61 protein-coding genes (1 of these 61 cut by a window edge) are annotated in these 57,671 nt (G+C 42.1%); all 61 read left to right on the forward strand.

The genetic code is table 11. The annotated features are described in order from the left end of the window. Positions 1 to 102: 102 nt before the first annotated feature. Complete coding sequence (gene flgB / locus C1T29_RS10195; protein WP_014663964.1) at positions 103 to 492, forward strand: flagellar basal body rod protein FlgB; 390 nt, start codon at positions 103 to 105, stop codon at positions 490 to 492. Next, positions 492 to 944, forward strand: coding sequence for a flagellar basal body rod protein FlgC (gene flgC / locus C1T29_RS10200; RefSeq protein WP_014663965.1), 453 nt, complete (start codon positions 492 to 494; stop codon positions 942 to 944). Before flgB ends, flgC begins: the two co-directional genes overlap by 1 nt. A 10-nt stretch (positions 945 to 954) precedes the next feature. Continuing rightward, positions 955 to 1,275 carry a flagellar hook-basal body complex protein FliE gene (gene fliE / locus C1T29_RS10205; RefSeq protein WP_071580710.1) on the forward strand — a complete coding sequence of 107 codons (321 nt, stop codon included), beginning with the start codon at positions 955 to 957 and terminating at the stop codon, positions 1,273 to 1,275. A gap of 45 nt (positions 1,276 to 1,320) precedes the next feature. Next, positions 1,321 to 2,931, forward strand: coding sequence for a flagellar basal-body MS-ring/collar protein FliF (fliF, locus tag C1T29_RS10210; RefSeq protein WP_040083177.1), 1,611 nt, complete (start codon positions 1,321 to 1,323; stop codon positions 2,929 to 2,931). 12 nt (positions 2,932 to 2,943) lie between these two features. Then, complete coding sequence (fliG, locus tag C1T29_RS10215) at positions 2,944 to 3,960, forward strand: flagellar motor switch protein FliG (RefSeq protein ID WP_014663967.1); 1,017 nt, start codon at positions 2,944 to 2,946, stop codon at positions 3,958 to 3,960. Next, positions 3,953 to 4,705: a flagellar assembly protein FliH gene (gene fliH, locus C1T29_RS10220; RefSeq protein ID WP_041521507.1), complete on the forward strand. Its 753-nt coding sequence runs from the start codon at positions 3,953 to 3,955 to the stop codon at positions 4,703 to 4,705. Before fliG ends, fliH begins: the two co-directional genes overlap by 8 nt. Continuing rightward, a complete protein-coding gene (gene fliI / locus C1T29_RS10225; protein WP_014663969.1) occupies positions 4,702 to 6,018 on the forward strand; it encodes a flagellar protein export ATPase FliI in 1,317 nt (438 codons plus the stop codon). The genes fliH and fliI overlap by 4 nt, the downstream gene beginning before the upstream one ends. Before the next feature lie 3 nt (positions 6,019 to 6,021). Further along, on the forward strand, positions 6,022 to 6,465 hold the full coding sequence (gene fliJ / locus C1T29_RS10230; protein WP_014663970.1) for a flagellar export protein FliJ: 444 nt from the start codon (positions 6,022 to 6,024) through the stop codon (positions 6,463 to 6,465). Between the two features lie 11 nt (positions 6,466 to 6,476). Beyond that, positions 6,477 to 7,091 (forward strand): MotE family protein, encoded by a 615-nt coding sequence (locus C1T29_RS10235; protein WP_069149594.1) that lies wholly within the window; start codon positions 6,477 to 6,479, stop codon positions 7,089 to 7,091. Positions 7,092 to 7,103: 12 nt separating this feature from the next. Continuing rightward, the gene (locus C1T29_RS10240; protein WP_103748767.1) at positions 7,104 to 8,567 is read left to right on the forward strand and encodes a flagellar hook-length control protein FliK; all 1,464 of its coding nucleotides are present in this window, start codon (positions 7,104 to 7,106) and stop codon (positions 8,565 to 8,567) included. After that, on the forward strand, positions 8,564 to 8,986 hold the full coding sequence (gene flgD / locus C1T29_RS10245; RefSeq protein WP_014663973.1) for a flagellar hook assembly protein FlgD: 423 nt from the start codon (positions 8,564 to 8,566) through the stop codon (positions 8,984 to 8,986). The genes C1T29_RS10240 and flgD overlap by 4 nt, the downstream gene beginning before the upstream one ends. A gap of 21 nt (positions 8,987 to 9,007) precedes the next feature. Then, positions 9,008 to 9,802, forward strand: a complete 795-nt coding sequence (gene flgG, locus C1T29_RS10250) for a flagellar basal body rod protein FlgG (protein ID WP_069149597.1) — start codon at positions 9,008 to 9,010, stop codon at positions 9,800 to 9,802. 39 nt (positions 9,803 to 9,841) lie between these two features. Beyond that, positions 9,842 to 10,057 carry a swarming motility protein SwrD gene (gene swrD, locus C1T29_RS10255; RefSeq protein ID WP_040083172.1) on the forward strand — a complete coding sequence of 72 codons (216 nt, stop codon included), beginning with the start codon at positions 9,842 to 9,844 and terminating at the stop codon, positions 10,055 to 10,057. Beyond that, positions 10,054 to 10,476 (forward strand): flagellar basal body-associated protein FliL, encoded by a 423-nt coding sequence (gene fliL / locus C1T29_RS10260; protein ID WP_014663976.1) that lies wholly within the window; start codon positions 10,054 to 10,056, stop codon positions 10,474 to 10,476. The genes swrD and fliL overlap by 4 nt, the downstream gene beginning before the upstream one ends. 33 nt (positions 10,477 to 10,509) lie before the next feature. Then, on the forward strand, positions 10,510 to 11,508 hold the full coding sequence (gene fliM / locus C1T29_RS10265) for a flagellar motor switch protein FliM (RefSeq protein ID WP_003220879.1): 999 nt from the start codon (positions 10,510 to 10,512) through the stop codon (positions 11,506 to 11,508). Beyond that, on the forward strand, positions 11,498 to 12,637 hold the full coding sequence (fliY, locus tag C1T29_RS10270; protein ID WP_103748766.1) for a flagellar motor switch phosphatase FliY: 1,140 nt from the start codon (positions 11,498 to 11,500) through the stop codon (positions 12,635 to 12,637). Before fliM ends, fliY begins: the two co-directional genes overlap by 11 nt. Positions 12,638 to 12,662: 25 nt before the next feature. After that, the gene (gene cheY / locus C1T29_RS10275) at positions 12,663 to 13,025 is read left to right on the forward strand and encodes a chemotaxis protein CheY (protein ID WP_014476812.1); all 363 of its coding nucleotides are present in this window, start codon (positions 12,663 to 12,665) and stop codon (positions 13,023 to 13,025) included. A 14-nt stretch (positions 13,026 to 13,039) separates the two neighbouring features. Further along, complete coding sequence (gene fliZ / locus C1T29_RS10280) at positions 13,040 to 13,696, forward strand: flagella biosynthesis regulatory protein FliZ (protein ID WP_103748765.1); 657 nt, start codon at positions 13,040 to 13,042, stop codon at positions 13,694 to 13,696. Beyond that, positions 13,689 to 14,354, forward strand: coding sequence for a flagellar type III secretion system pore protein FliP (gene fliP / locus C1T29_RS10285; RefSeq protein ID WP_003245692.1), 666 nt, complete (start codon positions 13,689 to 13,691; stop codon positions 14,352 to 14,354). Before fliZ ends, fliP begins: the two co-directional genes overlap by 8 nt. Before the next feature lie 14 nt (positions 14,355 to 14,368). Next, positions 14,369 to 14,638: a flagellar biosynthesis protein FliQ gene (fliQ, locus tag C1T29_RS10290; protein WP_003220888.1), complete on the forward strand. Its 270-nt coding sequence runs from the start codon at positions 14,369 to 14,371 to the stop codon at positions 14,636 to 14,638. A gap of 7 nt (positions 14,639 to 14,645) precedes the next feature. After that, positions 14,646 to 15,425, forward strand: a complete 780-nt coding sequence (gene fliR, locus C1T29_RS10295; RefSeq protein WP_014663979.1) for a flagellar biosynthetic protein FliR — start codon at positions 14,646 to 14,648, stop codon at positions 15,423 to 15,425. Beyond that, the gene (gene flhB / locus C1T29_RS10300; protein WP_095431302.1) at positions 15,425 to 16,507 is read left to right on the forward strand and encodes a flagellar biosynthesis protein FlhB; all 1,083 of its coding nucleotides are present in this window, start codon (positions 15,425 to 15,427) and stop codon (positions 16,505 to 16,507) included. Before fliR ends, flhB begins: the two co-directional genes overlap by 1 nt. Before the next feature lie 32 nt (positions 16,508 to 16,539). After that, positions 16,540 to 18,573: a flagellar biosynthesis protein FlhA gene (gene flhA / locus C1T29_RS10305; protein ID WP_095431303.1), complete on the forward strand. Its 2,034-nt coding sequence runs from the start codon at positions 16,540 to 16,542 to the stop codon at positions 18,571 to 18,573. After that, entirely contained in the window at positions 18,573 to 19,670 is a 1,098-nt protein-coding gene (gene flhF / locus C1T29_RS10310) for a flagellar biosynthesis GTPase FlhF (RefSeq protein WP_095431304.1), read from the forward strand. The genes flhA and flhF overlap by 1 nt, the downstream gene beginning before the upstream one ends. Continuing rightward, complete coding sequence (gene flhG, locus C1T29_RS10315) at positions 19,661 to 20,557, forward strand: flagellum location/number ATPase FlhG (protein ID WP_082033009.1); 897 nt, start codon at positions 19,661 to 19,663, stop codon at positions 20,555 to 20,557. The genes flhF and flhG overlap by 10 nt, the downstream gene beginning before the upstream one ends. A 1-nt stretch (position 20,558) precedes the next feature. Next, a complete protein-coding gene (gene cheB / locus C1T29_RS10320) occupies positions 20,559 to 21,629 on the forward strand; it encodes a protein-glutamate O-methylesterase CheB (RefSeq protein WP_095431305.1) in 1,071 nt (356 codons plus the stop codon). Positions 21,630 to 21,634: 5 nt separating this feature from the next. After that, a complete protein-coding gene (cheA, locus tag C1T29_RS10325; RefSeq protein WP_095431306.1) occupies positions 21,635 to 23,650 on the forward strand; it encodes a chemotaxis protein CheA in 2,016 nt (671 codons plus the stop codon). A 21-nt stretch (positions 23,651 to 23,671) separates the two neighbouring features. After that, the gene (gene cheW, locus C1T29_RS10330) at positions 23,672 to 24,142 is read left to right on the forward strand and encodes a chemotaxis protein CheW (RefSeq protein WP_003231938.1); all 471 of its coding nucleotides are present in this window, start codon (positions 23,672 to 23,674) and stop codon (positions 24,140 to 24,142) included. A gap of 18 nt (positions 24,143 to 24,160) precedes the next feature. After that, positions 24,161 to 24,790, forward strand: a complete 630-nt coding sequence (cheC, locus tag C1T29_RS10335) for a CheY-P phosphatase CheC (protein ID WP_003231935.1) — start codon at positions 24,161 to 24,163, stop codon at positions 24,788 to 24,790. Next, positions 24,787 to 25,287: a chemoreceptor glutamine deamidase CheD gene (gene cheD / locus C1T29_RS10340; RefSeq protein WP_095431307.1), complete on the forward strand. Its 501-nt coding sequence runs from the start codon at positions 24,787 to 24,789 to the stop codon at positions 25,285 to 25,287. The genes cheC and cheD overlap by 4 nt, the downstream gene beginning before the upstream one ends. Positions 25,288 to 25,309: 22 nt before the next feature. After that, entirely contained in the window at positions 25,310 to 26,074 is a 765-nt protein-coding gene (sigD, locus tag C1T29_RS10345; RefSeq protein WP_003220911.1) for an RNA polymerase sigma-28 factor SigD, read from the forward strand. A gap of 28 nt (positions 26,075 to 26,102) precedes the next feature. Further along, positions 26,103 to 26,606: a Swarming motility protein SwrB gene (locus C1T29_RS10350; protein WP_069840317.1), complete on the forward strand. Its 504-nt coding sequence runs from the start codon at positions 26,103 to 26,105 to the stop codon at positions 26,604 to 26,606. A gap of 143 nt (positions 26,607 to 26,749) precedes the next feature. Continuing rightward, positions 26,750 to 27,490 carry a 30S ribosomal protein S2 gene (gene rpsB / locus C1T29_RS10355; protein ID WP_003220918.1) on the forward strand — a complete coding sequence of 247 codons (741 nt, stop codon included), beginning with the start codon at positions 26,750 to 26,752 and terminating at the stop codon, positions 27,488 to 27,490. Positions 27,491 to 27,591: 101 nt separating this feature from the next. Next, entirely contained in the window at positions 27,592 to 28,473 is an 882-nt protein-coding gene (gene tsf, locus C1T29_RS10360) for a translation elongation factor Ts (RefSeq protein WP_014663986.1), read from the forward strand. A gap of 145 nt (positions 28,474 to 28,618) precedes the next feature. After that, positions 28,619 to 29,341 carry a UMP kinase gene (gene pyrH, locus C1T29_RS10365; protein ID WP_095431308.1) on the forward strand — a complete coding sequence of 241 codons (723 nt, stop codon included), beginning with the start codon at positions 28,619 to 28,621 and terminating at the stop codon, positions 29,339 to 29,341. A 1-nt stretch (position 29,342) separates the two neighbouring features. Beyond that, entirely contained in the window at positions 29,343 to 29,900 is a 558-nt protein-coding gene (gene frr, locus C1T29_RS10370) for a ribosome recycling factor (protein WP_003231927.1), read from the forward strand. Between the two features lie 130 nt (positions 29,901 to 30,030). Further along, a complete protein-coding gene (locus C1T29_RS10375; protein ID WP_040083163.1) occupies positions 30,031 to 30,813 on the forward strand; it encodes an undecaprenyl pyrophosphate synthase in 783 nt (260 codons plus the stop codon). Positions 30,814 to 30,816: 3 nt separating this feature from the next. Beyond that, the gene (gene cdsA, locus C1T29_RS10380; RefSeq protein WP_082033008.1) at positions 30,817 to 31,626 is read left to right on the forward strand and encodes a phosphatidate cytidylyltransferase; all 810 of its coding nucleotides are present in this window, start codon (positions 30,817 to 30,819) and stop codon (positions 31,624 to 31,626) included. A gap of 61 nt (positions 31,627 to 31,687) precedes the next feature. Further along, the gene (gene dxr, locus C1T29_RS10385; RefSeq protein WP_014663990.1) at positions 31,688 to 32,839 is read left to right on the forward strand and encodes a 1-deoxy-D-xylulose-5-phosphate reductoisomerase; all 1,152 of its coding nucleotides are present in this window, start codon (positions 31,688 to 31,690) and stop codon (positions 32,837 to 32,839) included. Between the two features lie 6 nt (positions 32,840 to 32,845). Continuing rightward, entirely contained in the window at positions 32,846 to 34,114 is a 1,269-nt protein-coding gene (gene rseP, locus C1T29_RS10390) for an RIP metalloprotease RseP (protein ID WP_014663991.1), read from the forward strand. A gap of 32 nt (positions 34,115 to 34,146) precedes the next feature. Continuing rightward, a complete protein-coding gene (gene proS / locus C1T29_RS10395; protein ID WP_095431309.1) occupies positions 34,147 to 35,841 on the forward strand; it encodes a proline--tRNA ligase in 1,695 nt (564 codons plus the stop codon). A gap of 109 nt (positions 35,842 to 35,950) precedes the next feature. Continuing rightward, the gene (locus tag C1T29_RS10400; protein WP_208945681.1) at positions 35,951 to 40,264 is read left to right on the forward strand and encodes a PolC-type DNA polymerase III; all 4,314 of its coding nucleotides are present in this window, start codon (positions 35,951 to 35,953) and stop codon (positions 40,262 to 40,264) included. Positions 40,265 to 40,593: 329 nt separating this feature from the next. Beyond that, positions 40,594 to 41,064 carry a ribosome maturation factor RimP gene (gene rimP / locus C1T29_RS10405; RefSeq protein ID WP_014663994.1) on the forward strand — a complete coding sequence of 157 codons (471 nt, stop codon included), beginning with the start codon at positions 40,594 to 40,596 and terminating at the stop codon, positions 41,062 to 41,064. Positions 41,065 to 41,098: 34 nt separating this feature from the next. Next, positions 41,099 to 42,214 carry a transcription termination factor NusA gene (nusA, locus tag C1T29_RS10410; RefSeq protein WP_014663995.1) on the forward strand — a complete coding sequence of 372 codons (1,116 nt, stop codon included), beginning with the start codon at positions 41,099 to 41,101 and terminating at the stop codon, positions 42,212 to 42,214. A 13-nt stretch (positions 42,215 to 42,227) separates the two neighbouring features. Beyond that, the gene (gene rulR / locus C1T29_RS10415; protein WP_014663996.1) at positions 42,228 to 42,503 is read left to right on the forward strand and encodes a glucose-induced regulator RulR; all 276 of its coding nucleotides are present in this window, start codon (positions 42,228 to 42,230) and stop codon (positions 42,501 to 42,503) included. Between the two features lies 1 nt (position 42,504). Further along, positions 42,505 to 42,807 carry a YlxQ family RNA-binding protein gene (locus C1T29_RS10420; protein WP_095431311.1) on the forward strand — a complete coding sequence of 101 codons (303 nt, stop codon included), beginning with the start codon at positions 42,505 to 42,507 and terminating at the stop codon, positions 42,805 to 42,807. 19 nt (positions 42,808 to 42,826) lie between these two features. Further along, positions 42,827 to 44,974 carry a translation initiation factor IF-2 gene (gene infB, locus C1T29_RS10425; RefSeq protein WP_014663997.1) on the forward strand — a complete coding sequence of 716 codons (2,148 nt, stop codon included), beginning with the start codon at positions 42,827 to 42,829 and terminating at the stop codon, positions 44,972 to 44,974. Further along, positions 44,971 to 45,249 (forward strand): DUF503 domain-containing protein, encoded by a 279-nt coding sequence (locus C1T29_RS10430; RefSeq protein WP_003220950.1) that lies wholly within the window; start codon positions 44,971 to 44,973, stop codon positions 45,247 to 45,249. The genes infB and C1T29_RS10430 overlap by 4 nt, the downstream gene beginning before the upstream one ends. A 16-nt stretch (positions 45,250 to 45,265) precedes the next feature. Then, on the forward strand, positions 45,266 to 45,619 hold the full coding sequence (gene rbfA / locus C1T29_RS10435) for a 30S ribosome-binding factor RbfA (protein WP_009967251.1): 354 nt from the start codon (positions 45,266 to 45,268) through the stop codon (positions 45,617 to 45,619). Positions 45,620 to 45,701: 82 nt separating this feature from the next. Then, on the forward strand, positions 45,702 to 46,631 hold the full coding sequence (gene truB / locus C1T29_RS10440) for a tRNA pseudouridine(55) synthase TruB (RefSeq protein ID WP_069149607.1): 930 nt from the start codon (positions 45,702 to 45,704) through the stop codon (positions 46,629 to 46,631). An 18-nt stretch (positions 46,632 to 46,649) separates the two neighbouring features. Then, positions 46,650 to 47,600 (forward strand): bifunctional riboflavin kinase/FAD synthetase, encoded by a 951-nt coding sequence (ribF, locus tag C1T29_RS10445; protein ID WP_095431312.1) that lies wholly within the window; start codon positions 46,650 to 46,652, stop codon positions 47,598 to 47,600. Positions 47,601 to 47,756: 156 nt separating this feature from the next. Continuing rightward, complete coding sequence (gene rpsO / locus C1T29_RS10450) at positions 47,757 to 48,026, forward strand: 30S ribosomal protein S15 (RefSeq protein ID WP_003220957.1); 270 nt, start codon at positions 47,757 to 47,759, stop codon at positions 48,024 to 48,026. A gap of 172 nt (positions 48,027 to 48,198) precedes the next feature. Further along, complete coding sequence (gene pnp, locus C1T29_RS10455; RefSeq protein WP_095431313.1) at positions 48,199 to 50,316, forward strand: polyribonucleotide nucleotidyltransferase; 2,118 nt, start codon at positions 48,199 to 48,201, stop codon at positions 50,314 to 50,316. Positions 50,317 to 50,432: 116 nt separating this feature from the next. Continuing rightward, positions 50,433 to 51,392, forward strand: a complete 960-nt coding sequence (locus C1T29_RS10460) for a polysaccharide deacetylase family protein (RefSeq protein WP_095431314.1) — start codon at positions 50,433 to 50,435, stop codon at positions 51,390 to 51,392. 39 nt (positions 51,393 to 51,431) lie between these two features. Continuing rightward, on the forward strand, positions 51,432 to 52,661 hold the full coding sequence (locus C1T29_RS10465; protein ID WP_095431315.1) for a M16 family metallopeptidase: 1,230 nt from the start codon (positions 51,432 to 51,434) through the stop codon (positions 52,659 to 52,661). A 77-nt stretch (positions 52,662 to 52,738) separates the two neighbouring features. Then, on the forward strand, positions 52,739 to 52,996 hold the full coding sequence (locus tag C1T29_RS10470) for a YlmC/YmxH family sporulation protein (RefSeq protein WP_014664003.1): 258 nt from the start codon (positions 52,739 to 52,741) through the stop codon (positions 52,994 to 52,996). A 185-nt stretch (positions 52,997 to 53,181) separates the two neighbouring features. Next, a complete protein-coding gene (dpaA, locus tag C1T29_RS10475) occupies positions 53,182 to 54,075 on the forward strand; it encodes a dipicolinic acid synthetase subunit A (protein ID WP_095431316.1) in 894 nt (297 codons plus the stop codon). Between the two features lie 2 nt (positions 54,076 to 54,077). Further along, positions 54,078 to 54,680, forward strand: a complete 603-nt coding sequence (dpaB, locus tag C1T29_RS10480) for a dipicolinate synthase subunit B (RefSeq protein WP_069149611.1) — start codon at positions 54,078 to 54,080, stop codon at positions 54,678 to 54,680. A 125-nt stretch (positions 54,681 to 54,805) separates the two neighbouring features. After that, the gene (asd, locus tag C1T29_RS10485) at positions 54,806 to 55,846 is read left to right on the forward strand and encodes an aspartate-semialdehyde dehydrogenase (protein ID WP_014664007.1); all 1,041 of its coding nucleotides are present in this window, start codon (positions 54,806 to 54,808) and stop codon (positions 55,844 to 55,846) included. A 91-nt stretch (positions 55,847 to 55,937) separates the two neighbouring features. Then, the gene (gene dapG / locus C1T29_RS10490) at positions 55,938 to 57,152 is read left to right on the forward strand and encodes an aspartate kinase (protein ID WP_095431317.1); all 1,215 of its coding nucleotides are present in this window, start codon (positions 55,938 to 55,940) and stop codon (positions 57,150 to 57,152) included. 30 nt (positions 57,153 to 57,182) lie between these two features. Continuing rightward, positions 57,183 to 57,671: the 5' portion of a 4-hydroxy-tetrahydrodipicolinate synthase gene (gene dapA, locus C1T29_RS10495; RefSeq protein WP_095431318.1), read on the forward strand. It continues 384 nt past the right edge of the window; the window shows 489 of its 873 coding nt (coding positions 1-489); it begins with the start codon at positions 57,183 to 57,185; its stop codon lies off the right edge, out of view.

Raw genomic sequence — 57,671 nt, forward strand, 5'->3', positions numbered from 1 at the left:
TATTATTAGTTATGCCTGTTATTTCTTACAATAAGCATATAGTTTTACAATTCTCGACAAGGATATTGAGGGTGAAAAAAACTGAAATGGAGGTAAGTGGATTTGAGCTTATTTTCTGGAACGATACAAAATCTTGAAAATGCCTTGAGCAGAGCGGATATTAAGCAAAAAGTCATAACTAATAATATCGCCAATATAGATACACCGAACTATAAGGCGAAAAAAGTCTCTTTCCAAAATTTATTAGATCAAGAATCCTCACGTCTTGATGCGATAAAAACAGACTATCGTCATGTTGATTTTTCTGATACTGATTCGAATTATTCAATTGTTGCGAGCGGAGATACATCGTATCAGCAAAATGGAAACAATGTAGATGTTGACAAAGAGATGACAGAATTGGCGCAAAATCAAATCAACTATCAAGCTTTAGTTGAAAGAATGAACGGTAAATTTAATTCACTGAAGACCGTATTAACAGGAGGAAAATGATGACAGCTTTTCAGAGCTTAAATGTTTCAGCATCTGCTTTAACAGCTCAGCGGGTCAGAATGGATGTTGTATCATCTAACTTAGCAAATATGGATACGACAAGAGCTAAGCAGGTGAATGGAGAGTGGGTGCCTTACAGAAGAAAAATGGTCTCCCTTCAGTCAAAAGGTGAATCGTTCTCTTCCATTCTTAATTCTCAAATGAGCGGAAGCGGTCATGCTGGTAACGGTGTGAAGGTTTCAAAAATTACGGAGGATAAATCGGATTTTAATCTTGTCTATGATCCGACAGATCCTGATGCAAACGCTGAAGGATATGTACAAAAACCTAATGTAGATCCATTAAAGGAAATGGTTGACCTTGTCAGCAGCACCAGATCATATGAGGCGAATGTCACTGCGATGAATGCCACAAAGGGAATGCTGATGAAGGCATTAGAAATCGGAAAGTAGGTGAATGAATGTGATTAATGCAATTTCTCCTTTTCAGGTTCAAAATACTCAAAACACTCAAAATGCAACAAATCAAGTAAGCAATAGCCAAAAAACAGATTCTTCAAATCAAACAAGCTTTTCGGAGCTTTTAAAAAACTCTATTAGTTCGTTAAATGAGTCCCAAGTAGCTTCTGACAACATGACTAATGCCTTGGCTGCAGGAAAAGATGTAAATCTTGATGAGGTCATGATCGCCGCTCAAAAAGCTAGCATCTCTCTAACTGCAGCAACAGAGTTCCGTAATAAAGCTGTGGAAGCTTATCAGGAGATTATGAGAATGCAAATGTAGGGGGTCTGACGATTTAGAGAAAGAGTGGAATGACCGGGGGTTAACATGAATCGTACTCTAATGCAAATGAAAAACAAAACGAGTGAGTTTTGGAAAAATAGATCTAAATTACAAAAGATTTTAATGGTTAGTGTGTTAGCGGCAATTATTATTATTGGAATTATTATTAGTGTTTTTGCTTCCAGTACAAAGATGGCTCCGCTTTACAAAGATTTATCTGCCGAAGAAGCAGGAAAAATCAAAGAAGAATTGGATGCGAAAAAAGTACCAAACGAACTTTCGAGTGGCGGTACAGTGATTAGCGTTCCGGAGGATCAGGTTGATTCTTTGAAAGTGCAGCTGGCTGCAGAAGGACTTCCTAAAACAGGATCAATTGATTACTCGTTTTTTGGGCAGAATGCCGGCTTTGGTTTGACAGACAATGAGTTTGATATGGTAAAAGTGAAAGCGACACAGACAGAACTGTCAAACTTGATCAATGAAATGGACGGTATTAAAAACTCAAAAGTAATGATTAATCTCCCGAAAGACGCTGTGTTTGTCGGTGAAGAGCAATCTGCAGCTTCTGCTTCAATCGTTCTGCAGATTCAACCGGGTTACACACTTGACCAAAGCCAGATCAACGGACTGTATCATCTGGTATCTAAAAGCGTGCCGAACCTAAAAGAAGATAATATCGTCATCATGGACCAAAATTCTACATACTACGACAAATCAGACAGCAATGCAGGGTCCTACGCGGATAGTTATTCTTCTCAGCAAGGAATTAAGTCTCAAGTTGAAAAAGACATTCAAAAACATGTTCAGTCACTGCTAGGTACGATGATGGGCCAAGATAAAGTCGTTGTCTCCGTTACAGCAGACATCGATTTCACAAAAGAAAATCGTACAGAAGACATTGTCGAACCTGTGGATAAAGAAAACATGGAAGGCATTGCAGTCAGCGCGGAAAAGGTATCTGAAACATACCAGGGCGACGGTGCAGCCAACGGCGGAACTGCCGGAACCGGCGAGGATGATGTCACAAATTATAAGGCTGATGGTGAAAATGCCGAAAGCGGGAACTACGAAAAAAATAGCAACAAAATCAATTACGAGGTTAACCGAATCCATAAAGAAATCGCTGAAAGTCCTTATAAGGTAAGGGATTTAGGGATTCAAGTCATGGTAGAGCCGCCTGATGCCAAAAACACAGCGTCACTATCAACTGAAAGACAGGATGATATACAAAAAATCCTTTCAACTGTAGTCAGAACATCTTTAGATAAAGATGAAACGCAAAACCAGAATTTATCTGATGCTGATATCAATAATAAAATTGTTGTCTCCGTTCAGCCATTTGACGGAAAAGTCAATTTGGATACAAACACGGAGAAATCCTCAGGTATCCCGCTGTGGGCATATATTACAGGCGGTGTTTTAATCGCTGCGATTATTGTTCTGATCATTATGCTTATCAGAAAGAAACGGGCGCAAGAGGATGAATTCGAGGAGTATGAGTATGAGGTTCCTCAAGAACCAATCAATTTACCTGATATCAACGAAGAGGAAAATGAAACAGCGGAAACAGTCAGACGAAAACAGCTTGAAAAGATGGCGAAAGACAAGCCGGAAGATTTTGCAAAACTGCTGAGAAGCTGGCTGGCCGAGGATTAGGAGGAATAAGAAATGGCGAGACGTGATCAAGATAAGCTTACAGGAAAACAAAAAGCAGCCATTCTCATGATTTCCTTGGGGTTAGATGTGTCAGCTTCTGTTTATAAGCACTTAACCGATGAAGAAATTGAAAGGCTTACGCTGGAAATATCAGGTGTTCGAAGCGTCGATCATCAAAAAAAGGATGAAATCATAGAAGAATTTCACAATATAGCCATTGCACAAGATTATATTTCTCAAGGCGGTTTAAGCTATGCAAGACAAGTTCTAGAAAAGGCGCTTGGAGAGGATAAAGCGGAAAACATTCTAAACAGGCTGACGTCTTCTTTGCAGGTGAAACCATTTGATTTCGCCAGAAAAGCGGAGCCTGAACAAATTTTGAATTTTATCCAGCAAGAGCATCCTCAGACAATGGCTTTAATCTTGTCTTATTTAGATCCTGTGCAGGCCGGGCAAATTTTATCGGAGCTGAATCCTGAAGTTCAGGCTGAGGTTGCGAGAAGAATTGCGGTCATGGATAGAACGTCACCAGAAATTATTAATGAGGTAGAACGGATTCTGGAACAAAAATTATCTTCTGCATTTACTCAGGATTATACACAAACAGGCGGAATTGAAGCTGTTGTGGAAGTGTTAAACGGAGTAGACAGAGGGACAGAGAAGACGATCTTGGATTCATTGGAAATTCAAGATCCCGATCTTGCTGAAGAGATTAAAAAGCGGATGTTTGTCTTCGAAGATATTGTCACACTTGATAACCGTGCTATTCAGAGAGTCATTCGCGATGTTGAGAATGACGATTTGCTCCTTTCATTAAAGGTTGCAAGCGAGGAAGTCAAAGAAATTGTATTCAGCAATATGTCACAGCGTATGGTTGAAACCTTCAAAGAAGAAATGGAATTTATGGGCCCTGTACGCTTGAAAGACGTAGAAGAAGCTCAATCGAGAATTGTAAGCATCGTCAGAAAGCTTGAAGAAGCCGGTGAAATTGTGATAGCAAGAGGCGGAGGGGATGATATTATTGTCTAATATCATTAAACAAGAATCATCTTTTTCTCCACAAAAGGAAAAAAGAAAACTTTCTATACAAGAGGTGCGTATTGATCATTCCCACCTTTTGCAGGCTGAAGAGAACCCGGAGGCTCTTATGGCCCGAGTGAAAGAGGAAGCTGACCGGATTTCTGAGCAGGCGAACAGTCATATAGAAAATACTCGCCGTCAAATTGAGCAGGAGAAAAATGATTGGGCGGCTGAAAAACAGAAGCTGATTGAGGAAGCAAAAGCCGAGGGCTTTGAAGAAGGAGTAGCATTGGGCAAAGCTGAGGCAATGCAACAGTATGCCGAACTGATCGGCCAAGCGAACAGAATTACTGAAATGTCCAGAAAAGCTGTTGAGGACAAGCTTGAAGACGCTAATGAAGAAATCGTTGAACTTGCCGTTGCATTAGCAAAAAAAGTTTGGCAGCAAAAATCTGATGATAAAGAAGCTTTCCTCCTGCTTGTACAACAGGTTGTAAACGAAGTGAAGGAATATGACGATATATCAATTTATGTTGATCCTTATTACTATGAGACAATCTTTCAGCAAAAAGATGAAATCCAGCAGCTTCTTTATAAAGAATGCCGTCTTGGTATATATGCTGATGAAAAAGCTCAAAAAGGAACCTGTTATATTGAAACTCCTTTTGGCAGGGTAGATGCAAGTGTTGACACACAATTGATGCAATTGAAAGATAAACTTCTGACAGCGCTGGAAGCGGGTGCAGCTGAATGAAGACACAGAGTCTGATAGATTGTATAGAAATGACAGACTCGTATAAACGGTACGGAAAAGTCAAGCGGGTCATCGGCCTGATGATTGAATCAAAAGGTCCTGCAAGCTCAATTGGCGACGTGTGCCTGATTTATGCAAAAGGACAATCTGGGAAAGTCATTAAAGCTGAGGTAGTCGGCTTCCAAGAAGAAAATATTTTGCTTATGCCGTATTTAGAGGCTGCGAGTATTGCACCAGGCAGCATTGTAGAAGCTACTGGGGAATCTCTTCGGGTTAAAGTTGGATCTGGACTGATCGGGCAAGTCATCGATGCTTTTGGAGAACCGCTTGACGGAAAACTTCTGCCGAAAGGACTTTCGCCTGTATCGACGGAGCAATCACCGCCCAACCCGATGAAACGGCCGCCTATCCGTGAAAAAATGGGTGTTGGCGTCAGATCCATTGACAGCTTGCTGACAGTCGGTAAAGGTCAGCGGATTGGAATTTTTGCCGGAAGCGGTGTCGGAAAGAGCACATTAATGGGGATGATTGCCAAGCAGACAGAGGCTGACTTAAACGTCATTGCACTTGTCGGAGAACGTGGACGAGAGGTCCGGGAGTTTATTGAAAAAGATCTTGGGAAAGAGGGGCTGAAACGATCGATTGTAGTTGTTGCCACCTCAGACCAGCCAGCATTAATGAGATTGAAAGCGGCATATACAGCGACTGCAATTGCCGAGTATTTTCGAGATAAAGGCCAAAATGTCATGTTTATGATGGATTCTGTTACAAGGGTGGCGATGGCGCAGCGTGAGATTGGTTTAGCTGCTGGAGAACCACCGACGACAAAAGGCTATACACCCTCTGTGTTCGCTATTTTACCTCGTTTATTAGAGCGAACAGGTGCAAACGAGCACGGAACCATTACGGCGTTTTATACAGTGCTGGTAGACGGCGATGACATGAATGAGCCGATTGCCGATACCGTACGCGGAATTTTAGACGGACATATTGTGTTGGACAGGGCGCTTGCCAATAAAGGCCAGTTTCCGGCAGTTAATGTCCTAAAAAGCATCAGCAGGGTGATGTCAAACATATCGACAAGACAGCACCTGGATGCGGCAAATAAATTCCGCGAACTTTTATCGACATATCAAAATTCGGAAGATCTCATTAATATCGGAGCTTACAAAAGAGGATCCTCAAGAGAAATTGATGAAGCGATACAATTTTATCCGCAGCTTATTCAATTTTTAAAGCAGGGAACAGATGAACCGGCATCATTGGAAGAAAGCATTGCTGCATTAACTAGTTTGACAGGAAATGAGGAATAAAACGTGGCTTATCAATTTAGATTCCAAAAGCTGCTGGAACTAAAAGAAAATGAGAAAGACCAATCCTTATCCGATTATCAGCAATCAGTTTCTGAATTTGAAAACGTTGCTGAAAAATTATATGAGAGTATGAGCAAAAAAGAATTACTAGAACAAAATAAAGAAAAGAAATTAAAAAGCGGCATGAGTGTACAGGAAATGAGGCACTACCAACAATTTGTCTCAAATCTTGATAATACGATTTATCACTATCAAAAGCTTGTCATTATGAAAAGAAATCAAATGAATCAAAAACAAGAAATTTTGACAGAGAAAAATATTGAAGTGAAAAAGTTTGAAAAAATGCGTGAAAAACAGTTTAAAATGTTTGCTCTTGAAGACAAAGCTGCAGAAATGAAAGAAATGGACGATATTTCGATTAAGCAGTTTATGATTCAAGGCCATTAGGAGCGAATGTAATGTCCGGCAAAAAGAAAGAATCAGGTAAGTTCCGTTCGGTTTTGCTTATCATTATCCTCCCGCTGATGTTTCTTCTAATCGCAGGGGGGATTGTTCTTTGGGCTGCTGGTGTCAATGTGTTAAAGCCGATCCAGGATGCTGCGGCAAAAACGCCGGTTCTTAAGGAATTGGTTCCTGAAACCGAAAATAAAAAAGACACAGCATCAAGTAAGGATAGCAGTAATACGGCAGCTCTGGAAAAGACCATTAAAGATCAAAAAAGTGAAATCAGTATATTGAATAAAGATTTAGAAACAAGCAAATCGGAAATCGATAGGCTCAATCAAAAGATTCGTTCACTTGAAAAGACGGCGGAGGACCAAAAAAAGTCATCTGAAGATCATACTGAGGGAACATCAGACTCGAAAGCTTCATCTAAAAATGACAAAGTGATCAGTGTGTACAAAAGCATGGACAGCGGAAAGGCTGCGAAAATTATTGCCCAATTAAAGGAGCAAGAAGCACTGAAAATATTGAATGGCCTAAGCAAAAAGCAGCTTGCTGACATATTGGCAAAAATGACTCCTGAGCAAGCAGCAACCTATACAGAAAAAATTGCTGCCAGCCAAGAATAGGGGGAATTAAAGGTGAAGCTGCTTGAATTATCGGGACCTTTGCTGCAAACCACAACGGGTTCTGCCGCTAAAAGCATGAAAAGTAGCCCGGGTGTTTTTCAAAACTGGCTTATATCTGAGGCAGGTTTAAAGGAACTCTCAGAACAAGAAAAGGGTACACCGAATTCCGGAGGTCAGCTTTTAGAAGATGCGCTTAAAAAGATCGGTGAATGGCTAAAAGCAAGTCCTGAAGATCAAGACAAACAAAATGCGGGTCTTCTGCAAACATTAAGCAAACTGACAGGGAAGCAATTGGATGCGAATGCTCTGCAAATGTTGCAAAATCTTTTGCAAGCAGTTGAATCAAGATTGTCAGGCGGGATGGATCAATTGCTCACAGAAACGGAGAAAATCTTTTCAGAAGCTAAAACGGCTCTGAGTGCCAATGATTCTGCTCCTGACATTAATGGACAACTGAAGACCGATACAGAGCAATCAAATCAGGAAAATGAAGTATCCGAGGCTGCTAAAGAATTGATCTATATCCAGATGTTCATTAGCCAGCTTGTAGAAGGGAATAAGCTGACTGATCGAGGGAACGGCAATGAAGCTCATGCCATTTACCAAAATGGGGATCAATTTCTTTCTGCATTAGAAAAAAAAGGTGTATCTCAACAGCTAATTCAGGATCTTAAACAGCAAATGTTCACCAAAGATGAGTCGAGTTCAAAACTTTATTCGATGACAGCGTCAGAGCTGAAAAGTTTTCAAAGCTTAATGGATCAAATGTCTATGCTCCCTCAAAAAGGGACCAAAGAATGGAGTTTAGCTGAAAGCCAGCTGAAAGCTTTCTTGTTATCGAAATCATCCGAATCATCACAAGACTTTGGGAAGCGTGTTATCACACCGCTTTCGCAGAGTTCATCCAGCAAAAGTGCATCGGATGTTTCTGGAAGTATTCAGCCTGTAGATAGTAAATCAGGACTTCAAATGCTGTTTTCAGGGTATCGGGGCATAGGAGGAGTTCAAACACTTGATCTGCAGAAGATGTCAGCTGATATACCAAATGCTGAAACAAAAACGGTGGCTGATCAAGTGATCAATGCGTGGAAGCAGATGAAATATACGCCTTTCGGCAGATCAACGGGAAGCTTCACCATTCGGTTGAACCCTGAACATTTAGGATTTGTCACAATCAAGCTGACAAATGAAAATGGAATGTTTCAGAGTAAAATCATTGCATCTAGCCAATCAGCAAAAGAATTGCTTGAACAGCATCTTCCGCAGCTGAAGCAATCATTGCCGAATATGGCCGTCCAAATAGATCGTTTTACTCTTCCGGTCCAAAGTGGGGATCAGCCGATATACGGCCAGCTTGCTGATGAACAGAAACAGCAGCAAGAGGGGCAGAGACAGCAAAGACAGAAAAAGCAATCAAATGATTTTGGCGATCTGCTCGATGAAGTGTCGATGGTTGAAATGGAGGAGGAAGAATGACTTCTATAAGTTCAGAATATAAATTGCCTGAAAAAACGAATACCGTGTCGACGAACAACAGCAGCTTGGGGAAAGATGAGTTTTTAAAAATTTTAATGACTCAAGTTCAAAACCAAGATCCGCTCAACCCGGTTGACGATAAAGAATTTATCAGCCAGATGGCGACTTTTTCAAGCTTGGAACAGATAATGAATCTGAATACAACGATGACTAAATTCGTTGAAAATCAAGATCCGTTTACAACGTATGTTGATTGGATGGGAAAAGAAGTATCTTGGACTGATGGTAAAAGTGCAACAGATAAAACAGGCACAGTAAGCTCTGTTAAACATTCTAAAGGAAATTATTATCTCGTTCTTGATGATGGGACCGAGATCAGTCCTGCGAATGTCATGTCTGTGGGACAATCATCTAAATAAAAAAATCTGGGGGAATACATTATGTTACGTTCACTTTATTCTGGAATCAGCGGTATGAAAAACTTTCAAACAAAGCTTGACGTAATCGGTAACAACATTGCAAACGTGAACACAGTAGGATTCAAAAAGAGCCGTGTGACTTTTAAAGATATGGTAAGCCAAACGATTGCCGGCGGTTCTGCTGCTGGTGCAACAATCGGCGGAACAAACTCTAAGCAAATCGGTTTAGGTTCATCATCTGGCACAATTGATACAATTCATTCAACAAGCGCGACACAAAGCACAGGAAGAACACTTGATTTAGCAATCGATGGCGATGGCTATTTTCAAATTGATACAGGCGCCGGAACAGCTTATACAAGAGCTGGAAACTTCTATTTAGATAACACCGGAACATTAGTTACAGGTGATGGCTACCATGTACTAAATATGAATGGCGGAACAATTAAAATTCCTACTGATGCACAGAGCTTCACTATCGGTTCTGATGGTAAGGTATCGATCGTTGATGCCAACGGTCAACCACAAGACGGCGGACAAATCGGGATTGTGACTTTTGCCAACAGTGACGGCTTAGATAAAATCGGGAGCAACTTATACCGTGAATCTTTAAACTCTGGTACGGCCAGTGCAGCGAACCAGCCCGGTGATGGTGGTACAGGTTCCCTTAAAGTAGGATTTCTCGAAATGTCTAACGTTGATTTAACTGACGAATTTACTGAAATGATCGTAGCCCAGCGTGGATTCCAATCAAACTCAAAAATTATTACAACATCTGATGAAATCCTTCAAGAACTGGTTAACCTTAAACGTTAAGGAGGGAGGGGAGGCGAGTAATCGCTTCTCCGCTGTTTTATGATAAAAGTAACCCGTTTGAACGGGCAGCCCTTTACACTGAATGCGCTATTTATTGAACAGATTGAATGCTTTCCGGATACTACAATCACTCTGTCAAACGGTAAGAAGTTTGTAGTAAAAGAAGATGAAGAAGCTGTTCTGGAAAAGATCGCATCTTTCTACCGAAACATACAAATATTTTCAATGGATCAAGGAATAGAGGAACCGGAATGAAGAAAAAGTTAATGATCATCTTACTAATTATTCTTATCGTAATTGGTGCTCTCGGGGCAACGGCTTATTTTGTGTTAGGCGGAAAGTCCGAAAAAAGTGAAGCGAAAAAAAGTATTGATGAAATTGTTTCATCTTCTGTTGATGTAGAAGAAATCACAACAAATTTAAAGTCTGATAACATTATCCGTCTTGCTATTAAACTTGAAACTGATTCTGATAAATCAAAAGAAGAACTTGAGAAACGTGATTTTCAAGTGAAAGACGCTGTTATATCACTGCTGGCTGATACGAATGCTGATCAGATTGAGGGAGACAAGGGAAAAGAAACCTTTAAGAAGGAACTAAAAGATAAAATAAATAGCTACCTCCAAGAAGGAAAAGTAGAAAAAGTGTATATTACCTCCTTTAATCTGCAATAAAACATAATTTGACAGAATACGGAGGTGAGGAAAATGTCAGGAGAAGTTCTCTCCCAAAATGAAATAGATGCACTGCTTTCTGCAATATCAACTGGTGAAATGGACGCTGAAGAGCTGAAAAAAGAAGAAAAAGAGAAGAAAGTCAAGGTTTATGATTTCAAACGTGCGCTGCGGTTTTCTAAGGATCAGATCCGCAGTTTAACGAGAATTCATGACAATTTTGCAAGACTTCTTACCACTCATTTTTCGGCTCAGCTCAGAACCTATATTCATATATCTGTCAGTTCTGTTGACCAGGTCCCTTATGAGGAATTTATCAGATCGATCCCGAACATGACGATTCTGAATCTATTTGATGTCCATCCGATGGAAGGCAGAATTATGATGGAGGTTAACCCCACGATAGCTTATACGATGATGGACCGAGTCATGGGTGGGATTGGAATCAGTCATAACAAGGTTGACAGCTTGACAGAAATTGAAACAAAAATCATTTCTAATTTATTTGAAAATGCACTGGGTAATTATAAAGAAGCTTGGCAGTCAATTGCTGATATTGAACCGGAAATGACTGAGTTTGAAGTGAATCCGCAATTCGTTCAGATGGTGTCTCCTAATGAAACAGTCGTGGTGATCTCACTTAATACTCAAATCGGTGAAATCAGCGGTGTAATTAATCTCTGTATCCCGCATATCGTCCTCGAGCCGCTCATACCGAAGCTTTCAGTCCACTATTGGATGCAATCAGACCGAAATGAGCCAAAGCCTGAGGAAACAAAGTCGCTTGAAAAACGTATCATGACAGCACAAATACCTGTCGTGGCCGAGCTCGGCACATCTGAACTGACAATAGAAGAGTTTTTAAGTTTAGAAGTCGGAGACTGCATAACTTTGGACAAATCAGTCACGGATCCTCTTACTGTATTGGTCGGAGATAAGCCGAAATTTTTAGGACAAGCCGGCCGGGTGAATCGAAAACAGGCAGTGCAAATTTTAGATCACGACATAAGAGGTGAACAAGATGGAGAATAATAGATTATCTCAAGATGAGATTGACGCGCTTCTTAACGGTACTGGCAGCACGCTTGATGAGCCAGAGGTCCCGGAAGTAGATGACTTATCGGAAATGGAGCGTGATGCGATCGGTGAAATCGGTAATATTTCATTCGGCAGTTCTGCGACAGCACTGTCAACACTTTTAAATCAAAAGGTCGATATTACGACTCCGAGCGTAACGGTTATCCCAAAAAGTAAAATCAGCGATGCGTTTCCTGAACCGTATGTAGCGATTGAAGTAAATTATACGGAGGGCTTCAGCGGCAGCAACCTGTTAGTCGTGGAACAAAGTGACGCGGCGATCATTGCTGATTTAATGATCGGGGGAGACGGAAAAGGTGCGGATCCTTCACTGGGGGAAATCCATTTAAGTGCGGTTCAAGAAGCAATGAACCAAATGATGGGATCGGCAGCCACATCAATGTCTACTGTATTCAGTAAAAAAATTGATATTTCACCGCCTCGGGTTGAATTGCTCGATGTAACTGAAGAAAAGGGCACAGACCGTATTCCTGATGATGAAATGCTGGTGAAAGTTTCTTTCAACTTAAAGGTGGGAGAATTAATAGACTCCAGTATTATGCAGCTTTACCCATTAACATTTGCGAAAGATTTAATTTCAAGCCTTATGAATTCAGGAAATGCAGAGGAAGCAACAACGGCGCAGCCTGATGCTACATACGAGCAGCCGAAAGAGCCTGTGACGCCAGAGCCTCGTATTGAACCGAAGCAACAGCAGCCGCAGCCGCCAAAAAGGCAGGGAACAGCAAAAAAAGCAGCGCCAGTTCAGGTTTCACCGGTGGAATTTTCTGCGTTTGATCTAAATGAGGCGACACAAGCCCCTATCAATAATCTGGATATGCTTTTAGATATCCCGCTTTCAATTACTGTTGAGCTCGGCAGAACAAAGAGAAGTGTAAAAGAAATTTTAGAGCTTTCTGCAGGTAGTATTATTGAGCTTGATAAATTAGCTGGTGAGCCGGTAGATATTTTAGTTAATCAGCGTATCGTTGCCAAAGGCGAGGTTGTTGTCATTGAAGAAAACTTCGGTGTAAGAGTCACTGACATTTTAAGCCAGGCAGAGCGCATTAATAATTTAAAATAACGAAACACAAGGAGAGAGATAAATTATGGCACATAGAATTTTAATTGTAGATGACGCAGCATTTATGCGAATGATGATTAAAGATATTTTGGTTAAAAACGGTTTTGAAGTAGTAGCGGAAGCTGAAAATGGAGCACAAGCAGTAGAGAAATATAAAGAGCATTCTCCTGACCTTGTTACGATGGATATCACGATGCCTGAAATGGATGGGATTACAGCATTAAAAGAAATTAAACAAATTGATGCTCAGGCAAGAATCATTATGTGTTCTGCTATGGGACAGCAATCAATGGTTATTGATGCCATTCAGGCCGGCGCTAAGGATTTCATTGTGAAACCTTTCCAAGCTGACCGTGTGCTTGAAGCAATCAACAAAACATTAAGTTAAAGGGTGTACGATTGTTGAAAAAGAGTCAATATTTCATCGCTTTTATTTGTTTTTTCGTTTTATTCACTGTACATCCAATTGCTGCTGCGGCAGACTCTGAGAATTCAACTGTAAACGAATGGTTTCAAAAGAAAGATGAGAAAACTGCAGATAAGTCAGGGCAAAAGGAAGAAAAAACAACAAAAACTGCTGATGAGACGGAGGGAGCGGCTGGTCCTTCTGTCTCAGCTTTTGATTTTGTAAAGATGATTTTCGCTTTACTGTTTGTTATCGTGCTGATTTACGGGCTGGTTAAGCTCATGAACAAAAGAAATCGGCTCCTCAAGCCTTTTCAATATGTTGAAAATATTGGCGGCACATCGGTCGGCCAGAACAGATCCATACAATTGATCAAGGTAGGAAAAAGCGTGCTCGTCGTCGGTGTAGGAGAGACGATCCAGCTGCTGAAAGAAATTGAGGATGAAAAAGAGATTGAAGTCATTCTCAGTCAGCATGAAGAGGCAATGTCAAGCAAAATAGAGTGGCAAAAGTTTGTGAAGCCGCTTAAGAGTTCTGAGCATCAGCCGCAGCAAAAACTGCCTTCATTTTCAAAAGCATTAAAAGAGCAACTTGAAGAGTTAAAACAAAACCGTTCTGAAGGAAAGAAGAAAGGCCCACGTCATCATGAATGAGTTTATAAATATTTTCAGTTCAAGCGATCCGGAAAACGTAAGTTCAACTGTTAAATTACTATTATTGTTAACTGTATTTTCAGTGGCGCCTGGAATATTGATTCTTATGACTTGCTTTACTCGCATCGTCATCGTTCTGTCATTTGTCAGAACTTCACTTGCGACGCAATCTATGCCCCCAAACCAGGTTCTTATCGGGCTTGCGCTGTTTTTAACATTTTTTATTATGGCTCCTACTTTTTCAGAAATTAATAAAGAAGCGCTGACCCCATTGATGGACAACAAAATCAGCTTGGATGAAGCGTATACGAAAGCTGAGGAACCGATTAAAGAATTTATGAGTAAACACACAAGGCAGAAGGATTTGGCGCTGTTCATGAATTACGCAAAAATGGATAAACCTGAATCATTAAAGGATATTCCGCTAACAACAATGGTTCCGGCTTTTGCTATATCAGAGCTTAAAACTGCATTTCAAATAGGGTTTATGATTTTTATCCCGTTTTTAATTATAGATATGGTAGTGGCGAGCGTCTTGATGTCAATGGGAATGATGATGCTCCCTCCAGTTATGATTTCTCTGCCCTTTAAAATATTACTTTTTGTTTTGGTAGACGGCTGGTATTTAATTGTGAAATCTTTGCTTCAGAGCTTTTAGGGTAGGTGCTAAACGTGAGTTCAGAATTTGTAATTTCTATGGCGGAAAAAGCCGTATACGTAACACTGATGATCAGCGGGCCGTTATTGGCCATTGCTTTACTGGTCGGTTTAATTGTCAGCATATTTCAGGCGACAACTCAAATACAGGAACAGACTTTGGCGTTTATTCCGAAAATCGTGGCGGTTCTTCTGGCTCTCATTTTTTTTGGTCCGTGGATGCTGTCGACGATTCTTTCATTTACAACAGAGCTGTTTTCTAATCTAAATCGTTTTGCAGGGTAATGCAGAGATGAATTCAATTATTGACTTATTTCCTGCTTTTTTATTGGTTTTTATTAGAATCTCTGCTTTTTTTGTAACGATTCCGCTATTCGGACATCGAAATGTCCCAGCTGTTCACCGCATAGGCTTTGCTTTTTTTCTGGCGGTTATTTGTTTCAGCACCATTGATAAACCGCCCTCTTTGGAGATAGATGAGCAATATATGCTCTTGGCTTTTAAGGAAGCCTTGGTTGGCCTATGTCTCGGCTTAATCGCTTATATGATGATTGCCGCAGTACAGATTGCCGGCTCGTTTATTGATTTTCAAATGGGATTTTCAATAGCAAACGTTATTGATCCGCAAACCGGAGCGCAAAGTCCGTTGATTGGCCAGTTTATTTATACGATGGCACTTTTGTTTATGCTGAGTGTCAATGCCCACCATTTGCTGCTGGACGGTATTTACTACAGCTTTCAGTATATTTCAGTTGATCAGGCATTTCCGAATTTCGGCGATGAAAAGTTTGCTTATTTTATCGCGAAAAGCTTTAATGCGATGTTTATTATCGCTTTTCAAATGTCAGCGCCTGTTGTGGCCAGTTTATTTCTAGTTGATTTAGCTTTAGGTATCGTGGCTCGAACTGTTCCGCAATTAAATGTATTTGTGGTCGGTCTGCCTTTAAAGATCGCTGTCAGTTTCATCATGCTCATTGTATGTATGTCCGTTATCTTCGTCGTTGTACGGAATGTTTTCAGTTTAACGATTGAAACGATGCGGAATCTTTTAGCATTGGTCGGTGTTTCTTAATGAAGCTTAGAATTGACCTGCAGTTTTTTGCCGGGGAGAAGACTGAAAAAGCCACTCCGAAAAAACGGAAGGATACGCGAAAAAAAGGACAGGTAGCCAAAAGTTCGGATGTCAATACCGCCATTTCTTTACTTGTTATTTTCCTTTCGCTTATTGCAATTGGCCCGTATATGAGAGACAGGCTGCTGTCATTTATAGAAACTTTTTATACCGAATCGCTCACAATGAAGCTCTCAGAATCAAATGTGCATACTTTGTTTGTCAGCTTATTAAAGGATACGGGCATGATACTTGCACCTATCTTGCTTGTAGCTCTTGTTGCAGGGGTTGTAAGCAACTATATGCAGGTTGGATTCTTGTTTTCTGCTGAAGTGATACAGCCTAAGCTTGAAAAACTCGATCCGATCAAAGGCTTTAAACGAATATACAGTATGAGGGCGATTGTGGAGTTGATTAAATCAATTTTGAAAATCGCAGTTGTCGGTTTTGCGGCATTCGCTGTGCTTTGGGTGCATTATGGAGAAATTCTCCGGCTTCCTCTCCTGACACCTGAAGAGGTACTTTCTTTCGTTTCAAAACTCACTTTGTGGATGGGACTGAGCGGTGCAGGTGCTTTATTAATTCTTGCTGGTCTTGACTATTTATATCAGAGATTTGATTATGAGAAAAATATCAAAATGTCAAAACAAGATATAAAAGACGAGTACAAAAAATCTGAAGGTGACCCGATTATTAAGTCTAAAATTAAACAAAGACAGCGGGAAATGGCGATGAGGCGGATGATGCAGGAAGTTCCCAAAGCAGATGTCATCATCACAAACCCTACTCACTATGCGATTGCCCTGAAATATGACGAAGAAAAAATGGACGCTCCTTATATTGTTGCAAAAGGTGTTGACCACCTGGCGTTAAAAATCAGGAAAATTGCTAAAGAGCATGATGTCATGATGGTAGAGAACAGACCGCTAGCCCGTGCGTTATATGATCAGGTGGAAATTGACCAGGCAGTGCCGGAAGAATTTTTTAAAGTCTTGGCAGAAATTCTGGCTTACGTATATAAAACAAAACAAAAAGTATATTGAATTTTTCGATTTAAAAGGAGAGAAAAAACAGCATGTCAACAAGAGATTTATCCGTTTTAATAAGTGTTGTCCTCATTGTGGCGATGCTGGTGATTCCATTTCCTCCATGGCTGTTAAGTATTTTGATCATTATTAATATTTCTCTTGCGTTGATCGTGCTTCTCACCACAATGAATATGCAGGAAGCGCTTCAGTTTTCGATTTTTCCGTCACTGCTGCTGCTTTTAACCCTATTTCGTTTGGGCTTGAACGTCTCAACTACCCGTTCAATTCTTTCACACGGTGAGGGAGGAAAAGTCGTCGAGACATTCGGAAATTTCGTTGTCGGTGGAAATGTATTAGTTGGACTCGTTGTATTTATCATCTTGATTATTATTCAGTTCATCGTCATTACAAAAGGTGCTGAACGTGTTTCTGAGGTTGCAGCAAGGTTTACGCTGGACGCAATGCCCGGGAAGCAGATGAGTATTGATGCTGATTTAAACGCAGGGATGATTACCGAACAGGAAGCGAAGCATCGCCGCGAAAAAGTGGCAAGAGAAGCAGACTTTTATGGAGCAATGGACGGTGCCAGTAAATTTGTAAAAGGTGACGCCATTGCCGGAATCATCATTGTGATGATCAATATTATTTTCGGAATCGTGATCGGAATGCTTCAGCAGGGCATGTCCATTCAAGAGGCCGCTTCACACTTTACGATGCTGACTGTAGGGGATGGAATTGTTTCGCAAATCCCGGCACTGTTAATTTCTACAGCTACGGGTATTGTGGTTACAAGAGCTGCCTCTGAAGGAAACTTAGGGCATGACATTACAGGCCAGCTGTTTGCGTATCCAAAGCTTTTATACGTCGCCGCAGCTACGATCATGCTTTTAGGTATTTTCACTCCGATCGGCATTTTTCTGACGGGGCCGCTTGCGGGGTTGCTTGCTTTTGGCGCTTATACGCTATCTAAATCTGGTAAGGAAAAAGAAGAAGTGGATGAGATTCTTGAGGAAGAGGCTGAGGTTGATGAGCTTAAAAGTCCTGAAAGCGTTGTTCAGCTTCTGCATATAGATCCGATAGAATTTGAGTTTGGCTATGGACTGATACCGCTTGCTGATGCCAATCAAGGCGGTGATTTATTAGACCGCATTGTTATGATACGCCGTCAGTTGGCTTTGGAACTCGGGCTTGTCATTCCTGTCGTGCGGATCAGAGATAATATAGCGTTGCAGCCTAATGAATACCGATTGAAAATTAAAGGAAACGAAGTAGCAAAAGGTGAGCTGTTGCTTGATCATTATTTAGCAATGTCGCCTACACCTGAAGACGATCTGATTGAAGGGATAGAAACAGTGGAACCTTCATTCGGACTGCCGGCCAAATGGATTAGCGAAGCGGTAAAGGATGAAGCCGACATGCTTGGTTATACAGTAGTTGATCCTGCATCAGTCGTTTCAACGCATATTACGGAGAAAATAAAGCAGTATGCTCACGAATTGATCGGAAGGCAGGAGACAAAGCAGCTGATTGATCACTTGAAAGAATCGTATCCAGTCCTGGTTGAAGAGGTTACGCCAAATCCATTGTCTGTCGGTGATATTCAGAAGGTGCTTGCTAAGCTTTTAAAAGAAAAAGTTTCAATTCGAAACTTAGTAACGATCTTTGAAACACTTGCTGACTATGGGAAATTAACAACAGATTCTGATCTTTTGACAGAGTATACAAGACAAGCACTTGCTAAACAAATTACAGCCCAATTTGCCAAAGATAATGAAGTGTTGAAAGTTGTTACTTGCTCGGGCCGGGTAGAGAAGGCTATAGCAGACGGTGTGCAGCAAACGGAACATGGGAATTATTTATCGCTCGAACCAGATATTTCAGAAAGCATTGTGCGTTCTGTCGCTAAAGAAGCTGAACAGCTGTCATTACGTCAGGAAACCGCGATTCTTCTATGCTCGCCGCCTGTCAGAATGTATGTGAAACAGCTTCTGGAACGATACTTCCCTGATCTTCCGGTACTCTCTTATAACGAACTTGAGGCGAATGTTGAGGTACAAAGCATTGGAGTGGTGGATATTTAATGAAAATAAAAAAATTTACTGCTGCTTCAATGCAAGAAGCGGCACTTCTCATCAGAAAAGAATTGGGCAATGAAGCGGTCATATTAAATTCGAAAAAAATTAAAAAGCGAAAATGGTTTGGCCTCATCAACAAGCCTGCTGTTGAAGTGATCGCCGTATTGGATCAGGACTTTCTTGAGAAAAAAACGTCTCAGAAGGCAACTGAACCGAAACAAACATTAAAAACTCCGGTCAGCAGTACGAAAATAGAGGAGAGGACATCCCCTCAAATTTCGGTGCAACAGGAGCAAGGTGATTTTTCAGCATATCAATCTGTACTTCCTGAGCCACTGCGAAAAGCAGAGAAGCTTTTGCAAGAAACGGGAATTAAAGAGTCAACGAAAACGAGCACTCTGAAAAAATTGCTTCGCTTCTCTGTGGAATCAGGCGGCCTTAATGAAGAAAATGTGGTCGGCAAACTTCAGGAATTACTATGCAATACGCTGCCCTCAGCAGACAAGTGGCAGGAACCAATCCATTCAAAGTATATCGTTCTCTTTGGTTCAACAGGGGCTGGTAAAACAACTACACTGGCTAAACTCGCAGCCATATCTATGCTTGAAAAACAGAAAAAAATCGCTTTTATTACTACAGATACGTATCGAATTGCAGCTGTTGAACAGTTGAAAACATACGCTGAGCTGCTGCAGGCTCCTCTGGAAGTTTGTTATACAAAAGAAGAATTTGAGCAGGCGAAGGAGTTATTTTCTGAGTATGATCATGTGTTTGTTGATACAGCAGGAAGAAACTTCAAGGACCAGCAATACATTGATGAACTGAAAGAAACGATTCCTTTTGAGAGCAGCATTCAGTCATTTCTTGTTTTATCCGCGACTGCAAAATATGAAGATATAAAACATATTGTCAAACGGTTTTCATCCGTCCCTGTCAATCAGTTTATTTTTACGAAAATAGATGAAACGACTTCCTTAGGTTCTGTGTTTAATATACTGGCAGAATCAAAAATAGGTGTCGGATTTATGACAAACGGCCAGAATGTGCCTGAGGATATACAGACTGTATCTCCACTTGATTTTGTAAGGATGCTGTGCAGATGAACCGATATGATCAAGCAGCAACTTTACGGGCGAAAATGGAAAAGCGTCAGCGCGTTCTGCCAATGGTTTATTCACAAAAAGCGAAGACACTTGCTGTCATCAGCGGCAAGGGCGGTGTCGGAAAATCTAATATTACCTTAAATATGGCACTTGCGTTACAGGATAAAGGTAAAAAGGTGCTTCTCATCGACCTTGATATTGGGATGGGGAACATTGATATATTAATGGGAAATTCATCGTCTGCCACGATAATCGATGTTTTAACCGATCAGAAGCCGTTGTTACAGTCATTATCCGTTGGCCCAAAGGGTTTGCGGTATATATCAGGTGGAACCGGCCTGGATGTGATGTTTCAACTGGATCAGAGAAAATGGACGTTTTTTGCCAATGAACTTTCTCATGCATTAAGCCAGTTCGATTATGTGCTGTTTGACATGGGAGCAGGATTATCAAAAGATCAACTGCCCTTTATTTTATCAGCAGAAGATATTTTGATCATAACAACTCCCGAGCCGACGGCCATCATGGACGCATACAGTGCTGTCAAGCACTTGGTTTTGACAGGAAATAAGCTTTCGATGAAGGTGGCTGTCAATCGGTGCCGTGACCAAAAAGAAGGGCTTGACGCTTTTGCCCGCCTTTCTCGCACAATTCAAATGTTTTTGGATGTTCAGGTTCAGTTTGCCGGTTCCGTTTCTGACGATGTGATCGTGAGCAAAGCGGTTGTCGAACAGGTTCCTTTTTTCATAAAAAGCCCTCAGGCAAAAGCCAGCCGGTCAGTCCGCCTTTTAGCGGACGCCTTGTTTGAAAGAGAAGAAACGAGACACAAAGAAGACAAACAGACATTTATTGAGAAGTTATCTTCTTTTTTAATGAGGAGGGCTTAATTTGATTCGTGTGCTTGTAGTTGATGATTCAGCTTTCATGAGAAAAATGATAAGTGATTTTCTGACCGAGGAAAAGCAGATAGAAGTAATCGGAACTGCCAGAAACGGAGAAGAAGCGCTTAAGAAGATTGAATTATTAAAACCGGATGTTATTACTCTTGATGTTGAAATGCCGGTCATGAATGGAACAGATACGCTTCGCAAAATTATTGAGATTTATAACTTGCCGGTCATCATGGTATCGAGCCAGACCGAAAAAGGTAAAGAGTGCACAATTAATTGTTTGGAGATCGGTGCCTTTGATTTTATCACAAAGCCATCAGGCTCAATATCTTTAGATTTGTACAAAATTAAAGAACAATTAGTTGAGCGTGTTGTCGCGGCAGGACTTTCCGGCAAGCGGAACCGTCCTGTTTCCCAAACGGTTCGGCCCGAACCTATTGTGCGAGCTGTTAAACCTGAATTGAGCAAACCGAAACCCGGCACAGGCAGACAAATTGTGTGTATCGGCACATCAACAGGCGGTCCAAGGGCGTTACAAAAGGTGATACCGAAGCTTCCTAAGGACTTGAACGCACCAGTGGTTGTCGTTCAGCACATGCCTGAAGGATTTACTGCTTCTTTGGCTGATCGGCTGAATCATTTATCTGACATTCAGGTGAAAGAAGCAAAAGATGGTGAAGCAGCTCTTAACGGCTGTGTTTACATAGCACCGGGCGGAAAAAACATTTCCGTTATTAAAAGCAGCGGAGGACTCCAGATTGTGCTCGATAATCTCGATACCCCGAGCCGTCATAAACCATCTGCTGATTATTTATTCCGTTCTGTCGGTAAACTGACAGATTATGGAAAAGTAGCGGTTATCATGACCGGAATGGGCAGTGACGGCACTGCAGGGCTAAAGGACATGCTAACAGCCGGCAATGTGAAAACCATTGCTGAGTCTGAAGAATCTTGTGTCGTATACGGGATGCCAAAAGCTGCTGTTAAAGCGGGTCTCATTCATGAGATTAAACATGTAGAAGATATCGCAGCATCCATCACAAGCTGTGTGAAAAAAGAGAGGGTGTGATTCAAATGGATATGAATCAGTATTTAGATGTCTTTATTGATGAGAGTAAAGAACATTTACAAACATGTAATGAAAAGCTTCTCCTTTTAGAGAAAGACCCGACCGACCTTCAGCTCGTACATGATATATTCAGGGCTGCCCATACATTAAAAGGAATGAGCGCAACGATGGGCTACACGGATTTAGCGCATCTTACCCACCTGCTTGAAAACGTGCTGGATGCAATCCGAAACGGAGACATGGCAGTTACCTCAGAATGGCTGGATATTTTGTTTGAAGCTCTGGATCACCTGGAAGCTATGGTTCAGTCTATTATTGATGGCGGGGATGGTAAAAGAGATATCTCAGAAGTGAGTGCCAAGCTTGATGTAAATGGTGCACACACTGAATCTGCTGCATCCGCGGAACCTGCAGAAGCACCGAGTTCAGCATCTGATTGGGAATATGATGAATTTGAACGTACAGTTATACAAGAAGCGGAGGAGCAAGGCTTCAAACGATATGAAATCAAGATTTCTCTGAACGAAAACTGTATGTTAAAAGCAGTTCGTGTCTATATGGTGTTTGAAAAACTAAATGAAGTCGGAGAAGTAGCCAAAACAATTCCAAGTGCTGAAGTGCTTGAAACAGAAGATTTTGGAACTGACTTTCAAGTTTGTTTCTTAACACATCAATCAGCAGAAGACATTGAACAATTAATCAATGGCGTGTCGGAAATTGAGCATGTTGAAGTCAGTCAAGGGGCTCCTTTAACATCAGCTGAAAAGCCTGAGGAATCTAAGCCTGTGGATTCGCCGGCAGCTGTACCTGAGAAGCAGGAGAAACAAAAACAGCCTGCTAAAAACGATGAACAGGCGAAGCACTCAGCCGGCGGATCCAAAACAATTCGTGTCAACATTGACAGGCTTGATTCTTTAATGAACTTATTTGAAGAGCTTGTCATTGACCGCGGACGTCTTGAGCAGATTGCGAAAGAGCTTGAGCACAATGAACTGACTGAAACGGTTGAACGGATGACGAGAATTTCCGGAGATTTGCAATCGATTATTCTGAATATGAGAATGGTCCCGGTTGAAACCGTTTTTAACAGATTCCCGAGAATGATTCGCCAGCTTCAGAAAGAGCTGAATAAAAAAATTGAACTCTCGATCATCGGCGCGGAAACTGAGCTGGATCGTACAGTGATTGATGAAATCGGAGATCCTCTCGTTCATTTGATCAGGAACAGCATTGACCATGGTATCGAGGCGCCGGAAACGCGTTTGCAAAAGGGAAAACCGGAATCAGGAAAAGTTGTGCTTAAAGCTTATCACAGCGGTAACCATGTCTTTATCGAAGTAGAAGATGACGGTGCAGGCCTTAATCGCAAGAAAATCATGGAAAAAGCGCTTGAGCGCGGGGTCATAACGGAAAAAGAAGCTGAAACCTTAGAAGACAACGAAATTTACGAATTGATTTTTGCTCCGGGGTTCTCAACCGCTGACCAAATTTCTGATATCTCCGGCCGCGGCGTCGGACTTGACGTTGTAAAAAACAAACTGGAGTCTCTAGGCGGTTCAGTCAGTGTGAAATCAGCCGAAGGTCAGGGCTCTCTATTCAGTATACAGCTGCCGCTTACCTTATCTATTATTTCAGTCCTGCTGATTAAGTTGGAAGAAGAGACATTTGCCATTCCGATTTCTTCAATCATTGAAACAGCAGTCATTGACAGAAAAGACATTTTGCAAACGCATGACCGTGAAGTGATTGACTTTAGAGGGCATATTGTCCCTGTCGTTTATTTAAAAGAAGAGTTTAAAATAGAAGATACAAGAAAAGATGCGGAACAGCTCCATATCATTGTCGTGAAAAAAGGCGACAAACCTACTGCATTTGTGGTGGACTCCTTTATTGGCCAGCAGGAAGTTGTGCTTAAATCACTCGGAGATTATTTAACAAACGTCTTTGCAATTTCCGGAGCTACTATTTTAGGAGACGGAGAAGTAGCGCTCATTATTGATTGTAATGCACTGATTATTTAACCATTCGAGGAGGTGTCTCACATGACTGCAGAAATTAAAACAGGCGAAAAAATGATTGTCTTTATGGTAAATGGAAAAGAATATGCCATTTCCGTCACTCAGGTGAAATCAATTGAAAAATGGCAAAAGCCAACGAGGGTACCTGGCGTCGAACCATATATTTGCGGGGTAATCAATTTGCGCGGGGTGGTGACTCCGGTTATTGATTTAAGAAAGCGCCTGAATTTGCCAGAGTATGAAATTACCGATGAAACACGAATTATCATTATTGCTTATCGTGATATTGAAGTCGGCTGGATTGTGGATGAAGCGAATGATGTGATAACCGTACACGAAAGTGAAATAGAATCCGCTCCAGAAGGCGTTCAGAAAGATACTGATGTGTCGATCGAACAGATTGTGAAACAAGAGAACAGACTCTTAAATATTATTGATGCGAACGCGGTTTTGGATAAAGAATCATCTCAGTCCGCTGTGCCCGATCAAGCTTAATCTTAAAGGGGTTATGACATGAGTATTTTTAATGGAATCAAAGAAGAGCAGATGGACATTTTGCGGGAAGTCGGCAATATAGGCGCCGGCCACTCCGCCTCTGCAATGGCCCAGCTGTTAAATAGAAAGATAGATATGGAAGTCCCATTTGCAAAGTTGCTGTCTTTTGATGAGCTTGTCGATTTTTTCGGCGGTGCTGATGTCCCGGTTGCCAGCATCTTTTTAAGAATGGAAGGCGATTTAACGGGTTCGATGTTCTTTATAATGCCTTTTTTTCAGGCGGAGCAATTTATCAGAGAGCTGATTGGAAACCCTGATTTTGATATAGAGGACTTAGGTGAAGATCATATGAGCTCATCCGCTTTGCATGAACTGGGCAATATTTTAGCGGGATCATATTTAACAGCTTTGGCAGATTTGACGAAACTCCAGCTTTATCCAAGTGTTCCTGAAGTTTCATTGGACATGTTCGGAGCTGTGATCAGCGAAGGGCTGATGGAGCTCAGTCAGGTTGGAGAACACGCCATTGTGGTCGACACGTCAATTTTTGACCAGAGCCATCAGCAAGAGCTGAAAGCGCATATGTTTATGCTGCCGGACTATGATTCATTTGAAAAGCTCTTTGTCGCTTTAGGTGCATCATTATGAGTACAACTGAGGCTGTTGTTATAAAGGTTGGGATTGCTGATGTGAAGATCGCCCGCTTCCCGGATACCATTCGGACCTCTGGTTTAGGGTCATGTGTGGGGCTGGTGCTTTATGATAAAGAAAAGCAAACGGCGGGTCTTGTTCATGTCATGCTGCCGGATTCGACGTTATCGAAAACTGCAGAGCTTAACCGGGCTAAGTACGCTGACACTGCCGTAAAGACCACGATTGATATGCTGATAGGAGCGGGATGTAGGAAATTTGCATTAAAAGCAAAGCTGGCCGGCGGATCAGAGATGTTTAAATTTAAATCGACAAATGATTTGATGAAGATCGGACCGAGAAATGTATTAGCGATAAAAGAACAGCTGTCTTTATTTAATATTCCTATTATTAGTGAAGATACGGGCGGCTCAAGCGGCCGGACGATAGAATTTGAACCGAAGTCCTGCATGCTGCATATTCGAACTGTTAAACAAGGTGAAAAAACGATTTAATTAAGGTATTAGGGGGATAACAATGCAATCCTTGAATTATGAAGATCAGGTGCTTTGGACGCGCTGGAAAGAGTGGAAAGATCCTAAAGCCGGTGACGACTTAATGCGCCGTTACATGCCGCTTGTCACATATCATGTAGGCAGAATTTCTGTCGGACTGCCGAAATCAGTGCATAAAGACGATCTAATGAGCCTTGGTATGCTTGGTTTATATGATGCCCTTGAAAAATTTGACCCCAGCCGGGACTTAAAATTTGATACCTACGCCTCGTTTAGAATTCGCGGCGCAATCATAGACGGGCTTCGTAAAGAAGATTGGCTGCCCAGAACCTCACGCGAAAAAACAAAGAAGGTTGAAGCAGCAATTGAAAAGCTTGAACAGCGTTATCTTCGGAATGTATCGCCCGCGGAAATTGCAGAGGAACTCGGAATGACGGTACAGGATGTAGTGTCAACAATGAATGAAGGTTTTTTTGCAAATCTGCTGTCGATTGATGAAAAGCTCCATGATCAAGATGACGGGGAAAACATACAAGTCATGATCAGAGATGACAAAAATGTTCCGCCTGAAGAAAAGATTATGAAGGATGAACTGATTGCACAGCTTGCTGAAAAAATTCACGAACTCTCTGAAAAAGAACAGCTGGTTGTCAGTTTGTTCTACAAAGAAGAGCTGACACTGACAGAAATCGGACAAGTATTAAATCTTTCTACGTCCCGCATATCACAGATCCATTCAAAGGCATTATTTAAACTAAAGAATCTGCTGGAAAAAGTGATTCAATAATGAATTTCATGGTTAGCGAGTGAAAAACATGTCAACACTATTATGGCTTTTAAGCTTTACGCTCCACGGCGTTCTTCTGTACGCTGTCATTATCCTGTATACGAGGCTCGCTGCAGTGAAAGAAACAGAAAAACAGCAAAAGCAGATACTTGAAGAGACGGAAAACACCTTGGCCGCCTTTCTCCTTGAATTAAAAGAAGAAAATGAGAAACTGATAGAAAACGCCGCTCCATCTTCAAGTCAATCTGACGCAGAATCTCAAAAGACAGATCTTCAGCACTTTGAAAAACATCCAGAGCGGGATGAAGTTCAAGAAATAGAGAACCTTCCTGAACATATTGAAGGTCTGATTACTGAGGTTGACCGTCGGGAAGAGATCGTAAACAGTGATGTCCCATCATTTGAAGACCAGGTCATAGAATTATATGAACAGGGGTATTCGGCAAGTCAAATTGCTCAGAAACTGAAGAGCGGAAAGACAGAAATCGAGCTATTTTTAAAATTTCGCTCCAAAGGTGTAAAGGATTCTTGATTGTCGGATAAAGCTGTGTTATATTATGTCTTGGTGTTAAATACACACGCTTAACGATTTATGCAGAGGGTGCTGCAGGCGGCAGTTCTGCACAAAAATGACCTAAGCGGAGGAAAAAAACCATTATACTAGGAGGAAATAACATGTCAGTCATTTCTATGAAGCAATTGCTTGAAGCTGGTGTTCACTTCGGTCACCAAACACGCCGTTGGAACCCAAAAATGAAGCGTTACATTTTCACGGAGCGTAACGGAATCTACATCATTGACCTTCAAAAAACAGTCAAAAAAGTAGAGGAAGCTTACAACTTCACTAAAAATCTTGCTGCTGAAGGCGGAAAAATCCTTTTCGTTGGAACAAAAAAACAAGCTCAAGATTCTGTTAAAGAAGAAGCTCAACGCTCTGGCATGTACTATGTCAACCAACGCTGGTTGGGCGGTACATTAACAAACTTTGAAACAATCCAAAAACGTATTAAACGTCTTAAAGACATTGAAAAAATGCAAGAAAACGGTACGTTTGATGTACTTCCTAAAAAAGAAGTCGTTCAATTGAAAAAAGAATTAGAGCGTCTTGAAAAATTCCTAGGCGGAATTAAAGATATGAAGGATCTTCCTGATGCATTATTCATCATCGATCCTCGCAAAGAGCGCATCGCTGTTGCGGAAGCTCGCAAATTAAACATCCCTATCATCGGTATCGTAGATACTAACTGTGATCCAGATGAAATCGATGTTGTAATCCCAGCGAACGATGACGCTATCCGCGCTGTTAAACTTCTAACTTCTAAAATGGCAGATGCAATCTTAGAAGCGAAGCAAGGCGAAGAAGAAGCGGAAGTTGCTGAAGAAACTGCACCAGAAACAGAAACAACAACTGCGTAACCTATTCAAAAGGTGATAAGAGGGACTGCCTTTTATCACCTTTTTTCAAGAAAAATGTGTAATATACATACTCTTGTTTAAACATATAAGGAGGAATACAAATGGCAATTACTGCACAGCAAGTAAAAGAACTGCGTGAAAAAACTGGCGCGGGCATGATGGATTGTAAAAAAGCGTTAACTGAAACTGACGGAGATATGGACAAAGCAATTGACCTTTTAAGAGAAAAAGGGATTGCAAAAGCAGCGAAAAAAGCTGACCGTATCGCAGCAGAAGGTTCTACTCTTATTAAAACTGACGGCAACAAAGGTGTTATCCTAGAAGTAAACTCTGAAACTGACTTCGTTGCGAAAAACGAAGGCTTCAAAGAGCTTCTTAACACTTTAGCTGACCACCTTCTTGCAAATGCACCTGCAGATGTTGAAGAAGCAATGGGTCAAAAAATGGAAAATGGCTCTACTGTTGAAGAGTACATCACAAGCGCAGTTGCTAAAATCGGTGAGAAAATCACTCTTCGCCGCTTTACAGTTCTTACAAAAGACGACAGCTCTGCATTCGGTGCTTACCTTCACATGGGCGGCCGCATCGGTGTATTAACTGTTCTTAACGGTACAACTGACGAAGAAATTGCGAAAGATATCGCAATGCACGTTGCTGCGGTTAACCCTCGTTACATTTCTCGTGATCAAGTTTCTGAAGAAGAAGCTAACCATGAGCGTCAAATCCTAACTCAGCAAGCCCTTCAAGAAGGCAAACCTGAAAACATCGTAGCGAAAATGGTTGAAGGCCGTCTGAACAAATTCTTCGAAGAAATTTGTCTTTTAGACCAAGCGTTCGTTAAAAACCCAGATGAAAAAGTGAAACAAGTTGTTGCAGCGAAAAACGCAACTGTTCAAACTTATGTCCGCTATGAAGTTGGAGAAGGCATCGAAAAACGTCAAGAAAACTTTGCTGAAGAAGTAATGAACCAAGTGAAAAAATAATGGCGAAAAGATTTCGCGGCCAAGTCGCGACTTTTCAGGCAGTATAGGGGACACAATTTGTGTTCCCTATTTTTAAAACTATATTTACAAACCTTTTTTTCTCTTGCATAATAGAAAACGGCAATGTTTACACTTGGAGGTTATCATGGAAAAACCAAAATACAAACGTATCGTATTAAAGCTTAGCGGGGAAGCATTGGCAGGAAAACAGGGAAACGGAATTAACCCAACTGTCATTCAATCCATTGCAAAGCAAGTGAAAGAAATCGCTGAGCTTGAAGTCGAAGTGGCTGTTGTAGTAGGCGGCGGCAACCTATGGCGCGGAAAAACAGGAAGTGACCTGGGCATGGACCGTGCGACTGCTGACTATATGGGGATGCTGGCGACAGTTATGAATTCGCTTGCTCTTCAAGACAGCTTGGAAACACTCGGAATCCAGTCCAGAGTGCAAACATCCATTGAAATGAGACAAGTTGCTGAACCGTACATAAGAAGAAAAGCGATACGCCACTTAGAGAAAAAACGTGTTGTTATTTTCGCTGCGGGCACAGGAAACCCATATTTCTCAACTGATACAACAGCTGCACTGCGGGCTGCTGAAATTGAGGCAGACGTTATTTTGATGGCTAAAAATAATGTTGACGGTGTGTATAATGCTGATCCTAGAAAAGATGAATCAGCTGTTAAGTATGAATCACTTTCTTATCTTGACGTTCTTAAAGACGGCCTGGAAGTCATGGATTCAACAGCATCATCTTTATGCATGGATAATGACATTCCGCTTATCGTCTTTTCTATTATGGAAGAAGGAAATATCAAACGTGCCGTTATCGGTGAATCAATCGGAACGATCGTGAGGGGGAAATAACGTGTCAAAAGAAGTATTAACTCAAACAAAAGAAAAAATGGAAAAAGCAATTGCTGCTTATCAGCGCGAATTGGCTACTGTACGCGCAGGCCGTGCAAATCCATCTTTATTAGATAAAGTAACGGTTGAATATTACGGGGCACAGACACCTTTAAATCAGTTGTCTTCTATTAATGTGCCTGAAGCTCGTATGCTCGTTATCACGCCATACGACAAAACAGCAATCGGCGATATCGAAAAAGCGATTTTAAAAGCTGATTTAGGTCTTACACCGACAAGTGACGGCAATATGATTCGAATTGCAATTCCGGCACTAACGGAAGAGAGACGGAAAGAATTAGTGAAAGTTGTAAAAAAATATGCTGAAGAAGCAAAAGTAGCTGTCCGTAACGTTCGTCGTGATGCTAACGATGATCTCAAAAAACTTGAGAAAAACGGAGACATTACTGAGGATGAATTGCGTGCTTCCACTGAAGACGTTCAAAAACTGACAGATGAATATGTGTCAAAAATTGACAGTGTCACAAAAGACAAAGAAAAAGAAATCATGGAAGTTTAATGAAAAACTATGTACAATAGATAATAGTGAAAAGACCCTCTCATGTTTACAGGGGGTTTTTTTGTTAATACTGTTGATTACATTGATGATCAGCAGGGAATGTAACCTTTTTGGGTGACGGAGGAATCTCATGCTCAACATACTCAAAAATTGGAAGAATCAGCAAACTGCGGCTTCCAACTTAGAACGCTATACAAAAGAAGACATACTTAAGGGAGAAATTCCCGAACACATCGCCATTATCATGGATGGAAATGGCCGTTGGGCTAAAAAACGCTCTCTTCCCAGAATTGCAGGCCACCATGAAGGGATGAAGGTGGTAAAAAGGACAACGAAGCTCGCAAACGAATTAGGTGTCAAAGTGCTGACTTTGTATGCATTTTCAACAGAAAACTGGAAAAGACCGAAAATGGAAGTCGATTTTTTAATGAAGCTTCCGGAAGAATTTTTGAATACGTATCTTCCAGAGCTTGTTGAGGAAAATGTACAGGTTCGGATCATTGGGGATGAAACGGCTTTGCCGGCGCACACATTGCGTGCGATTGAAAAGGCTGTTCAGGATACGGCGCAAAATGATGGAATGATCCTTAATTTTGCCCTTAACTATGGAGGCCGTACTGAAATTGTCACTGCTGCAAAATCACTCGCGGAAAAAGTGAAGGAAGGCTCTTTGAATATTGAAGACATTGATGAATCGCTTTTTTCTACTTATTTAATGACTGAATCTTTGCAGGATCCTGAACTTTTAATTCGAACGAGCGGCGAGATAAGACTGAGTAACTTTATGCTATGGCAGGTGGCCTACAGTGAATTTGTCTTTACTGACGTCTTGTGGCCTGATTTCAAAGAAGATCACTTCTTACAGGCGTTAGGAGAGTTTCAGCAGAGAGGCCGGAGGTTTGGCGGAATTTAGAGGATGGTGGACATGAAACAAAGAATTTTGACAGGTGTTCTGGCAGCAATTGTATTTTTATTTTTGGTTATTGTCGGGAAATTGCCGTTCACCATATTAATTTATGCTATGGGCAGTGTGGCGCTCTTTGAACTTTTACGGATGAAAAAGCTGAAGATGATTTCACTGCCGGGTTTGATCGGTCTTTTATTATTGTGGATGTTCTTATTGCCAAGCCAGTATTCGTTTTTCGAAGCGGATGGAATTTCCAAAATGGAAATCGCTTTGTTTGCGGTATTGCTATTGCTGACTTACACAGTGTTGGTCAAGAACACCTTTACTTTTGATGAAGTCGGATTTATTACGCTTGCCGCAATCTACATCGGAATGTGTTTTCATTATTTTATCGAAATTAGAAATCTTGACCAATACGGATTAACATACATTTTTTATGCATGTGTTGTCATTTGGTCCACTGATTCCGGTGCATATTTTGTCGGTAAAGCGCTTGGGAAGCGAAAACTGTGGCCTGAAATCAGTCCGAATAAAACAGTGGAGGGTTTTGTAGGCGGAATTGTCATCGCACTTGTATTGGCGACGATTTTTCAGCTTGTGGCACAACTTCCGATCCCGTATATCTATCTGCTGTTGATCACGCTGTTTTTGTCTGTTTTCGGACAACTTGGAGATTTAGTGGAATCCGCCTTGAAAAGACATTACGATGTAAAGGATTCTGGGAATATTCTTCCCGGGCATGGCGGTATATTAGACCGTTTTGACAGTTTCTTGTTTGTCATGCCTTTCTTGTACTTTCTGCTTGCCCTTTTTTCATAAAAAAGTCTAATATGAATATGAGACTGATCATGCAGCAATAAGAATAGGAGTAGTGGCAACTTTGAAAAATATTTGTCTTTTAGGAGCAACAGGATCAATCGGCGAACAGACTCTTGACGTACTGCGTGCGCATCAAGATCAATTTCAGCTGGTATCTATGTCGTTTGGCAGAAATATTGATAAGGCCGTTCCGATGATTGAGGCCTTTCAGCCGAAATTTGTCTCTGTCGGTGATCTGGATACATATCATAAACTAAAACAAATGTCTTTTTCTTTTGAATGCCAAATCGGGCTGGGAGAAGAAGGACTGATAGAAGCAGCAGCAATGGAGGAGGTTGACATTGTTGTCAACGCTTTGCTCGGCAGCGTTGGCCTAATCCCGACATTAAAGGCGATTGAACAGAAAAAAACAATTGCGCTTGCAAATAAGGAAACTCTTGTCACTGCAGGGCATATAGTAAAAGAACATGCTAAGAAATATGATGTTCCGCTGCTGCCTGTTGACAGTGAGCATTCAGCCATTTTTCAAGCCCTCCAAGGCGAACAGGCCAAAAACATTGAACGCCTCATCATTACGGCATCAGGCGGAAGCTTTCGGGACAAGACGCGGGAGGAGCTCGAATCAGTAACTGTTGAGGATGCATTAAAACATCCGAATTGGTCAATGGGTGCAAAAATTACAATTGATTCGGCTACAATGATGAATAAGGGATTAGAGGTGATCGAGGCACATTGGCTTTTCGATATACCTTATGAACAAATTGATGTGGTTTTACATAAGGAGAGCATCATCCATTCAATGGTTGAGTTTCATGATAAAAGTGTGATTGCGCAGCTTGGAACTCCGGATATGAGAGTCCCAATTCAATATGCGCTCACATATCCTGACCGGTTGCCATTACCAGATGCGAAAAGGCTTGAATTATGGGAAATCGGCAGCCTTCATTTTGAGAAAGCTGATTTTGACAGGTTCCGATGCTTACAATTTGCATTTGAATCAGGTAAAATAGGAGGAACAATGCCGACAGTGCTAAATGCGGCAAATGAAGTAGCTGTCGCTGCCTTTTTAGCCGGCAAGATACCGTTTTTGGCTATTGAAGACTGTATCGAAAAGGCACTAACCCGCCATCAATTACTGAAAAAACCGAGCCTGGCGGACATTCAAGAAGTGGACAAAGATACCCGGGGATACGTCAATTCAATACTCACATAAGGTGGTATGTTCGTGAATACAGTTATAGCGTTTATCATTATTTTCGGAACGCTCGTTTTCTTCCATGAACTGGGCCATTTATTGCTAGCCCAAAGAGCGGGAATTCTCTGCCGTGAATTTGCGATCGGCTTCGGTCCAAAGATTTTTTCTTTCAAAAAAAATGAAACAGTTTATACGATCAGGCTGCTTCCGGTCGGCGGATTTGTTCGTATGGCCGGCGAAGATCCGGAAATGATTGAGGTGAAACCCGGTTACACGGTTGGGCTTCTGTTTAATAAAGAAGATCAAGTTGAGAAAGTCATCATCAATCAAAAGGAAAAATATCCGGATGCTTTAGTCATTGAAGTGGAAACAGCGGATTTAGAGCATGACATGAAGATTACCGGTTATGAACAAGGGAAAGAGGACGAACTTTCCAGCTTTACGGTCAGCGAAACATCCTTTTTCATTGTAGACGGAGAAGAAGTGCAGATTGCGCCGTATAATCGCCAATTTGGTTCCAAACCTGTGTGGAAGCGGATCAAAGCCATTGCTGCAGGACCGATTATGAACTTTATTTTAGCTTACGTCATTTTAGTGATGCTTGGGCTGATTCAAGGTGTACCGTCAAATGAGCCTATGCTCGGACAGCTGACAGACAATGGACGGGCGGCCGAAGCAGGGCTAAAAGAAGGGGATTACATCCAAAGCATCAACGGAGAAAAAATGAGGTCTTGGACTGACATTGTCTCCGCTGTAAAAGAAAACCCGGAAAAAGAAATGGACGTTGCAGTAAAAAGAGATAACAAAACGCTTCATATTTCAGTGACTCCGGAAGCTGTTAAAGATGAGAATAAAAAAACAATCGGACGTTTCGGCTCCTATGCGCCGACTGAAAAAGGCGTTCTTTCAGCGGTGGCTTATGGCGCGACATCAACCGTTGATGTCACCAAAGCCATTTTAACCAATCTGAGCAAATTAGTAACAGGCCAATTTAAACTTGATATGCTGTCAGGTCCTGTCGGCATATATGACATGACAGACCAAGTGGCGAAAACAGGGATAGTGAACTTATTTCAGTTTGCAGCGTTTTTAAGCATTAACCTTGGGATTGTCAACTTGCTTCCGATTCCGGCACTTGACGGGGGAAGACTGTTATTTCTATTTATTGAAGCGATTCGGGGCAAACCGATTAACAGGGAAAAAGAAGCATTTGTTGTGTTTATCGGAGTAGCCTTCTTAATGCTTCTTATGCTGGTCGTCACATGGAACGATATCCAGCGGCTGTTTTTGTAAACGAAAAGTAAATCAATCAGAGGTGCGAAGAAATGAGACAAAGCTTGACGCTTATTCCTACGCTCCGTGAAGTTCCAGCTGATGCCGAAGCAAAAAGTCATCAGCTTCTTCTGAGAGCAGGATTTATCAGACAGAATACGAGCGGGGTATACAGCTATATGCCTCTTGCGTATAAGGTGATTCAAAACATTCAGCAGATTGTTCGAGAAGAAATGGAGAAAGTTGATGCCGTAGAAATGCTCATGCCCGCATTGCAGCAGGCTGAGACATGGCAGGAATCAGGCAGATGGTATACGTATGGTCCCGAACTGATGAGACTAAAAGACCGTCATGGCCGTGAATTTGCTTTAGGGGCAACGCATGAAGAAGTTATCACTTCGCTTGTTCGCGATGAGGTTAAATCTTATAAGCGTCTCCCTCTGACTCTGTATCAAATTCAGTCTAAGTTCAGAGATGAAAAACGTCCTCGCTTCGGTTTGTTAAGAGGCCGCGAATTTATTATGAAGGATGCGTACTCATTCCATGCATCTGCAGAGAGCCTGGATGAAACGTATCAAAAAATGTATGAGGCTTATTCAAATATTTTTGCCCGCTGCGGCATTAATGTAAGACCTGTTATTGCTGATTCAGGCGCAATGGGAGGAAAGGATACGCACGAATTTATGGCGCTTTCTGCGATCGGAGAGGATACGATTGCGTATTCTGATGAATCACAGTACGCGGCTAATATCGAAATGGCTGAAGTTCTTTACCAGGAAGTCCCTTCAAATGAAGAACCAAAAGCTCTAGAGAAGGTTCATACGCCTAACGTGAAAACAATTGAAGAACTGACTGCGTTCCTACAGGTTTCTGCTGAAGCATGCATTAAGTCAGTATTGTTTAAAGCCGATGACCGTTTTGTCCTAGTGCTTGTTAGAGGGGACCATGAAGTGAACGATATTAAAGTGAAAAATTTGCTTCATGCAGAGGTTGTAGAGCTTGCCACACATGAAGAGGTCATTCAGCAGCTCGGAACAGAACCAGGGTTTATAGGCCCTATCGGTATTCATCAGGATGTGGAAGTATATGCCGATCAAGCTGTGAAGACAATGGTCAATGCTGTTGCCGGAGCAAATGAAGGAGATCATCATTATCAAAATGTCAATGTGAACCGTGACGCCCAAATTAAAGAGTTTGCAGATCTTCGTTTTATTAAGGAAGGCGATCCTTCACCAGACGGCAAGGGAACGATCCGTTTTGCTGAGGGGATCGAGGTCGGACAAGTCTTTAAGCTTGGAACACGCTATTCAGAAGCGATGAATGCGACATATCTAGATGAAAATGGACGCGCGCAGCCAATGATGATGGGCTGTTACGGAATCGGCGTGTCAAGAACGCTTTCTGCTATTGCTGAACAGCATCACGATGAAAAAGGCTTAATATGGCCAAAAAGCGTTGCACCGTACGATCTTCATATTCTTGCTTTGAACATGAAAAACGATGGGCAAAGAGAGCTTGCTGAAAAGCTGTATGCCGATTTAAAAGCTGAAGGCTATGAGGTGCTCTATGACGACCGTGCTGAGCGTGCCGGCGTAAAATTCGCTGATTCAGATCTAATCGGCCTTCCAATTCGCATCACTGTTGGAAAACGGGCTGACGAAGGCATTGTCGAAGTGAAAATCCGCCAAACAGGTGAGTCAACTGAGATTTCAGTAGACGAATTATCCGCATTTATCAGCAAGCAGTAATCACCATAACGATTTATCAAAAAAACATGTTAAAATAGAAATAATAGAAGGTACCTCATTGCCTGAGGTACCTTCACTTATGATGTTTTTAGGGAGGGATACTGTCTTAATGGAACAGTTATCAGTAAACAGAAGGCAGTTTCAAATTCTTCTGCAGCAGATTAATATGACAGATGATACCTTCATGACATACTTTGAAGATGGCGAGATTAAAAAGCTGACAATACACAAAGCTTCTAAATCTTGGCATTTTCATTTTCAATTTAAATCTTTGCTGCCTTTTCAAATATATGAAACATTAACAACGAGGCTGACCCAATCGTTTGCCCACATAGCAAAAGTGACATCTTCAATTGAAGTTCAGGATAACGAGGTCAGTGAAAGTATTGTTCAAGACTACTGGTCACGCTGCATTGAAGAACTGCAGGGCATTTCGCCGCCGATTATCAGTCTTTTAAACCAGCAAAAACCGAAGCTGAAGGGCAATAAACTGATTGTCAAAACCAAAACGGATACAGAAGCGGCTGCGCTAAAGAACAAATACAGTTCCATGATTCAAGCAGGCTACCGTCAATTTGGCTTTCCGGATCTTCAGCTTGATGCTGAAATATTTGTATCCGAGCAGGAAGTTCAAAAGTTTCGGGAGCAAAAGCTTGCAGAAGACCAAGAGCGGGCTATGCAGGCCTTGATTGAAATGGAGAAGAAAGATAAAGAAAGTGATGAAGACCAAGCTCCATCTGGTCCTCTAGTCATCGGTTATCAGATTAAAGATAACGAGGAAATCCGGACACTTGACAGCATCATGGACGAGGAACGGAGAATTACGGTCCAAGGTTATGTGTTTGATGTGGAGACGCGCGAGCTGAAGAGCGGGCGCACGCTGTGCATCTTTAAAATTACAGACTATACAAATAGTATTTTAATCAAGATGTTTGCACGTGAAAAAGAAGATGCGGCACTGATGAAGTCTCTGAAAAAAGGAATGTGGGTAAAAGCACGCGGAAGCATTCAAAATGATACATTTGTCAGAGATCTTGTCATGATCGCAAATGACGTAAACGAAATAAAAGCAAAAACCCGTGAAGATTCAGCACCTGAAGGAGAAAAAAGAGTGGAATTGCATCTGCATTCCCCAATGAGCCAAATGGATGCTGTTACGGGGATTGGAAAGCTTGTCGAACAGGCGAAAAAATGGGGGCATGAGGCCATCGCTTTGACTGACCATGCTGTCGTTCAATCCTTCCCTGATGCGTATTCTGCGGCCAAAAAGCATGGAATTAAAATGATGTACGGGATGGAAGCGAATCTCGTGGATGATGGCGTGCCAATTGCTTATAATGCCGCACATCGTCTGCTCGAGGAAGAAACATATGTTGTTTTTGACGTTGAGACGACAGGATTGTCTGCTGTATACGATACCATTATTGAGCTGGCTGCAGTAAAAGTAAAAGGCGGAGAAATTATTGATAAATTTGAGGCGTTTGCGAACCCGCATCGTCCGCTTTCCGCCACAATTATAGAGCTGACAGGCATCACCGATGATATGCTGCGCGACGCTCCGGATGTCGTAGATGTCATAAGAGATTTTAGGGAATGGATTGGCGATGATATCCTTGTCGCTCATAATGCAAGCTTTGATATGGGGTTCTTAAATGTAGCCTACAAAAAGCTTCTTGAAGTCGATAAAGCTAAAAACCCGGTCATTGATACCCTTGAGCTTGGCCGTTTTCTCTATCCGGAATTTAAGAACCACCGGCTGAACACGCTTTGTAAAAAGTTCGATATCGAACTCACACAGCACCACCGTGCGATCTATGATACTGAGGCGACTGCTTATTTGCTTCTGAAAATGCTGAAAGACGCAGCTGAAAAAGGCATTCAGTACCATGATGAGCTGAATGAAAATATGGGTCAGTCCAATGCTTATCAAAGATCAAGACCGTATCATGCTACATTGCTTGCTGTGAACAGCACGGGACTCAAAAATTTATTTAAGCTTGTGTCACTTTCTCATATTCATTATTTTTACAGAGTGCCGCGTATTCCGAGATCTCAGCTTGAGAAATACAGGGAAGGGCTTCTGATCGGTTCAGCCTGTGACAGGGGAGAGGTTTTTGAAGGAATGATGCAAAAATCGCCTGAAGAGGTGGAAGACATCGCGTCATTCTATGATTATCTTGAGGTTCAGCCGCCTGAAGTGTACCGTCACTTGCTGGAGCTTGAATTGGTCCGTGATGAAAAAGCGCTGAAAGAAATCATCGCGAATATCACCAAACTGGGGGAAAAGCTTAATAAACCGGTTGTTGCTACGGGAAATGTTCATTACTTGAATGATGAGGATAAAATCTACAGAAAGATTTTAATATCCTCACAAGGCTGGGCAAATCCGCTGAACAGGCACGAGCTGCCAAAAGTGCATTTCAGAACGACAGACGAAATGCTTGAAGCTTTTTCTTTCTTAGGCGAAGAAAAAGCGAAGGAAATCGTAGTCACCAATACCCAAAAGGTTGCATCTTTAGTTGATGACATCAAGCCGATTAAAGATGATTTATATACGCCGAAAATCGAAGGCGCCGATGAAGAGATCAGAGAAATGAGCTATCAGCGTGCAAGAAGCATTTACGGGGAAGAGCTGCCTGAAATTGTCGAAGCACGGATTGAAAAAGAATTAAAGAGTATCATTGGCCACGGCTTTGCTGTTATTTACTTGATCTCTCACAAACTTGTAAAACGTTCACTAGATGACGGGTATCTCGTTGGTTCCCGTGGTTCCGTAGGATCTTCATTAGTTGCGACACTTACTGAGATTACCGAGGTAAACCCGCTGCCGCCGCACTATGTTTGTCCTGAGTGCCAGCATTCTGAGTTCTTTAATGACGGTTCTGTCGGTTCTGGTTTTGACCTGCCTGACAAAACATGTCCTCATTGCGGAACACCTTTGAAAAAAGACGGCCATGATATTCCATTTGAAACGTTCTTAGGATTTAAAGGGGACAAAGTACCTGATATCGATTTGAACTTCTCGGGAGAATATCAGCCGCAGGCACACAATTACACAAAAGTGCTGTTCGGAGAAGACAATGTATATCGTGCGGGTACAATAGGCACGGTGGCAGAAAAAACAGCCTACGGTTATGTAAAAGGCTATGCCGGAGACAATGATCTTCATATGCGCGGTGCCGAAATAGATAGGCTCGTACAGGGATGCACAGGTGTAAAACGTACAACTGGACAGCACCCCGGCGGTATTATCGTAGTTCCGGATTATATGGATATTTATGATTTTTCACCGATTCAGTTCCCGGCAGATGCCACAGGTTCAGAGTGGAAAACGACTCATTTTGATTTCCACTCCATCCATGACAACCTGTTAAAACTGGATATTCTCGGACACGATGATCCGACTGTCATTCGGATGCTTCAAGACTTAAGCGGAATAGATCCAAAAACAATCCCGACGGATGATCCTGAAGTGATGAAGATCTTCCAGGGAACCGAATCACTCGGTGTGACGGAAGAACAGATTGGCTGTAAAACGGGCACGCTTGGAATTCCTGAATTCGGAACCCGATTTGTCCGGCAGATGCTTGAAGATACTAAGCCGACAACTTTTTCAGAGCTCGTTCAGATTTCAGGCTTGTCTCATGGAACTGATGTATGGCTAGGCAATGCGCAGGAGCTCATCCACAATAATATTTGTGAGCTGAGTGAGGTTATCGGCTGCCGTGATGACATCATGGTGTATTTAATCTATCAAGGCCTTGAGCCGTCCCTTGCCTTTAAAATCATGGAATTTGTGCGTAAAGGAAAAGGATTGACGCCTGAATGGGAAGAAGAAATGAAAAATAACAATGTCCCAGACTGGTATATTGATTCTTGTAAAAAGATTAAATACATGTTCCCGAAAGCCCACGCCGCGGCATATGTCTTAATGGCAGTCCGAATTGCTTACTTTAAAGTGCACCATGCTCTTTTATATTATGCGGCTTATTTTACCGTTCGTGCGGACGACTTTGATATCGATACAATGATCAAGGGTTCTACAGCAATCAGAGCGGTTATGGAGGATATAAACGCTAAAGGACTTGATGCTTCACCGAAGGAAAAGAACCTTCTGACTGTTTTAGAATTAGCGCTTGAAATGTGTGAGAGAGGCTATTCATTCCAAAAAGTCGATTTATATCGCTCCAGCGCTACAGAGTTTATTATTGACGGCAACAGTCTTATCCCGCCGTTTAACTCTATCCCTGGATTAGGAACGAACGCTGCTTTGAACATTGTAAAAGCTCGCGAAGAAGGCGAATTCCTCTCAAAAGAAGATTTGCAAAAGAGAGGGAAAGTATCTAAAACGATTTTGGAGTATTTAGATCGCCATGGCTGTCTGGAATCACTGCCTGATCAAAACCAATTGTCACTGTTTTAACATGGAAAGCAGAATTTCTCGGAAATTCTGCTTCTATGCATACATATGCGCAAAAAGTGTCATCGTATTATTAGAGTTTCTGTCACTTGCTTAGGTATGAAGGTAAGCGTATATCCATTTGCAATAAAAATATGGTTATGGTATAGTTTTATTGGAAATGCTAACGATTACCGAGGCAAAGAGTGGGGAAACCCGCTCTTTTGTATTGAACAAGAGAATTTTGTCTCGACATGTTCATCGTTTACTTTTTAGCCCCTGCTCTTTTGAAGCAGGGTTTTTATGCAGAGTGACGAGACGAATATGAGATCGACAGCACAAGGAGGAAGAACATGAGCAAAAAAGTGACTGACACCGTTCAAGAAATGGCTCAGCCAATCGTAGACAGCCTTCAGCTGGAACTCGTTGACATTGAATTTGTCAAAGAGGGCCAAAGCTGGTTCCTTCGCGTGTTTATTGATTCCGATGACGGTGTGGATATTGAGGAATGTGCCAAAGTAAGCGAAGCTTTAAGCGAAAAGCTTGATGAGGCAGACCCAATTAGCCAAAATTACTTTCTTGAAGTCTCATCTCCAGGAGCTGAGCGTCCGCTAAAGAAAAAAGCCGATTTCGAAAAATCACTTGGAAAAAATGTATACATTAAGACGTACGAGCCTATTGAAGGCGTAAAAGTGTTTGAAGGTGAACTGGCTGAATTTGATGGACAAACAGTGACAGTTGAGATCACGATCAAAACAAGAAAGAAACGGGTCAATATTCCGTATGAAAAGATAGCTAATGCAAGATTAGCTGTTACATTCTAATGAATACAAATGTTTTAAGGGGGGAGACCGTTAAATGAGCAGTGAATTATTAGATGCTCTCACGATTCTTGAAAAAGAAAAAGGCATCAGTAAAGAAATTATCATTGAAGCAATCGAAGCTGCGTTAATTTCTGCTTATAAGCGGAATTTTAATCAAGCGCAAAATGTACGGGTGGATCTAAACCGTGAAACTGGCTCCATCCGTGTATTTGCAAGAAAAGATGTCGTTGACGAAGTATACGACCAGAGATTAGAGATCTCGATCGAAGAAGCGCAGGGCATCCATCCGGAATATATGGTCGGCGATGTCGTCGAAATCGAAGTAACTCCTAAGGATTTCGGGCGTATAGCTGCTCAAACAGCAAAGCAGGTCGTCACACAGCGTGTGCGCGAAGCTGAGCGCGGTGTGATTTATTCTGAATTTATCGACCGTGAAGAAGACATCATGACAGGTATCGTCCAGCGTCTGGACAATAAATTTATCTACGTGTCTTTAGGCAAAATAGAAGCCTTGCTGCCGGTTAATGAGCAAATGCCGAATGAAAGCTACAAGCCTCATGACCGCATTAAGGTATTTATCACAAAAGTAGAAAAAACAACGAAGGGCCCGCAGATCTATGTGTCAAGAACACATCCAGGCCTGTTAAAGCGTTTGTTTGAAATTGAAGTGCCTGAAATTTATGATGGAACTGTCGAGCTAAAATCTGTTGCCAGAGAAGCCGGCGACCGTTCAAAAATTTCTGTCCGCACAGATGATCCTGATGTGGATCCTGTCGGTTCATGCGTAGGCCCTAAAGGCCAGCGTGTGCAAGCAATCGTCAATGAATTAAAAGGTGAAAAAATTGACATTGTCAACTGGTCCAGTGATCCTGTAGAATTTGTCGCGAATGCGCTCAGCCCTTCCAAAGTGCTTGATGTCATCGTTAATGAAGAAGAAAAAGCGACAACTGTTATTGTTCCTGATTACCAGCTGTCTTTGGCGATTGGCAAAAGAGGACAAAACGCACGCTTAGCTGCTAAACTGACAGGCTGGAAGATTGATATTAAGAGCGAAACAGACGCAAGAGAACTTGGAATCTATCCGAGAGAACTTGAAGAAGACGATGAGCCGCTCTTTACAGAGCCTGAAACTGCTGAATCGGATGAATAAGAGGTGACTTTAGGTGAATAAACACAAAAAGATCCCATTACGCAAATGTGTAGTGACTGGTGAAATGAAGCCTAAAAAGGAACTGATCCGAGTTGTACGGTCGAAAGAAGGCGATATCTCAGTAGACCCGACCGGCAAAAAGAACGGGCGGGGTGCTTATTTAACGCTGGATAAAGAGTGCATCTTAGCAGCAAAAAAGAAAAACACTTTGCAAAATCAATTTCAATCACAAATCGATGACCAGATTTTCGATGAATTGCTGGAACTGGCGGAAAAGGTGAAAAAATAAAATGTCTGGAATGGAATGGTTTCCCTTGCTGGGTCTGGCCAATCGAGCTCGTAAGGTCGTGTCAGGCGAAGACTTGGTGATAAAAGAAATCAGGAATGCGCGTGCAAAGCTTGTCCTGCTTACAGAGGATGCATCATCTAACACAGCAAAAAAAGTAATCGACAAGTGCAATTATTATAAAGTCCCTTATAAAAAAGTCGAGAGTCGCGCGGTTCTTGGACGCTCTATCGGTAAAGAAGCCCGTGTCGTTGTCGCCGTCACTGACCAAGGTTTTGCGAATAAGCTGATCAGCTTGCTCGATTAATATTTTTGGGGGTGAACGAATGGCTAAAATGAGAGTATACGAATATGCAAAAGCGTTAAATGTTTCAAGTAAGGAAATTTTGACCGCACTGAAAAACATGGATTTAGAAGTGAATAATCACATGGCCATGCTAGAAGAAAAGGCCATTAAAAAGCTTGATGCCAAATATAAAAAAGGCGGCGCTGCCGCTAAATCTCAAAAGCCAGCAGAAACGAACAAAAACAAACAGCCACAAGGGGTTAATCAGCAATCAGCTGGAAATCAACCAAACAAAATTCGAGACGGAAAGAAGAATGACGTGCAGAATAATCAATTTAACAAAAACAAGAAGAATAACAACAACAAAAAAAATAAACGCAACCACAACAATAAAAACCAACATCAGCAAAAGCCTGTAAAACCGAAAAAAGAGCTTCCTGAGAAAATTACATTCTCTGGCACTTTAACAGTTGGCGCACTTGCTGAAGAGCTTGGCAAAGAGCCTTCAGAAATCATTAAAAAGCTGATGCTTCTTGGCGTAATGGCAACCATTAACCAAGAGCTTGATAAAGACACAATCGAACTCATTGCATCAGAATATGGTGTTGAAACAGAAGAGGTCATTGTGCTTGAAGAAACAGAGCTGGAAAAATACGAAGAGCCTGATAAAGAAGAGGATCTTGAAATTCGTCCACCTGTTGTAACAATCATGGGCCACGTTGACCATGGGAAAACGACGCTTCTTGACAGCATCCGTAAAACAAAGGTTGTTGAAGGAGAAGCTGGCGGAATCACTCAGCATATCGGCGCTTATCAAATTGAAGAGAACGGCAAGAAAATCACGTTCTTGGATACACCGGGCCACGCCGCATTTACAACGATGCGTGCACGCGGTGCAGAAGTAACGGATATTACGATTCTCGTCGTAGCTGCCGATGACGGTGTAATGCCGCAAACAGTAGAAGCGATTAACCATGCTAAAGCAGCAGAGGTTCCAATCATCGTTGCTGTGAATAAAATTGATAAAGAATCCGCAAACCCTGATCGTGTGATGCAAGAACTGACGGAATACGGACTTGTCCCTGAAGCATGGGGCGGAGAAACCATTTTTGTGCCGCTTTCCGCTTTAACTGGAAAAGGCATTGATGAGCTCATTGAAATGATCTTGCTTGTCAGTGAGGTAGAGGAATTGAAAGCGAACCCGAACCGTCAGGCAAAAGGAACGGTTATTGAAGCTGAACTCGATAAAGGCAGAGGGTCAGTCGCGACATTGCTCGTACAGACTGGAACACTGCATGTCGGTGATCCGATCGTAGTCGGCAATACATTTGGCCGTGTCCGTGCGATGGTCAACGACATTGGCCGCCGTGTAAAAACTGCCGGTCCGTCTACTCCGGTTGAAATTACCGGTTTGAATGATGTCCCTCAAGCGGGAGACCAATTCCTTGTCTTTAAGGATGAAAAAACAGCTCGTTCTGTCGGTGAAGCCCGTGCTTCGAAACAGCTTGAAGAGCAGCGCAGCGATAAAGCGAAGCTCAGTCTTGATGACTTATTCGAGCAAATTAAACAAGGTGATGTAAAAGACATCAATCTCATCGTAAAAGCTGACGTTCAAGGATCTGCAGAAGCTTTAACGGCTGCACTTCAAAAAATTGAAGTAGAAGGCGTTAAAGTGAAAATCATCCATACAGGCGTTGGTGCGATTACTGAATCTGACATTATCTTGGCATCTGCTTCCAATGCAATTGTTATCGGGTTTAATGTGAGACCGGACGGAAATGCTAAGAGTACGGCTGAAGCTGAAAATGTAGATATTCGACTTCACCGTATCATTTACAAAGTAATCGACGAGATTGAAGCTGCCATGAAAGGTATGCTTGATCCTGAATATGAAGAAAAAGTAATTGGTCAAGTAGAAGTGCGCCAAACATTCAAAGTATCTAAAATTGGTACAATTGCTGGCGGATATGTTACTGAAGGAACCATTACTCGCGACAGCGGCCTCCGTTTAATTCGTGACGGCGTCGTCATCTTCGAAGGCGAAGTAGATGTTCTGAAACGCTTTAAAGACGATGTGAAAGAAGTTTCACAAGGCTATGAATGTGGTATTACAATTAAGAAATACAATGACATTCGCGAAGGTGACATCCTTGAAGCGTTTGTCATGCAAGAAATTGAAAGAACGTGATCGGATTTGCGGAGTGTGAATGCATCATATATGATGCAGGATCGCTAAAAGAAAAGCGCGCCGTTCTGAAGCGAATTTTAACCAGGGTTCAAAACAAGTTCAATGTTTCGATTTCGGAGATTGGCTATCAGGACACCTGGCAAAGAACCAGCTTCGGAATCGCCGCTGTTTCTTCCTCTCGCGTTCAAACAGAAAAAGAACTGCAGCGCGTCCTAGCGTTTATCGATTCTTTTCCTGAAATTGAACGGACGATCACTAGGACAGAGTGGTTTTAACTTAGAGGTGATTGAATTGAGTATGAGAGCAAACCGTGTCGGCGAGCAAATGAAAAAAGAACTCGGTGATATTATCAGCCGCAAGCTGAAAGACCCGAGAATTGGTTTTCTGACAGTAACGGATGTACGTGTATCAGGTGATTTGCAAATTGCAAAGGTGTATATCTCGGTTCTCGGTGACGAGAAAAAACGGGAAGAAGCACTGAAAGGGCTGGCAAAAGCGAAAGGATTTATCCGATCCGAAATCGGCAGCCGCATCAGACTTCGTAAAACGCCTGAAATTGAATTTGAGTTCGATGAATCAATCGATTACGGAAATCGAATCGAAACATTGATTCACGAATTACATTCAGAGAAACCATCTGAATAAAAAATGAGAGGATAGGCGTATATCGTCTGTCCTCTTTCTTCGTTTTTAAGAAAAAAGCTAAAAAAGAAGGAGTGAAAGGCAAATGGTTAACGGAGTTCTCCTTTTACATAAACCTGTTGGCATGACATCGCACGACTGTGTCATGAAGATCCGAAAACTGTTGAAAACAAAAAAAGTAGGACATACGGGAACGCTCGATCCAGAAGTGTCAGGCGTGCTTCCGATTTGTGTGGGAAGAGCGACCAAAATAGTCGAATACTTAACTGAAAAATCTAAAACATATGATGCGGAAATAACGCTTGGCTTTTCAACGACAACAGAGGATCAAACCGGAGAAACGGTGGAAACAAAGCCTGTCAATCATGACATTGATAAAGCCGATGCAGAAAAGGTTTTAAACAGTTTAAAGGGCAAACAAGAACAAATTCCGCCCATGTATTCCGCTGTAAAAGTAAACGGCAAAAAATTATACGAATACGCAAGAGCGGGGATTGAAGTAGAACGTCCGAAACGTATGATTACCATTGAAGACATTGCCCTAACAACAGAAATTAAACATAATGGAGAAACCGCAAGCTTCCGGTTTACAGTGACATGCTCCAAAGGGACCTATGTAAGGACGCTGGCGGTCATGATCGGTGAAAAGCTCGGATATCCGGCTCATATGTCTCATTTAATCCGTACGGCATCCGGAGATTTTTCTCTCGACGAATGCTTTACTTTTGACGAACTGGAGGCACAGGTCCAATCCGGAACCGTGGAAGAGCATATAGTCCCTATTGAACGTGCGCTCAATCATTTGCCGAAATGGATCATAAGTGATACATTAGCTAAGAAAGTAGAAAATGGGGCTTTGCTTGAGACGCCCGAGCAGTTTTCTGAAATGACAAGTGAAGACCGAATTGCCGTCTTTACTGAATCCGGAAGCTGTTTGGCGATCTATCTCCCCCATCCTGCGAAAAAAGGGCTGTTAAAGCCGGCAAAAGTATTGATGCAAAAAAGCGAACAATAGAAAAAAGGTGACCGTTCTGTGAAGACGATACATATTACACATCCTCATCATTTAATAAAAGAGAAGCAGGCAAAATCAGTGATGGCGTTAGGTTATTTTGACGGCGTTCATCTTGGACATCAGAAGGTAATCGGCACAGCGAAGCAAATAGCCGAAGAAAAAGGCCTGACATTGGCTGTGATGACCTTTCATCCTCATCCTTCTCACGTTTTGGGCAGGGATAAGGAGCCAAAGGATCTAATTACGCCTCTTGAAGATAAAATAAACCAAATTGAACAATTAGGTACAGAAATTCTGTATGTCGTTAAATTTAACGAAGTGTTTGCTTCTCTTTCTCCCAAGCAGTTTATAGACCAGTATATTATCGGCCTTAATGTGCAGCACGCAGTGGCAGGCTTTGACTTTACGTACGGCAAATACGGCAAGGGTACAATGGAGACCATGCCGGCTGATTTAGACGGAAAAGCTGAGTGCACCATGGTAGAAAAATTAACGGAGCAGGATAAAAAAATCAGTTCTTCGTATATCCGTACCGCGCTTCAAAACGGAGATGTTGAATTGGCGAATGTCTTGCTTGGACAGCCTTATTTTATAAAAGGAATTGTAATTCATGGTGATAAAAGAGGGCGGACCATCGGGTTTCCGACAGCAAATGTCGGTTTAAATAACAGCTATATCGTTCCGCCAACGGGTGTATATGCCGTAAAAGCGGAAGTGAACGGCGAAGTCTACAATGGCGTTTGCAATATCGGCTATAAGCCGACGTTTTATGAAAAGCGCCCTGAACAGCCTTCCATTGAGGTCAATCTGTTTGATTTCGATCAAGAGGTATATGGAGCCGCTATAAAAATCGAATGGTACAAACGGATTCGGAGCGAGCGAAAATTCAATGGCATCAAAGAATTAACAGAGCAAATTGAGAAAGATAAGCAGGAAGCCATCCGTTATTTCAACAATTTGCGGAAATAACTTGCAACGCACGCAAATTTTATTCTAAAATATTTGCATATAGGCACGATTTTTAGTATGATAGTTTTCGTAGTCTTAAAACCATTGCTTGGCAATCCGAAGTCACCGACGGTTGCTAGGTAACTGGGGCTAAATATGATTTGGAGGTGAAACAGGATGGCAATTACTCAAGAGCGTAAAAACCAACTCATCAACGAGTTCAAAACACACGAATCTGATACTGGATCTCCAGAAGTTCAGATCGCTATCCTAACTGACTCAATTAACAACTTGAACGAGCATTTACGTACTCACAAGAAAGACCACCACTCACGTCGCGGTCTTCTTAAAATGGTAGGTAAGCGTCGTAATCTTCTTACGTATCTACGTAATAAAGACGTAACTCGTTACCGTGAGTTAATTAACAAACTAGGCTTACGTCGATAATCGTAAAAAGCGGGAGGATTCCCGCTTTTTTATCGTATTAAAGCGAAATTTCTTATAACAAATCATTGAAATCCTTTTACATACTACTTTGACATTGATATGTTCAATTCATTTCGTTCATAATAGGAGTAATTGATTATTTCACACAACGAAGAGAGGAGTTCGTAATCGTATGGGACAAGAAAAACACGTCTTTACCATAGATTGGGCCGGAAGAACGCTTACTGTTGAAACCGGCCAGCTTGCCAAACAGGCAAATGGTGCTGTGATGATCCGCTACGGTGATACAGCAGTACTTAGTACAGCAACCGCTTCAAAAGAACCAAAACCGCTTGATTTCTTCCCTCTTACTGTAAACTATGAAGAAAGATTATATGCGGTAGGGAAAATTCCGGGCGGCTTTATTAAAAGAGAAGGACGCCCGAGTGAAAAAGCGGTTCTTGCCAGCCGTTTAATTGACCGTCCGATCCGTCCTTTGTTTGCCGATGGATTCCGTAATGAAGTTCAAGTCATCAGCATTGTCATGAGTGTTGACCAAAACTGCTCTTCAGAAATGGCTGCCATGTTCGGTTCATCTCTTGCGCTTTCTGTATCGGATATTCCGTTTGAAGGACCAATTGCAGGGGTTACTGTCGGACGCATTGATGATCAATTTATCATTAACCCAACAGTTGATCAGCTTGAAAAAAGCGACATCAATCTTGTCGTTGCCGGCACGAAAGATGCCATTAACATGGTAGAAGCGGGAGCGGACGAAGTTCCTGAGGAAATCATGCTTGAAGGCATTATGTTCGGCCATGAAGAGATTAAACGCCTGATTGCATTCCAAGAAGAAATTGTTGCGGCAGTCGGCAAAGAGAAATCAGAAATTAAGCTCTTTGAAATTGATGAAGAGCTTAACGAAAAAGTAAAAGCTTTAGCAGAAGAGGATCTGCTGAAAGCTATCCAAGTTCATGAAAAGCATGCTCGTGAAGATGCCATTAACGAAGTGAAGAGCGCAGTTGTGGCAAAATTCGAGGATGAAGAGCATGATGAAGATACAATCAAACAAGTGAAGCAGATATTATCCAAGCTGGTGAAAAATGAAGTTCGCCGCCTGATTACTGAAGAGAAAGTAAGACCGGACGGCCGAGGTGTCGATCAAATCCGCCCGCTTTCTTCAGAGGTTGGCCTCTTGCCAAGAACGCACGGTTCAGGTCTATTTACAAGGGGACAAACTCAGGCCCTCAGCGTATGTACGCTAGGTGCTCTGGGAGATGTGCAAATCCTTGACGGCTTAGGTGTCGAAGAGTCGAAACGATTTATGCATCACTACAACTTCCCGCAATTTAGCGTTGGGGAAACAGGACCGATGCGCGGACCGGGACGTCGTGAAATCGGACATGGAGCACTGGGGGAGCGCGCGCTTGAGCCAGTTATTCCGTCTGAAAAAGACTTCCCTTATACTGTCCGTCTTGTTTCAGAAGTGCTTGAATCAAACGGTTCTACGTCTCAAGCAAGCATTTGCGCAAGCACACTTGCAATGATGGATGCAGGTGTACCGATTAAAGCGCCAGTTGCTGGTATTGCGATGGGTCTTGTCAAATCAGGCGAACATTACACTGTTTTGACTGACATCCAAGGCATGGAAGACGCGCTCGGAGATATGGACTTTAAAGTAGCGGGAACTGAAAAAGGCGTAACGGCCCTGCAAATGGACATTAAAATTGAAGGCCTTTCCAGGGAGATTCTTGAAGAAGCGCTTCAGCAGGCGAAAAAGGGCAGAATGGAAATCCTCAACAGCATGCTTGCAACATTAAGCGAATCAAGAAAAGAGCTTTCTCAATATGCGCCTAAGATCTTAACAATGGCCATTAATCCTGATAAAATCCGTGATGTCATCGGGCCAAGCGGAAAACAAATCAATAAGATCATCGAAGAAACCGGTGTTAAAATTGATATTGAGCAGGACGGCACAATCTTCATTTCTTCTACAGATGAAAGCGGCAACCAAAAAGCGAAAAAAATCATTGAAGACCTTGTCAGAGAGGTTGAAGTCGGCCAGCTTTACTTAGGTAAAGTGAAACGGATTGAAAAATTCGGGGCTTTCGTTGAAATTTTCAGCGGAAAAGACGGTTTGGTGCACATTTCAGAGCTTGCGCTTGAACGCGTAGGGAAAGTTGAAGATGTTGTGAAGATCGGAGACGAGATTCTTGTCAAAGTCACTGAAATTGATAAACAAGGACGAGTGAATTTATCCCGCAAAGCGGTGCTCCGTGAAGAGAAAGAAAAAGAAGAACAACAATCTTAAATGAAAACATAAAAGGAGCCTGGGAGACCCGGCTTCTTTATTTTGAAGCTTTTCAAAAGCAGGCGGGTTCTACCTTGTCCTTCTTCTTCATAATGTGAGGTGAGGGGGGACAGAACATGTACAAAAAATTTGTACCGTTTGCCGTTTTTTTATTTCTTTTTTTTGTCTCATTTGAGATGATGGAAAATCCGCATGCACTTGATTATATAGGGGCAATGAAAAAAGATACGGTGACTGTCACGGCGTCCAAAGACCCGTTATATGAAGAATTGCTTCAAAAAGCGCCGGAGTACGAAGTTAAGCCCCAGAATGCAAGAATTGATAAAGTGTGGAAAAGCATTCCTGGATACAATGGATTAAAGGTCAATATTGAGCAATCATATAAAAAAATGAAAAAGCATGGCGAGTTTCGGGAAAATGACCTGGTGTACAGCCAAGTAAAACCAAGCGTTCATCTTGAGTCACTTCAGCCTGAGCCTATTTATAAAGGAAATCCTGACAAACCGATGGTTGCTTTTTTAATCAATGTGGCATGGGGAAATGAGTATTTGGAAAAAATGCTTCCTATTCTGCAAAAGCACCATGTCAAAGCTACTTTCTTTTTAGAAGGCAATTGGGTGAGAAACAATGAACAGCTCGCTAAGAAGATTGCAAAAGACGGACATGAAATCGGAAATCATTCATACAATCATCCGGATATGAGCAAACTGACTACAGGAAGAATTTCCGAGCAGCTCGACAAGACAAATGAGCAAATAGAACAATCAATCGGCGTAAAGCCAAAGTGGTTCGCTCCGCCGAGCGGAAGTTTCAGAAAAGCGGTTATCGATATTGCAGCTGAGAAACAGATGGGAACAGTTATGTGGACAGTTGATACAATCGATTGGCAAAAGCCGGCTCCGTCTGTACTTCAGACAAGAGTGTTAAGCAAGATACATAATGGTGCCATGATTTTAATGCATCCGACTGACCCTACGGCGGAAAGTCTTGAAGCGCTGATTACAAAGATAAAAGACAAAGGATACGCACTTGGAACAGTCACTGAACTAATGGATGAAACAAGACTATTGAAGTAACAGATGAAGGCAGCTTGTCTTTGAATAGGAGGAACAAATTTGATTAAACGATATACGTGTCAAAATGGTGTAAGAGTTGTGCTGGAAAATAACCCGACAGTCCGTTCTGTTGCGATCGGCGTATGGATCGGCACAGGGTCGAGACATGAAACGCCGGAGATAAACGGAATTTCTCACTTTTTAGAGCACATGTTCTTTAAAGGGACGAGCACAAAATCTGCACGTGAGATAGCAGAATCTTTTGATCGTATTGGCGGTCAAGTCAATGCGTTTACTTCAAAGGAATATACCTGCTACTATGCAAAGGTGCTTGACGAGCATGCGAATTACGCGCTGGACGTATTAGCAGATATGTTCTTTCATTCAACGTTTGATGAAAACGAGCTGAAAAAAGAGAAAAATGTAGTATATGAAGAAATTAAAATGTACGAAGATGCGCCGGACGACATTGTGCATGATTTACTGAGCAAAGCCACTTACGGCAATCATTCTTTAGGCTACCCAATTCTTGGCACGGAAGAAACGCTTGCTTCCTTTAACGGTGACTCTCTCAGACAATACATGAATGATTATTATACGCCGGACCGAGTGGTGATTTCGGTAGCGGGCAATATATCTGACAGTTTTATCAAAGATGTGGAAAAATGGTTCGGGTCATACGAGGCGAAAGGCAAAGCGACAGGCCTTGAGAAGCCTGAGTTCCACACGGAAAAACTGACGAGAAAAAAAGAAACAGAGCAGGCTCATTTGTGCCTCGGATTTAAAGGCTTAGAGGTTGGCCATGAACGTATTTATGATTTAATCGTCCTCAACAATGTGCTCGGAGGCAGCATGAGCAGCCGGCTGTTCCAAGATGTCCGTGAAGATAAAGGACTTGCTTATTCTGTTTACAGCTATCACAGCTCGTATGAGGACAGCGGAATGCTAACGATTTACGGCGGAACGGGTGCAAATCAGCTTCAGCAGCTGTCAGAAACAATTCAAGAAACGCTTGCTACATTAAAACGTGACGGTGTTACTTCGAAAGAGCTGGAAAACAGCAAAGAGCAAATGAAGGGAAGCTTAATGCTGAGCTTAGAAAGCACAAACAGCAAAATGAGCCGAAACGGGAAAAATGAACTGCTTCTCGGCAAACATAAAACATTAGATGAGATCATCAATGAATTAAACGCCGTGAACTTAGAGCGTGTCAACGGCCTTGCCAGACAATTGTTCACAGAAGACTATGCATTAGCACTGATCAGCCCTTCCGGCAATATGCCATCTTAAAAAGGAAAGCCTGCCCCATAATGGGGCAGGCATTTTTTAATCCTTTCCATCATACATAGTACAAGGGGGTGACAGACATGCGGCTCAGTGAATTATCAGGAAAGGAAATCGTAGACATCAAAAGAGCTGAACGGCTCGGAGTGCTCGGCCAGACCGATTTAGAAATTAATGAACAGGATGGACAAATTACAGCACTCCTCATTCCCACAGTTAAGTGGTTTGGTTTAAGAAAACAAGGTCATGACATTCGCGTCCCATGGCATCATATTCAAAAGATCGGATCAGATATGATCATATTAGATGTACCTGAGGAAATGTCTCCTCGACAAGAGTAAATCGCCTAATTGTCTGTAATGCGGGTTCTAAAGAAGACATCTGAAACATCGGCTGCCAGAGCCGATGTTTTTTTATATAGAAAAAGCGCATCTTTTATATTCACCGGTATTTCCTTTTGATCATAAGATGAAGGGGAGCTTAACAACTAGAGATCCAGTATATACAAAGAAGGTGAACGTTTAGAATGTTAACCGGATTGAAAATTGCAGTTATCGGCGGTGACGCAAGACAGCTCGAAATTATAAGAAAGCTCACTGAACAGCAGGCTGACATCTATCTTGTCGGGTTTGACCAATTGGATCACGGTTTTACCGGAGCAGTAAAATGCAATATTGATGAAATTCCTTTTCAACAAATAGATAGCATCATTCTCCCAGTATCCGCAACAACAGGAGAAGGTGTCGTATCGACTGTATTTTCGAATGAAGAGGTTGTGTTAAAACAGGAGCATCTCAACAAAACGCCTGCACATTGTGTCATTTTCTCAGGTATTTCTAATGCCTATTTAGAAAACATTGCAGCTCAGGCAAAAAGAAAACTTGTTAAGCTGTTTGAGCGGGATGACATTGCGATATACAACTCTATTCCGACAGTAGAAGGAACGATTATGCTGGCTATTCAGCACACGGATTATACGATACACGGATCTCAGGTGGCCGTTCTCGGTCTCGGGCGCACCGGGATGACGATTGCCCGGACATTTGCCGCGCTCGGGGCGAATGTAAAAGTGGGGGCAAGAAGTTCAGCGCATCTGGCACGTATCACTGAAATGGGGCTCGTTCCTTTTCATACCGATGAGCTGAAAGAGCATGTGAAAGATATAGATATTTGCATTAATACCATACCGAGTATGATTTTAAATCAAGCGGTACTTTCTTGTATGACACCGAAAACCTTAATATTGGATCTGGCCTCACGTCCCGGGGGAACGGATTTTAAATATGCCGAAAAACAGGGGATTAAAGCACTTCTTGCTCCCGGCCTTCCAGGAATTGTCGCTCCTAAAACGGCTGGGCAAATCCTTGCAAACGTCTTGAGCAAGCTTTTGGCTGAAATACAAGCTGAGGAGGGGAAATAAGGATGTCGTCATTAAAAGGAAAAAGAATCGGGTTTGGGCTGACCGGATCGCATTGCACATATGAAGCGGTTTTTCCGCAAATTGAGGCGTTGGTCAGCGAAGGAGCTGAAGTTCGTCCGGTTGTCACATTTAACGTAAAATCCACAAATACCCGATTTGGAGAGGGTGCAGAATGGGTTAAAAAAATTGAAGACCTGACTGGATATGAGGCCATTGATTCGATTGTAAAGGCAGAACCCCTTGGGCCGAAGCTGCCCCTTGACTGCATGGTCATTGCGCCTTTAACAGGCAATTCAATGAGCAAGCTGGCAAATGCCATGACGGACAGCCCGGTGCTGATGGCGGCAAAAGCGACAATCCGAAACAATCGGCCAGTCGTTCTAGGTATCTCAACAAATGATGCACTCGGTTTAAACGGAACAAATTTAATGAGGCTCATGTCAACAAAAAATATCTTTTTTATTCCATTCGGGCAAGACGATCCATTTAAAAAACCGAATTCAATGGTAGCCAAAATGGATCTGCTTCCGCAAACGATTGAAAAGGCGCTATTGCACCAGCAGCTTCAGCCGGTTCTCGTTGAGAATTATCAGGGAAATGACTAAATTTACAGAAAATCATTCCCAAACTAAAAAATTCGGTCATCACCCGCATATTCTATGGTAAAATAAAACGTAAAATCATAGTCAAATCAATTCAATGAAGCTGATTGGCGGAAGGAGTTTTACAGATGGGAAGAGGTTTACACGTAGCTGTTGTCGGAGCGACAGGGGCTGTGGGACAACAAATGCTTAAAACACTTGAAGACAGAAACTTTGAAATGGACACACTTACATTGCTATCTTCAAAACGCTCTGCGGGGACAAAAGTCACGTTTAAAGGCCAAGAGCTGACTGTTCAGGAAGCTTCTCCTGAGAGCTTTGAAGGGGTAAATATTGCTTTGTTCAGCGCCGGCGGAAGCGTATCACAAGCATTGGCACCAGAAGCTGTAAAACGCGGCGCTATTGTTATAGATAATACGAGCGCGTTCCGCATGGACGAAAATACACCGCTTGTTGTGCCAGAAGTGAATGAGGCAGACTTGCATGAACACAACGGCATTATTGCCAATCCAAACTGCTCTACAATCCAAATGGTTGCGGCTCTTGAGCCGATCCGTAAAACATACGGCTTAAACAAAGTCATCGTATCAACTTACCAGGCAGTATCAGGAGCGGGTAATGAAGCTGTAAAAGAGCTTTACAGCCAAACACAGGCAATTTTAAATAAAGAAGAAATAGAGCCTGAGATCATGCCTGTAAAAGGTGACAAAAAACACTATCAAATCGCCTTCAACGCGATTCCGCAAATTGATAAATTCCAGGATAACGGCTATACGTTTGAAGAAATGAAAATGATCAATGAAACGAAAAAAATCATGCACATGCCTGACCTTCAAGTAGCGGCTACATGTGTGAGACTGCCAATTCAAACTGGGCACTCAGAGTCTGTCTACATCGAAATAGACCGTGATGACGCTACAGTTGAAGATATTAAAAATCTATTAAAAGAAGCTCCGGGCGTGACACTTCAGGATGACCCGAGCCAGCAGCTTTATCCGATGCCTGCCGATGCTGTCGGCAAAAACGATGTGTTTGTAGGCCGCATCCGCAAAGACTTGGACAGAGCAAACGGTTTTCATTTATGGGTTGTTTCTGATAACCTATTAAAAGGCGCAGCATGGAACTCTGTTCAAATTGCAGAAAGCCTGAAAAAACTAAACCTCGTATAAAAGAGAGAATTTCCTAAAGACGAATAGAAGAGAGTAAGGCACTATCAGCCTGCTCTCTTCTGTTACGTCCGAATAATTTGGAGTGAAAACAGTGAAGATAATTGTTCAAAAGTTCGGCGGAACATCAGTAAAAGATGATAAAGGCCGCAAACTGGCTTTAGAGCATATTAAAGAAGCAATCAGTGAAGGATATAAGGTTGTCGTTGTCGTTTCAGCGATGGGCCGAAAAGGAGACCCGTATGCAACAGATTCTTTGCTGGGGCTGCTTTACGGCGATCAGTCAGCGATTTCTCCAAGGGAGCAGGATTTGCTTTTATCTTGCGGAGAGACCATTTCCTCTGTCGTATTTACAAGCATGCTGCTTGATAACGGAGTGAAAGCAGCTGCGCTGACAGGGGCTCAGGCTGGCTTTTTAACGAATGATCAGCATTCCAATGCGAAAATCATTGAAATGAGACCGGAGCGTTTATTCGGTGTGCTCGCCAATCATGATGCGGTGGTCGTCGCAGGCTTCCAGGGCGCAACTGAAAAAGGTGATACAACAACAATCGGCAGAGGGGGCAGTGATACGTCTGCAGCCGCACTCGGAGCAGCTGTTGATGCAGAATACATCGATATTTTCACCGATGTAGAAGGTGTAATGACTGCAGACCCAAGAGTTGTGGAAAATGCGAAACCGCTTCCTGTCGTGACGTATACGGAAATCTGCAACCTGGCGTATCAGGGAGCTAAGGTCATTCATCCGCGTGCTGTGGAAATCGCGATGCAGGCCAAGGTTCCGATCCGCGTCCGTTCGACTTATTCGAAGGATAAAGGTACATTGGTGACATCACATCACTCTTCCAAGGTCGGCAGTGATGTTTTTGAAAGGCTGATTACGGGAATCGCTCATGTCAAAGATGTCACGCAGTTCAAGGTGCCTTCAAAAATCGGCCAGTATAATGTTCAGACTGAAGTGTTCAAGGCAATGGCGAACGCTGGAATCAGTGTCGATTTCTTTAACATTACACCTAGTGAAATCGTTTATACGGTAGCCGGAAATAAAACAGAAACAGCTCAGCGTATTTTAATGGATATGGGCTATGATCCAATGGTAACAAGAAACTGCGCGAAGGTATCGGCGGTCGGTGCGGGCATTATGGGTGTTCCCGGTGTTACGTCCAAAATTGTGTCAGCTCTTTCAGAAAAAGAAATTCCGATTCTTCAGTCGGCTGACAGCCATACGACGATATGGGTGCTCGTCCATGAAGCGGATATGGTTCCTGCTGTAAACGCTTTGCATGAAGTGTTTGAACTTTCCAAGTAAATGTGATTGAATCATGATGAGGTGAATAAAATGAATTTCGGAAATGTGTCTACAGCGATGATTACACCCTTTGACAATAAAGGGAACGTAGACTTTCAAAAACTGTCTACACTGATTGACTACTTGTTGAAAAACGGAACGGATTCTTTAGTAGTAGCGGGAACAACTGGAGAATCTCCAACCCTTTCAACTGAAGAAAAAATTGCGCTTTTTGAATATACGGTAAAAGAAGTAAACGGACGGGTTCCGGTTATCGCCGGTACTGGAAGCAACAATACGAAAGATTCCATTAAGCTGACAAAAAAAGCTGAGGAAGCAGGCGTGGACGCTGTTATGCTTGTTACGCCGTATTACAATAAACCTTCCCAAGAAGGAATGTACCAGCATTTTAAAGCAATTGCGGCAGAGACATCACTTCCGGTTATGCTTTATAATGTTCCGGGCCGTACGGTTGCTTCTCTGGCTCCTGAAACGACGATCCGTTTGGCGGCAGACATTCCGAATGTTGTTGCGATTAAA

This window comes from Bacillus sp. MBGLi79 (genome assembly GCF_002953915.1).

What these genes read in the sequence shown, in the direction of transcription:
- flgC (WP_014663965.1), top strand. Translation starts at nt 492, where the DNA reads ATGACAGCTTTTCAGAGCTTAAATGTTTCAGCATCTGCTTTAACAGCT.
- fliF (WP_040083177.1), top strand. Translation starts at nt 1,321, where the DNA reads ATGAATCGTACTCTAATGCAAATGAAAAACAAAACGAGTGAGTTTTGG.
- fliG (WP_014663967.1), top strand. Translation starts at nt 2,944, where the DNA reads ATGGCGAGACGTGATCAAGATAAGCTTACAGGAAAACAAAAAGCAGCC.
- fliI (WP_014663969.1), top strand. Translation starts at nt 4,702, where the DNA reads ATGAAGACACAGAGTCTGATAGATTGTATAGAAATGACAGACTCGTAT.
- C1T29_RS10235 (WP_069149594.1), top strand. Translation starts at nt 6,477, where the DNA reads ATGTCCGGCAAAAAGAAAGAATCAGGTAAGTTCCGTTCGGTTTTGCTT.
- flgD (WP_014663973.1), top strand. Translation starts at nt 8,564, where the DNA reads ATGACTTCTATAAGTTCAGAATATAAATTGCCTGAAAAAACGAATACC.
- flgG (WP_069149597.1), top strand. Translation starts at nt 9,008, where the DNA reads ATGTTACGTTCACTTTATTCTGGAATCAGCGGTATGAAAAACTTTCAA.
- swrD (WP_040083172.1), top strand. Translation starts at nt 9,842, where the DNA reads ATGATAAAAGTAACCCGTTTGAACGGGCAGCCCTTTACACTGAATGCG.
- fliL (WP_014663976.1), top strand. Translation starts at nt 10,054, where the DNA reads ATGAAGAAAAAGTTAATGATCATCTTACTAATTATTCTTATCGTAATT.
- fliM (WP_003220879.1), top strand. Translation starts at nt 10,510, where the DNA reads ATGTCAGGAGAAGTTCTCTCCCAAAATGAAATAGATGCACTGCTTTCT.
- fliY (WP_103748766.1), top strand. Translation starts at nt 11,498, where the DNA reads ATGGAGAATAATAGATTATCTCAAGATGAGATTGACGCGCTTCTTAAC.
- cheY (WP_014476812.1), top strand. Translation starts at nt 12,663, where the DNA reads ATGGCACATAGAATTTTAATTGTAGATGACGCAGCATTTATGCGAATG.
- fliP (WP_003245692.1), top strand. Translation starts at nt 13,689, where the DNA reads ATGAATGAGTTTATAAATATTTTCAGTTCAAGCGATCCGGAAAACGTA.
- fliR (WP_014663979.1), top strand. Translation starts at nt 14,646, where the DNA reads ATGAATTCAATTATTGACTTATTTCCTGCTTTTTTATTGGTTTTTATT.
- flhB (WP_095431302.1), top strand. Translation starts at nt 15,425, where the DNA reads ATGAAGCTTAGAATTGACCTGCAGTTTTTTGCCGGGGAGAAGACTGAA.
- flhA (WP_095431303.1), top strand. Translation starts at nt 16,540, where the DNA reads ATGTCAACAAGAGATTTATCCGTTTTAATAAGTGTTGTCCTCATTGTG.
- flhF (WP_095431304.1), top strand. Translation starts at nt 18,573, where the DNA reads ATGAAAATAAAAAAATTTACTGCTGCTTCAATGCAAGAAGCGGCACTT.
- cheA (WP_095431306.1), top strand. Translation starts at nt 21,635, where the DNA reads ATGGATATGAATCAGTATTTAGATGTCTTTATTGATGAGAGTAAAGAA.
- cheW (WP_003231938.1), top strand. Translation starts at nt 23,672, where the DNA reads ATGACTGCAGAAATTAAAACAGGCGAAAAAATGATTGTCTTTATGGTA.
- cheC (WP_003231935.1), top strand. Translation starts at nt 24,161, where the DNA reads ATGAGTATTTTTAATGGAATCAAAGAAGAGCAGATGGACATTTTGCGG.
- cheD (WP_095431307.1), top strand. Translation starts at nt 24,787, where the DNA reads ATGAGTACAACTGAGGCTGTTGTTATAAAGGTTGGGATTGCTGATGTG.
- sigD (WP_003220911.1), top strand. Translation starts at nt 25,310, where the DNA reads ATGCAATCCTTGAATTATGAAGATCAGGTGCTTTGGACGCGCTGGAAA.
- C1T29_RS10350 (WP_069840317.1), top strand. Translation starts at nt 26,103, where the DNA reads ATGTCAACACTATTATGGCTTTTAAGCTTTACGCTCCACGGCGTTCTT.
- rpsB (WP_003220918.1), top strand. Translation starts at nt 26,750, where the DNA reads ATGTCAGTCATTTCTATGAAGCAATTGCTTGAAGCTGGTGTTCACTTC.
- tsf (WP_014663986.1), top strand. Translation starts at nt 27,592, where the DNA reads ATGGCAATTACTGCACAGCAAGTAAAAGAACTGCGTGAAAAAACTGGC.
- pyrH (WP_095431308.1), top strand. Translation starts at nt 28,619, where the DNA reads ATGGAAAAACCAAAATACAAACGTATCGTATTAAAGCTTAGCGGGGAA.
- C1T29_RS10375 (WP_040083163.1), top strand. Translation starts at nt 30,031, where the DNA reads ATGCTCAACATACTCAAAAATTGGAAGAATCAGCAAACTGCGGCTTCC.
- cdsA (WP_082033008.1), top strand. Translation starts at nt 30,817, where the DNA reads ATGGTGGACATGAAACAAAGAATTTTGACAGGTGTTCTGGCAGCAATT.
- rseP (WP_014663991.1), top strand. Translation starts at nt 32,846, where the DNA reads ATGTTCGTGAATACAGTTATAGCGTTTATCATTATTTTCGGAACGCTC.
- proS (WP_095431309.1), top strand. Translation starts at nt 34,147, where the DNA reads ATGAGACAAAGCTTGACGCTTATTCCTACGCTCCGTGAAGTTCCAGCT.
- C1T29_RS10400 (WP_208945681.1), top strand. Translation starts at nt 35,951, where the DNA reads ATGGAACAGTTATCAGTAAACAGAAGGCAGTTTCAAATTCTTCTGCAG.
- rimP (WP_014663994.1), top strand. Translation starts at nt 40,594, where the DNA reads ATGAGCAAAAAAGTGACTGACACCGTTCAAGAAATGGCTCAGCCAATC.
- nusA (WP_014663995.1), top strand. Translation starts at nt 41,099, where the DNA reads ATGAGCAGTGAATTATTAGATGCTCTCACGATTCTTGAAAAAGAAAAA.
- C1T29_RS10420 (WP_095431311.1), top strand. Translation starts at nt 42,505, where the DNA reads ATGTCTGGAATGGAATGGTTTCCCTTGCTGGGTCTGGCCAATCGAGCT.
- infB (WP_014663997.1), top strand. Translation starts at nt 42,827, where the DNA reads ATGGCTAAAATGAGAGTATACGAATATGCAAAAGCGTTAAATGTTTCA.
- truB (WP_069149607.1), top strand. Translation starts at nt 45,702, where the DNA reads ATGGTTAACGGAGTTCTCCTTTTACATAAACCTGTTGGCATGACATCG.
- rpsO (WP_003220957.1), top strand. Translation starts at nt 47,757, where the DNA reads ATGGCAATTACTCAAGAGCGTAAAAACCAACTCATCAACGAGTTCAAA.
- pnp (WP_095431313.1), top strand. Translation starts at nt 48,199, where the DNA reads ATGGGACAAGAAAAACACGTCTTTACCATAGATTGGGCCGGAAGAACG.
- C1T29_RS10460 (WP_095431314.1), top strand. Translation starts at nt 50,433, where the DNA reads ATGTACAAAAAATTTGTACCGTTTGCCGTTTTTTTATTTCTTTTTTTT.
- C1T29_RS10470 (WP_014664003.1), top strand. Translation starts at nt 52,739, where the DNA reads ATGCGGCTCAGTGAATTATCAGGAAAGGAAATCGTAGACATCAAAAGA.
- dpaA (WP_095431316.1), top strand. Translation starts at nt 53,182, where the DNA reads ATGTTAACCGGATTGAAAATTGCAGTTATCGGCGGTGACGCAAGACAG.
- dpaB (WP_069149611.1), top strand. Translation starts at nt 54,078, where the DNA reads ATGTCGTCATTAAAAGGAAAAAGAATCGGGTTTGGGCTGACCGGATCG.
- asd (WP_014664007.1), top strand. Translation starts at nt 54,806, where the DNA reads ATGGGAAGAGGTTTACACGTAGCTGTTGTCGGAGCGACAGGGGCTGTG.